The sequence below is a fragment of the Streptomyces panaciradicis genome (genome assembly GCF_023516615.1).
In the GTDB taxonomy this organism is placed as follows: domain Bacteria; phylum Actinomycetota; class Actinomycetes; order Streptomycetales; family Streptomycetaceae; genus Streptomyces; species Streptomyces panaciradicis.
In genome coordinates, this window is sequence record NZ_JAMGBF010000001.1 from 166,945 (window position 1) to 222,094 (window position 55,150).

Below are 55,150 nucleotides of genomic sequence, written 5' to 3' on the forward strand. Positions count from 1 at the left end.
ACCTCGCGGAGATGTCCTCGCTGGCCGCGGCCGAGCGCCGGGCCCGCCTGGAGCGCGTCCTCGGGCACATCATCAGCCGCGAGGGCCCGGTGCTGTCGACGGTCGAACGCTCCCAGCTGATCCGCCGGGTCGTCGACGAGGCACTCGGCCTCGGCATCCTCGAACCCCTCCTCGAGGACGCGTCGATCACCGAGATCATGGTCAACGGCCCCGACGCGATCTTCGTCGAACGCGGCGGCCGCGTCGAGCAGTTGCCGCTCCGCTTCGCCTCCCACGACCAGCTCATGCAGACCATCGAGCGGATCGTCTCCACCGTCAACCGGCGTGTGGACGAGTCGAACCCCATGGTCGACGCCCGCCTCCCCTCCGGCGAGCGCGTCAACGTCATCATCCCGCCGCTGTCGCTGACCGGTGCCACGCTCACCATCCGCCGCTTCCCGCGCTCCTTCACGCTCCAGGAGATGGTGGGCTTCGGCTCGCTCGACGAGCACATATTGTTCCTGCTCGCGGGCCTGGTGCGGGCCAAGTTCAACGTCATCGTCTCCGGCGCCACCGGCACCGGCAAGACGACCCTGCTCAACGCCCTGTCCGGGCTGATCCCGGAGGGCGAGCGCATCATCACCATCGAGGACTCCGCCGAACTCCAGCTCCAGCAGTCGCACGTGATCCGCCTGGAGTCCCGCCCGCCGAACGTCGAGGGCAAGGGCCAGATCAGCATCCGCGACCTGGTCCGCAACTCCCTGCGGATGCGCCCCGACCGCATCGTCGTCGGCGAGGTCCGCGGCGGCGAGTCCCTCGACATGCTCCAGGCCATGTCCACCGGCCACGACGGCTCCCTCGCCACCGTCCACGCCAACAGCGCCGAGGACGCCCTGATGCGCCTGCAGACCCTGGCGTCCATGTCCGACGTCGAGGTCCCCTTCGTCGCCCTGCACGACCAGATCAACAGCGCCGTCGACGTCGTCATCCAGCTCACCCGCTTCGCCGACGGCGCCCGCCGCGTCACCGAGGTCGCCCTGCTCGACAGCCACGGCGGGGAGCCGTACCGGCTGGCCACCGTGGCCCGCTTCAACGCCCGGCCCATGGCCCCGGACGGCCGGATCCACGGCGTCTTCGAGCACTACCCGCTCACCCGCCGCAGCGCGGACCGCCTCTACATGGCGAACCAGGCCGTCCCCCAGGCCTTCGGCGTCGCCCGGTCCGCGGACCAGCTAGCCACCCGAGAAGCCAGGTAGGTGCCGCCCCCATGGATCTGCAAGACCTCGTCGCCCTCACCACCGGCATCACGCTGCTGACCTGCGTCCTGGCCGTCATGGGTCTGCACGCGTACGCCACCGGACGCGCCGAGCGGGCCGCGCTCGTCGAACGGCTGACGCACACCGGGCAGATACCGGTCACCGGCCGCCCCCGCCGCTTCCGCACCCTCGACCGCCGGCTGCGCCGCACCCGGCTGGGCCGGAAACTGGAACTGAAGCTCGCCGCGACCGGACTCGACGTCACCCCAGGCGAGTTCTTCGCCTACATGCTCGCCACGGTCGCCGCCCTGTGGCTCATCGGCCAGGCCTCCCTCGCCCCCTTCTTCGGCCCGATCGCCGGCCTGCTCGGCGTCTGGGCGGCCTGGCAGTTCCTCACCTGGCAGCGCCAGAAACGCATCGAGAAGTTCATCAACCAACTCCCCGAACTGGCCCGCATCCTGGCCAACGCCACACAGGCCGGGCTGGCGCTGCGCACCGCGATCAGCATGGCGGCGGAGGAACTGGAGGCGCCGGCCGGCGAGGAACTGGAGAAGGTCGCCAACCAGCTGGCGATCGGGCAGTCCCTCGACGAGGCGCTCGGCGACCTCGCGGACCGGCTGCCCTCCCGCGAACTGGTCGTCCTCGTCACCACACTGGTGCTGTCCAACCGGGCGGGCGGACAGGTCGTCGGCGCGCTGCGCAACCTCACCGAGACGCTGGAGGAGCGCAAGGAGACCCGGCGCGAGATCCGCACCCAGCTCTCCCAGGTCAACATGACGGCGTACGCCGTCCCCGTGATGGGCGTGGGCTCGCTGTTCCTGATGAACGGGGTCAAGGACGGCGCCCTGGACCGCATGACCGGCTCGCCCGTCGGCCAGGCCTGCGTGATCATCGCCTTCGCCATGTACGCCGTCGGGTTCGTGCTCATCCGGCGCATGTCGCGGATCGACGTCTGAGACAAGGGGGTAGGTGACATGGCACTGCTGCTCGCGCTCGCGATGGGCCTCGCCGTCTGGGGCGTCTTCGCCGGCATCCGCATGTACCGGGCGGAGGCGAAACTCCCCGGCGACCTGCTCCTCGCCCTGGAGGTCGGCGCCACCCGCACCGGCGCGGTCGACTCCCTCATCGACCGCATGGGCATGCGCTACGCCCCCGCGGTCCTGCGGCTGATGGGCCCCGGGCTGGTCGCCAAGTACCGCCGCAAGATCGACCTCGCGGGCAACCCGGGCGGTCTGACCATCGACCGCTACGCGGCCCGGCGCGCGGTCTACGGCTTCCTCGGCGCCGTCGGCTTCCTGGTGTTCCTGCTGCGCGGCCAGTACCTCGTCGCGCTGCTGCTGCTGGCGTTCGGCGCGTTCTGGACCGAGGTCGGCATCTGGGCGGCGATCCGCCAGCGCAAGGACGTCATCGAGCGCACCCTTCCCGACTTCCTGGACGTGCTGGCCGTCGTGGTCAGCGCCGGCCTCGGCTTCCGGCAGGCCCTGGACCGGGTGGCGACCCGCTACGAGGGCCCCTGGGCCGACGAACTGCGCATCACCCTGCGTCAGATGGACCTCGGCATGAGCCGCCGCCAGGCCTTCGCGGAACTGCGGCGCCGCAACGACTCCGAGCAGGTGGCCATGTTCGTCACGGCGCTGCAGCAGGGCGAGGAACTGGGCGCCCCGATCGTGGACACCCTCGTCTCGCTGGCCAAGGACATGCGCCGCACGGACGCCCAGAACGCCCGCCGCAAGGCCGCGCGGGCCGTCCCGCGGGCCACGCTGATGATCACCACCTTCATGGTCCCGGCCACGCTGCTCCTGCTCGGCGCGGGACTGCTGCTCGGCTCCGGCACCGACTTCGGCACGCTCACGGGCAAGTAGGCAGGGAAGGGCGAGGAGATGGCGACGACGAAGGAACGCGGCGGCCCGCCGTGGCGCCGCCCGCGGACGGCGCGGAGCAGGATCACCGCCCCGCCGGCGGGCACGGTCCTCGCGGACCACGCGCGCACCGGCGCCCCCGACGCCCCGGTGCCGCCCGCGCTGCCGCCCGGCTGGGTGCTGACCCGGACCCCGGCACCGCTGCCGGCGGTACCGCGTCAGCCGGCGAGGTTCGCACCGCCGACGCCGGCGCCCGCCGAGGACGACGCCCCGCGACCCCCCGCTCTCTCCCTCCAGGTCAACGCCCTGCAGGCCATGTGCCGTCAGGTCTTCGCCTTCCGCCTGGCCATGATCGCCCTGGCCGCCCCGGCCGCCCTCGTCAACGCCGCCCCCGGCATGCCCGTCCGCCTGGTCGGCGCCGCCGTCGTGGTCACCTTCATGGGCTCCTACGTCCTGTACCGGGACTGGGAGCGCTTCGGGCCCCTGCTCCTGCGCCACCCCACCCTGCTGGCGGTCGACACCCTCCTCGGCTCGCTGCTGCTGATCTCGGCGGGCCCGGACACCACGCTCGCCTACGTCAGCGTCTGCACGCCGCTGCTGGCGGGGATCGTCTACAGCTGGCGGGGAGCGGCGTGCTTCGCGTCCCTGCAGTCCCTCATCCTCCTCCTGGTCTACGCCACCCGGCACGACCTGCACGCCGCCCTCGCCGAGTCCCTGCTCCTGCCCGGCCTGTGCGTCATCGCCGGCGCGGTCGGCTCGTCGCTGCGCGGCCTGATGCTCCGCTTCGGCACGGCGACCCAGGCCCTCACCGAGGTCCAGGCCCGTCTCGCCGCCACCGAGGCGGTCGGCGCCGAACGCGCCCGCCTCGCACGGGAGATGCACGACTCGGTGGCCAAGACCCTGCACGGCGTGGCCCTCGCCGCGGACGGCCTCGCGGCCTCGGCGGGCCGCGACGGCACCGACCCGGCCCGGCTCAGGCAGCAGGCGGAACTCGTCGCCCGCGCCGCCCGCCGCGCCGCCGCCGAGAGCCGCGAACTCCTCACCGACCTGCGGCGCGTGAACGACCCCGGCCACGGCACCGACGTACTGGCCGAACTCGCCTCCCGCACCCGCGACTTCGCCACCCGCACCGGCCTGTCCGCGGCCTGCCGCCCGACCGGCGACGACACCGTGCCCCCGGTCCCGCCCGCCGTCGCCCGCCAGCTCCTCACCATCGCCGACGAGGCCATGGAGAACGCCCACCGCCACGCGGCCCCCACGCGGGTCGACGTCAGCGGCGGCGTGCGCGAGGGCCTGCTGTGCATCAGCGTGTACGACGACGGCGACGGCCTGCCCCCCGGCACCAGCCTCGAACAACTGCGCCGCGCGGGCCACTTCGGCCTGGTCGGCATGGTGGAGCGGGCGGCGTCGGTGGGCGCCCGGATCAGCGTCGGCCGCGGCGACCACGCGCGGGGCACCGAGGTCCGCCTGGAGCTGCCGCTCACGGCCCTGACCGCGCAGAGCGCATGAGCGTCACGCCGACCCCCCACGCCGACGAGAGGAGGCCGCCGATGCCGGACCTTCCCGACCTGCCCGCGGCCCAGCCGCCGCCGCCCCTGAGCGTCGTGGTCGCCGACGACAACCTCGTCGTCCGCGCGGGCCTGACCGCGCTGCTCTCCGGGCGCGAGGACATCACGGTCGCCGCAGAGGCGGCCGACGGCCGCGAGGCCTACGAGGCGGTCCGCCGCCACCGCCCCGACGTCGTCCTCCTCGACGTCCGCATGCCCGGCATGGACGGCCTGTCGGTCCTGCCCTACCTGGTGCCGATCGCGCCGGTGCTGATGCTGACGTACAGCAGCGAGTCGGAGATCGTCCAGGAGGCCCTGCGCCGCGGGGCGGCCGGCTACCTGGTCCACGGCGAGTTCACGGCCGACCGGCTGGTCGCGGCGATTCGGGACGTCAGGGAGGGCCGCGCGCACTTCACGGCGACGGCCGCCGACGTCCTGCGAAGTGCGATTGCACACTCCCCATCGCGCTCAACTGTCAAGTCTCCCCTAGTTTCTTCACAAAGTCTTTCGCAAGTGCAACCGGATGTGGGACAGTCGGAGTCACGGTCTCGACTGAGCACGAGGGAGGCGGAGATCATGGACCTCATCGCGTCCGGCATGAACAACCAGCAGATCGCCGCCACTTGCTTTATCAGCGAGAAGACCGTCAAGAACCACATCAACCGCATCTTCGCCAAACTCCACAGCACCAACCGCTCCGAGGCCACGGCCACGTGGCTCGGCACGCGAGGGACGGGGTGAGGCGCCATGAGGGGACGCAGGCGTGTTTGGGCCCGCGATTGGGTCCTGGGACCCTCGGGGCGGCGAGGGACGGCGTCGTACGGTTCCGGGATCGGAAGCGAACCCGGAGGGGAGCACCATGAGCAGCTGGATCAACACCACCGTCGCGTACCTGCAGGCTCGCACCGCCCGCAACGACAAGGGCCAGACGGCCGTGGAGTACCTGGGCATCATCGCGGTGGTCGTGGCGATCGTGCTGGCGATCACGGGTACGGACATCGGGCAGACGATCTTCGACGCCATCACGGCCAAGATCGCCGAGGTGACAGGTGGCTGATGTGGCCCCGTAAGTACGGCGACGCAGGGCAGGCTTTCCCCATCTACATCACGGTGGTGGCGGGCCTGCTCTTTCTCGCGTTCGCCTATGTCGCGGTCGGCCAGGCCGCGGTGACCCGCAACGGCGCCCAGACGGCTGCCGACGCGGCCGCTCTCGCGGCGGCGCAGGACACCCGGGACAAGCTCGCAGGGCAGTGGAAACTCGTCGTGGACGACCCCACGAAGTGGCAGGACATCCTCGACGGCCACGTGGCGGTCCTCGACGGGTGCGAGCGGGCCGGCCAGTTGGCGGCGCGCAACGAGGCGCACCTGCTCGGCTGCGATCCGCAACTGGCGGACCTGAGTTACACGGTCCAGGCCGAGACGGACGGGACCGTCGGAGAGTCGATCGTCCCCGGGACCGAGTCCCGGCACGCCAAGGCGTCCGCCAAGGCCGTGATCCAGCCGCTCTGCCAGTTCCCGCCCCTCGGCACGGACCCCGGAGGCGACACTCCGCCGCACCTCACCTGCGAGGACGGCCGCCGGTGGGAGGTGAATCCGGACGACCCCACCGATCTGCCGGAACCGAAGGACCTGTTCGACGTCCACCTGGCCGACTGACAAGCGAACAACGAGCGCAGAAGGAAGCAGAGGCATGAGCATGCGGTTCACGACGAAGGCCCGCAGGGCGATGGTCGCGGTGACCGTTGTGGCCGCTCTGGCCGTCGGCGTGGCCGGCTGCGGGGGTGGCGGAGACGGCGGCAAGAAGCCCCGGACGTCGGCGTCCGCTTCCAAGCACGGTGGGTCCGAGCCGACGGCTCAGGAAGGGCAGTCGGACACGCCCCTGGCCGAGCTGAAGGGCTCGGACGGACTGCTTCTGCAGATCACCTCGGCCCAGCGCGACTCGGGTGGATTCGTCACCGTCAACGCCGATCTGAAGAACGACGGCGCCAAGAGCCTGGTGATTCCCTCCGCGTTGAGCGGCAACGAAACGGAGATCACCAGGAACGGCAGGTCATTCGGTGGCGCCACACTCGTCGACTCCAAGGGCAAGAAGCGCTACTACGTGCTGCGGGACACGGACGGCCGCCCGCTGACGACGACGGGCTTCTCGACCATCAAGGCCGGTGAATCCCTCGCCGTCTTCATGCAGTTCCCCGCCCCGCCCGCCGGTACCTCCGAGGTGACCTTCCAGCTGCCGACCTTCTCCAGCGCCCCGATCGAGATCTCCGGGTGAGGCCCCAAGTGACCGCGCCCCGCCTCCCCCTGCTCCTCACGGCCGCCACCCTCATGGTGGCGACCCACCTCGCCGGTGCCGTGCCGGCGCACGCCGACGGCAGTCCCAGCGTGCCCCCGGGCACCGAGCCCTCCGCCTCCGCGCCGGTCGAGGTCGATCCGAACGACCCCGACCTGAAGCTGCCCGAGGGCGCCACCCTCGCCGCCCCCAAGGTCCTGGACATCAAGTCGGTCGTGGAGGACGAGAACGGCGACGAACGCCGTTCGGACACCAACACGTCCGTGACGTTCGCCCTGCAGGCGGAGGTCCTGTTCAGCAAGGACAGCGCCAAGCTCAACGGCGAGGCCAAGTCCCGTATCGCGACGATCGCCGACGAGATCAAGAAGCAGAACGCGACGCACGTCCGCGTCTTCGGCTTCACCGACGACCTCGGCAGCTACGCCCACGGTCTCGTCCTGTCGAGACAGCGCGCGAACGCCGTGCAGGACGTCCTCGCCCAGGAGCTGAACGACCCCGGCATCACCTTCGAGGTCCGCGGCTACTCCGAGGACTACCCGATCGCCTCGAACGCCACGGAGGAGGGACGGCGGAAGAACCGCCGCGTGGAGGTGTCGTTCCCGCGCGGCGGGAACTGACGGGCGCCCGTTGAACCGCTCGGCCGGCCGTCACGTACCAGTCACCGACGGTCCGTGGCAGGCCGGTGCGCCCAGAGAAGGGTCCGAGCGATTTCAGTTGATGCGAGTCCGCCGGTCGGCAGCCCCGTCGTACGGACGGAACGGACGAGCGAGGCACCCGCCCCCCGGCAGGTGCGGGGCCTGGACGGCCTGCGCGGCCTGGCGGCGCTGTACGTCGTCCTGTTCCACTGCTGGCTCTACACCTTCCCGGGCTACCCCGACAGCTCCGCGCCCGCCTGGCTGGACGGGCTGATGTTCGGGCGGGTCGCCGTCGTCTTCTTCCTGGTGCTGTCGGGTTTCTCCCTGGCGATCTCCCCGGCGCGTCACGGCTGGCGCTCGGGCGGTGCCGCCGAGTTCCTGCGCCGGCGCGCCTGGCGCATCCTGCCCCCGTACTGGGCCGCGCTGGCGCTGAGCCTGGCGATCTCCTGGTTCGTCGTTCCGGCCTCGCACTTCGGGCCGCCCACCGCCGCGACGGTCCTGGTCTACGGCCTCGTCGCACAGGACGTGTTCACCGCCCCGACGCCGAACGGCGCCTTCTGGTCGATCGGGGTGGAGGCCGAGCTGTATCTGCTCTTCCTGGTCTTCCTGTACGTCAGGCGGCGTACGAACGCGGCGGTCCTGGTCGCCTGTGCTGCGCTCCCGGTGATCGTCGGCGGTCTGCTGGCGCCCGGCGCGTCCCCCGTCGAGGGCGACAACTGGCTCGCTCCCCACCTCGCCCCCGTGTTCGTCGCCGGCATGGCGGGTGCGGGAGTGGTCGCCGCCTCCGAGCGGGTGCGGCGCCTGCCGTGGGCCTGGCTCGCCGCCCTGGCCGCGCTGCCCGTCCTGGTGCTGGGCGCCGTGAAGGGCCCGGTGTGGACGGTGAACCACTACTTCTGGGTGGATCTGGCCATCGCCCCCGCCATGACGCTGCTGCTCGCCGGGGTCGCCACCGGCAGGCCCGCCGTCCTGGTGCGGCTGCTGACCACGCGGCCCGTCGAGAGCCTGGGCGGCTTCTCCTACAGCCTCTACCTCATCCACCTGCCGATCGTGCTGGCCGTGATCCGCCGGGTGGCCCCGCACTTCGTGGCGCCCGGCCTGCCCACGTTCCTCTTCACGCTCGCGGTGGCGCTGCCCGTCTCGGTGGCCGGGGCGTGGCTGTTCTCGAAGGTCTTCGAGATCCCGTTCAAGCGGTACCGGTCCTGGAAGTCCCTGACCGCGGCGCTCGGCACACACCCCCGCGTCCGGACCCGCGCCTAGGCCCTGTCGGCCTAGCCCCGCACCTCCACCCGCTCACCCACCCGCAGCCCCCACCCCGCCATCGCCCCGGCCTCGGCCTCCAGGACGTGCCGGGAGCGCGGCCGGGGCAGCCCGAGGCGGCCCGGACGCATGGTGCGGACGGCGACGACCTTCAGGCCCCGGTCGAGGTAGGCGACGTCGATGGGGAAGCGCATACGGAAGGTGTGCACGCTGTTCGCGGGGGAGAGCAGGATCGCGCCGTCGACGCCGTCCCGCCCCAGCAGCCCTCTGGTGCGCGCCCGGTAGGAGGCGGCGATCTCCAGCGGCACGGACACGGCGGCCTCCCCGTCCTCCGGACGCACCACGAGTTCACCCCGTCCGTCCCGCCATCGCCGCGCCATACTCAGGACCTCCCGGCGGTGCCGCCCACCGCGCCAACCGAAGGTATCCGCCCCGCGCTCGGGAAAGAAGAGGACCATGGGAAAGATCGTCCTGATGATGTCCGTCTCCCTCGACGGCTACATGGAGGGCCCCGACCACGACATCAGCTGGAGCCGGGCGGACGAGGAACTCGCCCGGCACTTCAACGACACGGTCAGGGCACTGGGCGCCCTGATCGAGGGCCGCCGCGTCTACGAGCTCATGGCCGCCCACTGGCCCACCGCCGACGCCGACCCCGACGCCTCCCCGGCCACCGCCGAGTTCGCCGGGATCTGGCGGGACATCCCCAAGATCGTGTACTCGCGGACCCTGGAGAAGGCCGACTGGAACGCCACCCTGTTCCGGGAGGTCGTGCCCGAGGAGGTCCGGGCGCTCAAGGAGCGCACGGAGGGCGACCTGTGGGTCGGCGGAGCCGAACTCGGCGGCGAGTTCCTGCGCCTGGGGCTCGTCGACGAGTACCGCGTGTACATCCATCCCGCCGTCGTCGGCCGCGGCAGGCGGCTCTTCCCGGAGGCCGACATCGCCGCCTCGCTCCAGCTCGTCGAGAGCCACGTCTTCGGCAGCGGGGTCGTCCTGCTGCACTACAGGCGGGACGACAACACCGGCGGCGCGTAAAGAAGTTGTCCGGTTCGTCCCCGCCGGGTAGGAAGAGGGGCATGACTGGACTCGGCGCCGTGTTCCGGCCCCAACTCCCGCCCGAGCGGCTGCGTGCCGTCGCCGAACTCGCCGACCGCAGCGGGCTCGAGGAGCTCTGGCTGTGGGAGGACTGCTTCCGGGAGGGCGGCATCTCGACGGCCGCGGCCGCCCTCGCCTGGACCGAGCGGCTGAAGGTCGGGGTCGGTCTCCTGCCGGTGCCGCTGCGCAACGTCGCCGTCACCGCCATGGAGACCGCGGCGCTGCACCGTATGTTCCCCGGCCGCCCGATCGTCGCCGTCGGACACGGCGTGCAGGACTGGATGGGGCAGGTCGGGGCGCGGGTCGAGTCACCGGTCACCCTGCTGCGTGAGCACCTGCTCGCCCTGCGCGCCCTGCTCGGCGGAGAGCGGCTGACCACCGCCGGACGCTACGTCCGTCTCGACGACGTGGCCCTCGACTGGCCGCCCGCCACCCCCGCCCCCGTCCTGGCCGGCGCCACCGGCCCGCGGTCGCTGCGGCTGGCCGGGGAGGCCGCCGACGGCACCGTCCTGACCGCGTCGACCGACGCCGACGGGGTACGGGCGGCACGCCGGCTCGTCGACGAGGGCCGGGAGTCGGCCGGACGTACCGCCGATCCCCACGAGATCGTCGTCTACCTCCTCACCGCCACCGGCCCCGACGCCGACACCCGGCTGCGCGCCGAACTCGCCGCCGAGGGCCTGGAGTCCGCCCCCGGTGTCGGCGTCGCCGGAGACGCCGACACCGTCGCGAAGGCCGTCCGACGGCTCGCGGAGGCCGGAGCCGACCGGGTGATCCTCCAGCCGACGGGCGACGAACCCGACCCGGAGGGGTTCGTGCGGTTCGCGGCACAGGAGGTCGGGCCCCTCGTCCGGTGAACGCCGGCCGCACCGGGGCCGTCGACGGCCTCCTCGACGCGGGGAGCGCGCAGCGGGCGTACGACCTGCTGCGACCGCACCTCGGCCCGCCGGACGGCACGGGCTGAGGCGAGGGCGGCCACCGGAAAATCGCGCGCGCCCGTCGCCGCAGCCCTGTCAGGATCACCTCATGGCCCCCCACATCACCCCCCGTTCCTTCGAAGCCCTCGTCGCCGAGGGTGCCGCCGTGCCCACCGACGGCTGGGACTTCTCCTGGTTCCGGGGACGGGCCACGGAGGAACGGCCCTCGTGGGGATACGCCGTGTCGCTGGCCGGCCGGCTCGCCCGCGCCACCGCCGCGCTGGACATCCAGACCGGGGGAGGAGAGGTGCTCGACTTCGCCCTGGGCCGGGCCGCGAGCACGCCCGTGCTCCTCGCCGCGACCGAGGGCTGGCCGCCGAACGTCGCCAAGGCCACCGAACTGCTCCGCCCGCGCGGCACCGTGGTCGTCGCCGCGCACGAGGACGCGCCGCTGCCCTTCGCGGACGGCGCCTTCGACCTGGTCGGCAGCCGGCACCCGGTGACCCCGCACTGGACGGAGATCGCCCGCGTCCTGCGGCCGGGCGGTACGTACTTCGCCCAGCACGTCGGCCCTCACAGCGTCTTCGAACTCGTCGAGTACTTCCTCGGTCCGCTCCCGGCGGAGCAGGGCTCCGGCCGCGACCCCGAGCGCGAACGCGCGGGCGCCGAGGCCGCGGGCCTGGAGGTCGTCGACCTGCGCGCCGAGCGGCTGCGGATCGAGTTCCACGACATCGCGGCCGTCGTCCACTTCCTGCGCAAGGTGGTGTGGATGGTCCCCGGCTTCACGGTCGAGGCGTACGAGGACCGTCTGCGGTCCCTGCACGAGGAGATCGAGAGCGAGGGCCCCTTCGTCGCCCACAGCACCCGCCACCTCTTCGACATCCGCAAGCCGCACCGGTAGCCGCCCCCGGATGCCCGCTTCGGCGGGATTGGCCGGGAAGTGCCGGTACGGGCGGCGAACCCCGGCAGGGTTCGCGGACAGCTCCTGTCCGCCGTCGGCGGCGGTCCGCCGACCCCGGCACGCCCGGCCCACCGGCCCCGGTTTCCACATTGTTATGCCCGCGAGTCGCATCCGGCCCCAGGCGTCACGTAAGTTCAGACCAAGGTAATTCGCGTCAGCAAAGCTGCGCGGGCGGCACCGCGCAGTGGAGGGGGCTGCGCGGTGCCCTTTTCCACCTGGTCACGGCCCGCACCGCCGTCAAGAAGAGGTTCGCGGCCCGCGTCACCCGCCCGGGCGACCCCAGTGAGATTTCGCCGAACGGCCGCACCGGCCCGCCGAACCTCCCGCATCTCGCCGTCCACGCCGTGAAATGCCTGTACACCGGCTGTGTTTCGGCCATGGGGAACCTCCCGGAACGGCCCTTCACGACCACCGCCGCGTCGCCGTTCGATTCCGGAGAGTAGTTGTGGCACGCCGATGCACGCAGCATCACTTACGAAGGGTTATGGTGGAAACCCCCCCTCGGGCCGGTCCGTCTCCCCCCCACGGACCGGCCCGTTTTTTGTGTTCCCCCGCCACCCTTGGGAGAGTGACGGTGCGGCGGGGGTAGGCTTTTCGCCGCCGGGGACCGCCATGTGGACAGGGAGCGCCCGCCGCACGCACGGGCCGCGCGCCGTCCGATCGCATCTGAGGGGCTGACAATCACGTGAACCTGCGCGACAAGCTGCGCGGCCTGCTGGTCAGGCTGTACGCGCGCCGGGTGGAAGGCCACCTGGACCACGCTCAGGTGCCCAAGCACATCGGCGTCATCATGGACGGCAACCGGCGCTGGGCGAAGGCCTCGGGCTCCACCACCGTGCACGGCCACCGCGCCGGCGCGGAGAAGATCGAGGAGTTCCTCGGCTGGTGCAGCGAGACGGACGTCGAGGTCGTCACCCTGTGGCTGCTGTCGACGGACAACTTCGACCGCCCGCAGGAGGAACTCGGCCCGCTGCTCGGCATCATCGAGGACGTCGTGCGCACCCTCGCCGCCGACGGCCGCTGGCGCGTGCACCACGTGGGCACCCCCGACCTGCTGCCGTCGAACATGCAGACGACGCTCAAGGAGGCCGAGGAGACGACGGCCCACGTCGACGGGATACTCGTCAACGTGGCCATCGGCTACGGCGGCCGCCAGGAGATCGCGGACGCCGTGCGCTCGATGCTCCTCGACGCCCACGAGAAGGGCACCGCGCTGGAGGAGCTCGCCGAGGCCGTCGACATCGACATGATCGGCCGCCACCTCTACACCGGCGCCCAGCCCGACCCCGACCTCGTCATCCGCACCAGCGGCGAGCAGCGGCTGTCCGGCTTCATGCTGTGGCAGACCGCGCACTCCGAGTACTACTTCTGCGAGGTCTTCTGGCCGGCCTTCCGCAAGGTCGACTTCCTGCGGGCCCTGCGCGACTACGCGGCGCGACACCGGCGCTACGGAGGCTGACCGCCTACCCACATCGGGGCGGAAGTAACGAGGAGTTCACCGGGGCGCCGTCGTGACGGTCGGCATGGTGGCGCGTGTTCGAGGGCATAAGCCAGTCAGGTCGATGCCCGAACCACGGGTGTCGGATCTCAGCGGACGGCACGGGGCCGTCCGCCCGGGAGGCCCTTTGCACCAGCCCGACCGTGCGGTTCCAGCACGGAAGACAAGGCGGAGGGCCGGTTCTCGGCCCGTGCATCGCGGCCGTCGACCGGTCCAGCTCCACTCCGTCGCTCCCCGACCTCATCCGAGGGGGTACGTCCTTCCGTGGTGACCAGCACAAAGCGCCACAAGCCAGACCGGCGCACCTATGTTCTCGACACCAGCGTCCTGCTGGCCGACCCGAACGCCCTGACCCGCTTCGAGGAGCACGAGGTCGTGCTCCCCATCGTGGTGGTCACGGAGCTGGAGGCGAAGCGGCACCATCCCGAACTCGGCTACTTCGCCCGGCAGGCCCTGCGCCTGCTCGACGACTACCGGGTGAAGTACGGCCGCCTCGACGCCCCCATCCCGATCGGGGAACTCGGCGGGACCGTCCGTGTCGAGCTCAACCACTCGGACCCCAGCGTTCTGCCGACCGGCTACCGCCTGGGGGACAACGACTCCCGCATCCTCGCGGTGGCCCGCAACCTGCAGGCCGAGGGGTTCGACGTCACCGTCGTGTCGAAGGACCTGCCGCTCAGGATCAAGGCGTCCTCCGTCGGTCTCCTCGCCGAGGAGTACCGCGCCGAACTCGCCATCACGGACTCCTCCGGCTGGACCGGAATGTCCGACCTGACCCTGCCGGCCGAGCAGGTGGACACCCTCTTCGAGGAAGGGCACGTCTACGTCCCCGAGGCGTCCGACCTGCCCGTGCACACCGGTCTGACCATCCACTCCGAGCGCGGCAAGGCGCTCGGCAGGGTCACGGCCGAGGGCAACGTCCGCCTGGTGCGCGGCGACCGGGAGGCGTTCGGCATCAAGGGCCGCAGCGCCGAGCAGCGGATCGCGCTCGACCTGCTCCTCGACCCGGACGTCGGGATCGTGTCCATGGGCGGCCGGGCCGGCACCGGCAAGTCGGCGCTCGCGCTGTGCGCGGGCCTCGAAGCGGTCCTGGAGCGCCGCCAGCACCAGAAGGTGATGGTCTTCCGTCCGCTGTACGCGGTGGGCGGGCAGGAACTCGGCTATCTGCCGGGCTCCGAGGCCGAGAAGATGAGCCCCTGGGCGCAGGCGGTCTTCGACACCCTGTCCGCGGTCACCAGCCGCGAGGTCATCGAGGAGGTCACCTCCCGCGGGATGCTGGAGGTCCTGCCGCTCACCCACATCCGCGGACGCTCGCTGCACGACGCGTTCGTGATCGTGGACGAGGCGCAGTCGCTGGAACGGAACGTCCTGCTGACCGTTCTGTCCCGAATCGGCGCCAATTCACGGGTGGTTCTCACCCATGACGTGGCACAGCGGGACAATCTGCGCGTCGGGCGCTACGACGGCGTCGTCGCCGTCGTGGAGAAGCTGAAGGGGCATCCGCTCTTCGCGCACGTGACCCTGACGAGGTCCGAGCGGTCCCAGATCGCGGCACTAGTGACCGAAATGCTGGAGGACGGCCAAATCTGACCGATTCGACACCAGTTGGCGCCGTCCCGCAAAGGCTGAGAGCCTAGCGGGGCGGCGCCTTCGCGTGGTGCTGTTCCGTGAAATCCCCTGGGGTAAACAGCATGTGAGCTTTCACACGCAACTCAGAATTGCCACCCGGCGTCCCCGTACGGCAGAGTCTCACTCCTGTCAGGCCCCGCATACGACACACCTGTACCCCCAGCGGTATGGCACCACATGAGCACCACGCCAACTCCATAGCGTCGTCGTATGCCGCCCGAGCACCAAGCGGCGCTCCCCGAGCGGGAGTTGCCCACCGGGCCCGTGTCTCCCGTGACCCCGTAGGTGGGAGGCCAGCGTCAGGGGCACGATTGCGTCCGCCAGGGTCACCGAAGCGGGCGATGCTGGAAGGAAACCGTGTGAGCCGGATTTCGGTCCGGGGATTCGCAGTGGCCTCGGCCACCGCGGTCACCGCTGTCGGAAGCGTCGTCGGAGTTGCCTCGGGCAGCGTCGCGCAGAACAACGACGCCGAGCCGACGGCCGCCGACACCACGCTGCTCGCGGACATACCCACGGGCCAGCAGGCCCAGGTGCAGACCGCGTCCCTGACGCAGCAGGCCGACGCGCAGGCCATCCAGGCCGACGCGAGCGCCAAGAAGGACGCCGAGGCAGCCGCCCGCAAGGCCGCCGCCGACACCGCCATCGCCAAGAAGGCAGCGGCGGAGAAGGCAGCCAAGGAAGCCAAGCAGCGCGCCGAGGTCAAGCAGACCGCCAGCCGCAGCAGCGCCGACTTCCCGGTCCAGAGCTCGTACACGGTCGCCGAGATCCAGGCGATGGCCCGGCAGATGGTCCCGGGCAACCAGTTCCAGTGCTTCAGCTACATCGTGGACCACGAGTCCAGCTGGAACTACCACGCGGTCAACGCCTCCTCCGGCGCCTACGGCCTCTTCCAGGCGCTGCCCGCCTCGAAGTACTCCACGGCGGGCTCCGACTGGCAGACCAACCCGGCCACCCAGATCAAGTGGGGCCTGAACTACATGAACAGCCGCTACGGCAGCCCGTGCGAGGCGCAGTCCTTCTGGGTCGCCAACCACTGGTACTGAGCCGGCGAGGTTCACCGCCTCACCTCTCAACCCCGCGCAGCCCCTCCCCGTCCTAGGGGGAGGGGCTTTCGCCCTGTACGGTCGAACGCGAACGACTCCAGGGGGGAGTGGTGGCCAGCACCCGGGTACGCGGGGGAAGAGGACGGATCATGTCGCGAGTGCCAGGGTGGCTCGGCCGGATCGGCGCCGGGCTGACGGAGGTCGGCGAGCGGTTGGACGAGCGCCGCGCGGAGGTGGAGCGGGAGGAGTCCGAGATCGGGCCGCCGCACCGCCCGCGGCCGGTGCGCCCGGCGGTGCTCGCGACGGAGCCCGTGGACGACGAGGTGCAGCAGACCGCCGTCGTCGTCCCGGTCCGCCCCGACCCCGCCCAGGCCGTGCCCTGGGGCGTGCGCGTCGCCGCCGAGGCCGGCTGGCGGCTGCTGGTGCTCGCGGGCACCGTCTGGGTGCTGATGCGGGTCATCAGCGCCGTACAGCTCGTCGTCTTCGCGTTCGTCGTGGCCCTGCTCATCACCGCGCTGCTGCAGCCGACCGTGGCCCGCCTGAAGGGCTACGGCGTCCCGCGCGGCCCCGCCACCGCCCTCACCGCGATCCTCGGCTTCATCGTCATAGGGCTCCTGGGCTGGTTCGTGACCTGGCAGGTCATGGAGAACATCGACACGCTCTCCGACCAGATCCAGAACGGCATCGACGACCTGCGCAACTGGCTGCTGAAGAGCCCCTTCCACGTCACCGAGAAGCAGATCAACCAGATCGCCAAGAACCTCAGGGACGCGGTCGGCGCCAACACCGACCAGATCACCTCGGCGGGCCTGGAAGGCGTCCAGGTCGTCGTCGAGGCCCTCACCGGCATCCTGCTGACGTTCTTCTCCACCCTCTTCCTGCTCTACGACGGCCGCCGCATCTGGGAGTGGTTCCTGAAGCTGGTCCCCGCCGCCGCCCGCCCGGGCGTCGCCGGCGCGGGCCCGCGGGCCTGGCGCACCCTGACCGCCTACGTCCGCGGCACGGTCCTCGTGGCCCTCATCGACGCCGTCTTCATCGGCCTCGGCATCTACTTCCTCGACGTGCCCATGGCCGTCCCGCTGGCCGTCTTCATCTTCCTGTTCTCCTTCATCCCCCTGGTCGGCGCGGTGGCCTCCGGCGCGCTGGCGGTGGTCGTCGCCCTGGTCACCCAGGGCGTCTTCACCGCGGTGATGACCCTGGCCGTGGTCCTCGCCGTGCAGCAGATCGAGGGCCACATCCTGCAGCCCTTCATCCTCGGCCGCGCGGTGCGCGTCCACCCTCTCGCGGTGGTCCTCACCGTCGCTGCGGGCGGCATGGTGGCGGGCATCGGCGGCGCCGTGGTGGCCGTACCGCTGGTGGCGGTGACGAACACCGTGGTCGGCTATCTGCGGGCCTACTCGGCGGGGCAGACCGACGACACGGAACCGGAGGACGCCGCCGGGCCCCCGGCCCCTCCGGCGATGGAGGACGAGACCGTCGGGGCCGAAGCGGGGACCGGGGGCGCGGCCCCCACCGGCGCTCACGACAAGACCGGAGCCTGACCGCCGACCCGCTCGAAATTCCCTTCCCGTTCGGTCAAATGAGCGCCGAACAGAGCCAATTGCGCGACCCCTCGGCCCAACTTCCGCCATCGAGCGACAGGTCGGAAATCTCCGTCCGGAATATGCGCTCCGGCTGATAAATCTTCCCCCCTCAGCGCTACGCGTCAGGCGTATGTGCGAGAAGGCTGCGGCGGGCGAGGAGCGTGATGTCGGGCTACGACCTGCTGGCGCGGTCCCTGGCCGCGTGCGGGCGCGAGGGGCTGACCGGAGAGCTGCGGGTGTCCGGGGTGCCCGGCGGGACCTTCCATCTGCGCAACGGACTCGTCATCGCCGTCGAGACCCCCGGCGCCCCGGGGCCCGAGGCACTGCTGCTGCGCTCCGGACGGGTGACCGGCGAGCAGTGGGCGGCGCTGGTCCGCGAGGCCGGCGGCAAGCGCTGGCCGGTCACCGGGCTGATCGCGCACGGCTACACGGGCGCCGCCCAGCTGCGGGTGGTGTGCGCGATGGCGCTGCAGGACGCGGTGTTCGCGGTCATCGCCGGCCGGATCGACGGCTGCGAGAGCGGCCCCGCCGGTCTGGAACCGCCCGCCCCGGTGCCGGTCGGCGAGTCCTCCGTCCGGCTGCTGGAGGAGGCGAGCCGCAAGCTCGCCGCCCTGGCCACCCTGCCGTACCCCGTCCACCCGGACCGTGAACGGCCGCTGCCCGTCCTGGGGTTCGAGGGCCCGCTCACCGAGCTGCGGCGGGACGTCATCGCCCACGCCGACGGCCGCCGTACCGCCCGCGACCTCGCCTTCCGCACCGGACGCGGTGTCTACACCGTCACCGTCGAACTCGCCCGCATGCTCGCCGAGGGACTGCTGACCTGCCCCCCGAGGCCCGCTCCCATTCCGGTGCGCACCCCGCCCGAGGGCGTACGGCACCGCACGCCTCCGCTCCCCGCACCGCCCCCGCCCGAACCGCCCGGCCCGGCGGACCTGCCCCGCCGCAGGCCGGGCGGCTTCTTCCGGCTTCGCAACGGCACCACGAGATGAACAGATACCCAGGAAACACACGGGAGTTGAATACATGGATCACGAAGCCCTGGCGCTCGAGATGCGCGGTCTGCGGGAGCAGGTGACCGGCATCACCGACACCGCGGTCGCGGCGGCCGACGGCCTGCTCATCGCGGCCGACACCGCCGACTCGATCGACCCGGAAGGCCTCGCCGCGCTCGCCGCGGCCGGCCTGGGCCTGGCCCGCCGTACCGCCCAGGCGACCGCCCGCGGCGCCCTGCGCCAGACCGTGACGTACGGAAGCCACGGCTGCGCGGCCTTCTACGCGGTGGGCGACACGGCTCTCATGATCGTCCTCGGTGACGAGGGCATGGACGTCGACCGGCTCCACCTGGCGACCCAGCCCGCCCTGGACCGGATCGGTTCGATCCTCATGAGCAGGACAGCAGAAGGAGTCTGAAAGGATGGCGACGAAGCGTATGAACGCCGGTTTCTCGGACCAGGTGATGAGCCTGGTCAAATCCCTGCGCACCGAGGCCCCCGACTGTGTCGCGTCGGGTGTCGTCGACATGGCCACCGGCATGCTGCTGGCGTACGAGACGGTCGACAATCACCCTCCGGAGGTCCTGGACCTGCTGGCGGGCGCGACGCTCGACCTGTTCCAGGGCCGTACCGTCCTGATGATCGAGGACCTGTGGAAGGAACGCCGGGGGCAGAGCGGCGACGAGAGCCACTTCTTCCAGGAGGTCCTCGTCAACAGTGACAACGTCACCCACCTGTTCGTGAGGATGAGCCAGCAGCAGGACGTCGTGGCGGTCGTCGTGTGCCGCAAGTCCGTCAACGTCGGCATGCTGTTCGCTCAGGTGCGACGGGTGGTGGGGCAGCACAGCCTGTGAACGGGCCGGGCCCCTCCCCGGCGCGGGGGAGGGGCCGACGGTGCGCGCCCCGCTACTCGGTGCGCAGCCCGTCCGGGCGCATCAGCCGCAGCAGCGGCGGCAGGCTGAGCACCGTCACGACGAGGACCACCGCGGCGCCGATGCCCGTCATGGACAGCACGCTCGCCCAGTCCACCCGCACGGTCTCGCCGGTCATCCGCAGCAGCACCGCGCCCAGCGTCAGCCCGACGGCCGACGCCAGCAGCAGCCCCAGCGCGATCGGGATCGCCGTCTGCCACAGCACCGACAGGCTCAGCGTGCGGCGCTGGGTGCCGAAGGCGACCAGCGCCGACAGCAGCTTCTTGCGCTCCCGCAACTGCTCCAGCTGGGAGACCAGCAGGCTCGCCCCGATCAGCACCAGAACGCAGGTGGCCCCGACGAACAGGCCCGTCCGGATGGAGCGGAACTGCAGGTTCACCTTGCCCGAGGTCAGCGCGTACACATCCGCCAGCGGGTCCATGGCCGCGGCGGCGTTGCGCGCGTACTCCCGGGCGTCGGACACCGACGGGTCCAGCGAGACGTACACCTTCCGCGTGAAGCCGGCCGTGGCGGCCGCGGGCAGCGCCTTGGGCGTGACGAGCAGACCGCCGCGCTCGTAGCCGGTCGGGTCCGGTCGCGGCCCCGCCGTCTTCAGGCCGGCCGCCGGCACCTTCCAGGGGACCGGGTGGCTGCCCGACGCGCCGTAGTCCCGGTCGAAGTAAAGGGTCCTGCCCGCCCGGAGCAGCTTCGGCGACGTCTCGTCGTAGTGGGCGCCGACGATCCGGAAGATGTCGCCGTCCCGGCACGAGGACAGCCGCGCCACCTGGCCGAGCTCCTTGCAGGAGCCGACGGCCACCTCCACCGAGTTGTCCGGGTTCTTCGGCTTGTCCTCGGCCGAGCCCAGCGCCAGCGCCGACGCGTGACGCACGCCCTCGGTCCCGGCCAGCCGCCGGCCGGCCTCGGACAGCGGGATGTCACCGCGCAGGGAGACCTCCATCTGGGCCCGGTTCAGATCGGCCCGGGTGGACTTGACGTAGTCGTGCTCGACGCCGGCGAACAGCATCTGCAGCGCGATCGCCCCGGCCACCGCGACGGCGATGCCGTTGACCATGCGGGCCGCCGAGCCGCTGCTCAACTGCAGGCGGCGCACGGCCAGTTGCCAGGAGACGGCGCCGGGGTCCAGCCGGGCCACCACGGCCTCGACGAGCCACGGCAGCAGCGCGGTGACGCCGACCAGCAGCAGCACGGTGCCGCTGATCACCATCCACTCGTTGAAGTTCCCGTCGGCGTTGCCCTTGCCGACCATCGGGTACAGCAGGGCCAGGCCGCCCAGCGGCAGCAGCAGCCGCCACCACAGCCGGCGGCGCGGCGGCTTCGCCGTACGGACCACACCCAGCGGTTCGATGACGACCCCGCGCAGCGCGAACAGCGTCACCAGGACGGCCGCGGCCGGTACGGCGACGGCGACCAGCGCGACGAGCGCGGGCGAGGGGTTGAGGTCGCTGGGGAAGACGCTGATGTCCCGCACCACCAGCAGACCGGCCGACTGCCGCCCGATCAGGAAGAACACACTGCCCAGGACGAGCCCCAGCAGCGCCCCGGCGAGGGCCTCGCCGCCCGCGATCCGGCGGGCCATCCGGCCGTCCGCGCCGACCAGCCGCAGGGCCGCGAGCCGCCGGTCCCGGCGCTCGCCGCCGAAGCGCACGGCCGCCGCGATGAACACGCCCACCGGCAGCAGCAGCACCACGAAGATGATCATGATGAGCAGGATCAGGACCGGGTCCAGGCCGTCCTGCTGGTGATTCGGGGACGGCCCGAAGTAGTCGAGGCGCTCGACGTACCCGCTGGACAGCTGGTGCTCCAGGCCGGTGGCGCCCGCGTAGTAGGCGAGCTCGGCGGGCCCGATCAGCCCGGCGTGCCCGATCGTGCCGCTGATCCGGTACGGCAGGCGCTCGCGCAGCAGCTTGCCCGAGCCGGACTCCAGCAGCTTCTTCAGCGCGGGCGAGACCACCATCTCGCCCTTCGCGGGGAACGTCCCCACGCCGGGCGGCAGCGGCGCCTTGTCGCCCTCGGGCTGCAGCAGCCGGCCGCGGACGTCGTCGCTGCGGAAGGTGGTGTCGGTCTGGGCGACGATCACCGTGTCGTCGGCCTTGGACAGCACCTTCCCGCTGTACGTGAAGTCGTCCCGGTCGCTGCCGCGCCGGTCACGCGCGGACAACGCACTGGGAATGGCGGTCGTCAGCAGCAGCAGGGCGACGCCCAGCCCCACGCCGACGGCCGTCAGCAGGGCCCGTACCCAGCCCTCGCGGCCGCCGGCGAAGGCGAACCGCACCCCCATGGCCAAGTCCTTGGCCCACCCCCGCACGGTCATACGACGCGCTCCATGTCCCGGGACTTGCCGTCGCGTACGACGATCTCGCGGTCCGAGTACGCGGCCACCCGCGCCTCGTGCGTGACCAGCACCACGGCCGCGTTGGTGGTCCGCGCCGCGTCCGTGAGCAGCTCCATCACACGCTCGCCGTTGAGCGAGTCGAGCGCGCCCGTGGGCTCGTCGGCGAACAGCACCCGGGGATCGGTCACCAGCGCCCGGGCCACCGCGACCCGCTGCCCCTGACCGCCCGAGACCTCGCCGGGCCGCTTCTTGCCGAGGTCGTCGACCTCCAGCCGCTCCATCCAGGTGAGCGCGGCACGCTCGGCCTCCTTGCGGGAGGTGCCGTTGAGCCTCAGCGGCAGCGCGACGTTCTCGACACAGGTCAGCTCGGGCACGAGCTGGCCGAACTGGAAGACGAACCCGAACTCGGAGCGCCGCAGCGCGCTGCGCTCGGCGTCGTTCATGGTCGCCATCTCGCGCCCGTTGTAGAGGATCGACCCCGAGTCGGGCGTCACGATCCCGGCGAGGCAGTGCAGCAGCGTCGACTTGCCGGACCCGGAGGGGCCCATGACGGCGACGACCTCGCCCGGGTGGATGGAGAACCCGGCGCCGTCGAGGGCGACGGTCGGGCCGTACGCCTTGTGCAGGTCGTCGGCCACCAGCAGGGAACCGTCGGGAGTCACTTGGTCACCGCCTCGGCGAGCTTGTCGAGGCGCGCGGCGGTGAGTTCCAGCCACCGCAGGTCGGCCTCGAGGTGGAACAGGGCGTGGTCGCAGATGAGCTGGTCGGCGAGATCGCCCCTGCGCTTGCGGTCCGTGAGGATCCGCATCAGGCGCAGGTGCTCGGCGCGCTGGGTGTCGAGGATGTCGGCCGCGTCGCGGTGCGTGAGCAGCGCGAGGACGACCTTGGTGTAGAGCGTCGACTGCAGATACGGCTCCGGCGCCTCCGGCGTCGCGAGCCACCGCTCGACGTCGGTGATCCCGGCGTCGGTGATGGCGTACCGCTTGCGCTCGGGGCCGCCGCCCGGCTCGATGCCGTCGACCTCGACCAGGCCGTTCTTCAGCAGCCGGGACATCGTCGAGTAGACCTGGCCGTAGTGCAGCGGCCGGTCGTGACCGAACTTCTCGTCGAAGGCCCGCTTGAGGTCGTAACCGTGGCGGGGCCCGGACTCCAGGAGTCCCAAAAGCGTGTGACCGATGGACATGCCAAGGACTGTACACGGGGTGTATACGCCTCGTGTATACGCACGGTGTGTAGATCATGGCGCGCTGTGCGAGAGCCCAGGTGGCGGCCGATTGTCATGGTTCTGCAACAAGGGCCCCAGGTGTCGAGGTGGTATCGCTTCCCCAGGTCGGGCAACCCTCGGCCGTTCGAATCCGTCGGTTCCGGTGGGGCGGGTGCTGATTGTCACGTCCGCAAAAGGCGGGAACGACGGACCTTCGGCACATGTCCCGGTGTTAGCTTTCTGAGCTGACCTGTGCGGCGAACCTGTGTGACACATGAGCACACTTGAACGAAGCGGAGCGGAACGGACTCATGGGACGAGCGGAAGAGAGAAGAGCGCGACAGCGCGGTGGCCACCGCGCGGCGCCCCCTACGCGCTCGTCCGGTACGGCGGCGCCCACCCGCCCGGCCGGCACGGCGCCGGCCGGCTCGGCGTCGGCGGGCACGGCCGAGGGCGGCCCGATCCAGGGCGGCCGCGCCGCGGCTCGGCGCGCCGCCCAGGGCAAGGCGGCCCGAAGCGGTGCGGGCAAGGGCAAGGACGGCAAGAGCTTCATACGCCGGCTCTTCACCTGGAAGAAGATCGTCGGCGGCTTCCTCGGCGTCTGCCTGCTCGGCATGGGCGCCTTCATCGTGCTGTACATGATGATCGGCATCCCCGAGGGCAATGCCGACGCGACGCTGCAGAGCAACGTCTACAAGTACAGCGACGGTTCGCTCCTCACCCGTGACGGCAAGCGCAACCGCGAGATCGTGCCGCTGTCCAAGGTGCCCAAGGGCGTCCAGAAGACCTTCGTCGCCGCCGAGAACAAGACGTTCTACAAGGACAACGGCATCGACCTCAAGGGCACCGCCCGCGGTCTGCTCAACACCCTGTCCGGCAAGGGCGCGCAGGGCGGTTCGACGATCACCCAGCAGTACGTCAAGAACTACTACCTCACGCAGAACCAGACCGTCACGCGCAAGCTGAAGGAACTGGTCATCTCGCTGAAGCTGGACCGGGAGAAGTCCAAGGACTACATCCTCGCCGGCTACATCAACACCAGCTACTACGGCCGCGGCGCCTACGGCATCCAGGCCGCCGCGCAGGCCTACTACCGCGTCGACGCCGAGAAGCTCTCGGTCAGCCAGGGCGCCTACCTCGCCGCCCTGCTCCAGGCGCCGAACCAGTACGACTGGGCGATCGCCTCCGACACCGGCCGGCGCCTGGTGAAGGCCCGCTGGAACTACGTCCTCGACAACATGGTCGGACAGGGCTGGCTGGACAAGGCCGAGCGGGACAAGATGACGTTCCCGACCCCCAAGGCGCCCAAGGCCGCGCCCGGCATGGACGGCCAGACCGGCTACCTGGTGAACGCGGCCAACAACCAGCTCGCCAAGCAGCTGGTCGCGCAGGGCAGCGCCGACAACGTCAACGACGCCCTGAATCTCGTGGACGCGGGCGGCTGGACCATCACGCTCAACATCGACAAGAAGAAGCAGGTCGCGCTGGAGAAGGCCGCCAAGTCCCAGCTGACCAGCAAGCTCGACCCGAAGAAGCGCTCGGTGGACGCCGACGTCCAGGCCGGCGCGGTGTCGGTGAACCCCAAGACGGGCGCCGTCGTCGCCATGTACGGCGGCAAGAGCTACTACCAGCACTACCGCAACAACGCGACCCGCGTGGACTACCAGCCGGCCTCGACCTTCAAGCCGGTCATCCTCGCGGCCGCCTTCGACGAGGCCGCCCAGACCCAGACCGGCAAGCCGATCACCGCCAACACCATGTACGACGGCACCAGCAAGCGCCCGGTCGTGGACAAGGGCGTCAAGGTCGGCTTCGCCCCGCAGAACGAGGACGACCACGACTACGGACCCATCACCGTCCAGACGGCGATGAACTACTCCGTCAACTCCGTCTTCGCGCAGATGGGCGTCGACGTGGGCATGGACAAGGTGCTCAAGGTGGCGAGCCAGCTCGGCATGGACACCGCCGACCTCAAGGCCGTACCCGCGCAGACCCTCGGCACGATGGGCGCCAGCCCGCTGCAGATGGCCGGCGTCTACGCGACCCTCGACAACCACGGCAAGAAGGTCACCCCGTCCATCATCAAGTCCGTCGAGAACAGCAAGCGCACGGTCGAGCTGCCGAACCCGATCGGCGGGCAGGTCATCGACCGCGAGGCCGCCGACTCGGTGACCTCCGTGCTGACCGGCGTGGTCGACGACGGTACGGCCAAGACCTCGGTCCGGGACAACGCCCAGCGCGACGGCCGCAAGGTCGCCGGCAAGACCGGTACCTCCGACGAGAACCGCTCGGCCTGGTTCACCGGATACACGCCCGACCTGGTCACCTCGGTGGGCCTGTTCGGCGAGTCCAAGAAGAACGGGGCCCAGGTCTCGATGTACAAGGCGGGCGGCTACCCGCGCGTCAACGGCGGCGGCTTCCCGGCGCAGATCTGGGCGGCCTACATGTTCGGCGTCTCCCGGACGGGCCTGAAGTTCGACCTGGAGACCCAGCAGGGCGCGGCGGTCCAGCCGACGTACACGCCGACGGTCTCGCAGTCGCCGACCCAGACGCCGTCGCAGACCCCGTCGAGTCAGGCGCCGACGTCCCAGTCGCCGTCGCAGACCCCCTCGCGGACCCCGACCCAGACGCCGACGCAGACGCCCACCCAGACCCCGACGCAGACCCCCACGGGGACGCCGACCAACGGCAACGGGAACATCGACAATCCGCTGAATCCCAACGCCCAGCCGTAGCGACGGGAGCGAAAGGGCGCCCGGCCTTCGCCGGGCGCCCTTCGCGTTCGGTTTTCCGGCCGCCTACTACTGCTGCGGGGTCTTGCTCAGCTCGAACCACACGACCTTGCCGGTGCTCAGCCGGGTCGCGCCCCACCGCCGGGCCAGCCGGTTGACGAGGTACAGACCGCGTCCGCCCTCGTCCGTCGCCCGGGCCTGCCGGAGCCGGGGCAGCTGAGGCACGTCGTCGCCCACCTCGCACCGCAGCACGTCGGTGCGCAGCAGCCGCAGCGTCACCGGCCGCGAGGCGTACCGCACCGCGTTGGTGACGACCTCGCTGACCAGCAGCTCGACGGAGTCGCTGAGCTCCTCGAGGCCCCACCGGGACAGGGCCCGGCGTGCGAGCCGCCGCGCCCGCCCGGGCGCCGCGTCCTCCGGTTCCAGGAACCAGTACGCGACGTCACTGGGCGCGATCCCGTCGAAGCGGGCCGCGAGCAGCGCGATGTCGTCGTCCCGGTCGCCCGGCCCGAGCATGTCCAGGACCTCGTCGCACAGCGCCTCCAGCGGCGGCGGATGGTCCGGTCCCGTCAGCTGCGCGGTCGCGGCCAGCTTCTCCCGCAGCTGCTCTATCCCGGTCCACACGTCCCGCAGCCGGGACTCCACCAGACCGTCGGTGTACAGCAGCAGGGTCGCGCCGGCGGGCGCGTCCAGCTCCACGGCCTCGAAGTCGACCCCGCCGACGCCGATCGGCGCGCCCGGCGGCACCCGCAGCACCTCGGCCCGCCCGCCCAGGTGCAGCAGCACCGGCGGCGGATGGCCCGCGTTGGCGATGGTGATGCGGTGCGAGACCGGGTCGTAGACGGCGTAGAGGCAGGTCGCCATGCGGTCGGTGCCCAGCCGCTGCGCCTGCTCGTCGAGGTGGTGCAGCACCTCCTGCGGCGGCAGGTCCAGGCCGGCGAGCGTCTGTGCCGTCGTGCGCAGCTGGCCCATGATGGCCGCCGAGGTCATGGAGTGCCCCATGACGTCGCCCACCACCAGCGCCACCCGGCTGCCCGGCAGCGGGATCGCGTCGTACCAGTCGCCGCCGACCCGCGCCGTCTCCGCGGCCGGGAGGTAGCGGGAGGCCAGCCGCACGCCCGTGGGCCGCGGCAGGTGCTCGGGGAGCATGGTGCGCTGCAGTTCGTCGGCGATGTACGCCTCCCGGCCGTACAGCACCGCCTTGTCGATGCCCAGCGCGCTGTGCGTGGCCAGCTGGGCGGCGACCAGCAGGTCGTCGGCCTCGAAGGCCAGGCGCTCCGGCCGCCGCAGGAACAGCGCGGCGCCGATCACCCGGCGCCGGCCGCGCAGCGGGGCGAGGATCGCGCGCTGGCCGCCGGGCACCAGCGTCTCCCCGCCCTCCCCGAGCAGTTCGGGCAGGGCGGCGTGGGCCGCGGGCGCGTCCGTGAAGACCGGGCGGACCCCGCGCAGCACCTCGGCGAGCGCGCTGCCCGGCCGCACCTCGCACAGCTCGGCGCCGAGCGAGTCGAGTTCGGTGAGCTCGGCGGGCTCCGGCTGGAGCGCGGGCGAGAAGCCGGCGCCCTCGGTGTCCCGCTCGGCCGGGATGCGGTCGGTGCGGCGCAGCCGCAGCACCAGCGGACCGGTGGGCCGCTCGTCCCCGACGGGCAGCGGGTCGCGCAGATAGACCAGGATCGCGTCCGAGAACGTCGGTACGGTCGCCCGGCACAGCCCCATGACGATCTCGTCGAGGTCGATGCCGCGGGCGATCCGGCGCGTCGCGGCCCCGACGAAGCGCAGCCGGTCTCCGTCCCGGCGCATGGGTGTGGGCCGGCCCGGCGCCAGTCCCTGGCCCTTGCGGCGCTCAGGGCCGCCGCTCTGCGGCCGGTCCTGACGGCTGTCCGGGACGGACTCGGGCACGGGGCGCGGACGGTGCGTGTCGGGCTCCGCGGCGGAAGGCTGGGAGTGCTCGGGGCCCGGGCCCGTGGTGTCGGCAGACGAGGCCGGCTCCTTTCCCTTGCCGCACGGTGTGGCCGTACTCGGTGTCGAGGGTGTCTCTCCGGCGCGCGCCTGCGCGGGTAAGGCGGCCGCGGGCGCGTCCGGCACCTGCGTCGGGGTGTGCAGAACCGCCCCGCGGGGGTCCGCGGGGTCGGCGCCGGGGCGCTCGAAGGAGATGGGGTACTCCGTCACGCGTGTCGAATCCGTCCGTCCGGGGCTGCGCGTCGTGCGCGCAGTTGGTCCCGCAGGAATCCCGATACCCGGAATACGTGTCCCCGGAACGGAATTCCCGCGTGGTCAGAGGCTGTTCCTGTGTCACCGGCGAACCGATGACGGTCCGTGCCGGCGTTGCCCTCGTACCCCTCGCTCACGTCCTGCCGCCCCTCGGTGACGTTCGGTCAAGCCCGGCGCATGCTCCGGGAGTTGCTGGTGCACACCCACCCGTCACCCGGCCACCACCCCTCAACGACGGTGCTGTGCACCGGTCCTTGATATCAAGTTGCGGAGGACGATCCTACGGTTGTGGACCGGGGGCGCATCAAGGGTCTCATGTGGACACGTGCGCGGGGGTACGGTCCCAGTCCTCCGGCAAAGAAGGTACAGCCCAGGACGGATCCGGGCGCCAGTGCTGCCAGCCCTCGCTGAACGGCGGCCCCCAGGCGCGGATCACCTCCACCGCGGCCTCGCCCGCCTCCCGCACCCGCTCGGCCGCCGGCTCGTCCATCAGGCCGTCCCGCCGGGCCTGCGCGAACTCGTCCTCGTCGCGCCAGTGCCAACTGCGGTCCGGGTGGACCGAGATGTCGAGGAAGTGGTCCTCGGAGTCCACGCCGCCGTGCCACCGGGCACGCGGCGTCTCCAGGTTCACGTACCAGTTCTTGAACCGCCAGCCCGGCTCCCAGAACAGCCACACCGACCAGGGCTCGCCCGGCCGGGCCAGCTTCAGCACGCCGGTGCCGAACCAGCGGTCGTGACTCACGGTCCGCGGCTTGGTGTAGCGCGTCCGCAGCGGCTCGACGTGCACGGGCGTGCCGTCGGCCAGGACCGGCTTGACGCACTCGGTGCCGGGCGCCAGCCACACGGCGAGCAGGTCGGCGTCGTCGCGGACGACGGTGACGGGGCGCGCGATGTGGAAACGCTCGCCGGCGTTCTCCCGGTACCGCCACAGGATCTGGCTCCCGGGCGCCCAGAAACCCGCCGACGTGCCCGCTGCCGCTTCCGCTCTCACCGCTCCGCCCTCTGCCATGCACAGATATTAGGTGCCCGGGGCATACGACGCTGCGGTCCCCGTCACGGTTCTCGCCGGGTGCGGCGATCGGTTACGGGCGCGTCATCCGCAGGACATCCAGCGCCTGGTCCAGCTGCTCGGTCGTCAGGTCGCCGCGCTCCACGTAACCGCTCTCCAGGACGACCTGGCGGATCGTCTTCTGCTCGGCCAGCGCCTTCTTGGCGACCTTGGCGGCCTCCTCGTACCCGATGTACTTGTTGAGCGGGGTGACGACCGACGGCGAGGACTCGGCGTACTCGCGGGCCCGCTCCCGGTTCGCGGTGACGCCGTCCACGGTGCGGTCGGCGAGCAGCCGGGAGACGTTGGCGAGCAGCCGGATCGACTCCAGGACGTTCTTGGCGATCACCGGCAGCATGACGTTGAGCTCGAAGTTGCCGGCCGCCCCGGCGGTCGCGACGGTGGCGTCGTTGCCGATGACCTGGGCGGCGACCATGAGGACCGCCTCCGGGATGACCGGGTTGACCTTGCCCGGCATGATCGACGAGCCGGGCTGGAGGTCGGGCAGGGCGATCTCGGCGAGACCGGTGCGCGGACCTGAGGACATCCAGCGCAGATCGTTGGCGATCTTCGTCAGCCCGACCGCGATCGTCCGCAACTGCCCGCTGGTCTCCACGATCCCGTCCCGCGCGCCCTGCGCCTCGAAGTGGTCGCGGGCCTCGGTCAGCGGCAGCCCGGTGACACGGGCGACCTCCTCGATGACGGCCGCCGAGAACCCGGGTGGGGTGTTGATGCCGGTGCCGACGGCCGTGCCGCCCAGGGGCAGCTCGGCGAGGCGGGGGAGGGAGGCGTACAGCCGCTCCACGCCGTAGCGGATCTGGGCCGCGTAGCCGCCGAACTCCTGGCCGAGGGTGACGGGGGTTGCGTCCATCAGGTGCGTGCGCCCCGACTTCACGACGTCCGCGAACTCCTCGGCCTTGCGCTCCAGCGAGCCCGCCAGGTGCTCCAGGGCCGGGATCAGGTCGCGGGTGACGGCGGCGGTGGCGGCGATGTGGATGGAGGAGGGGAAGACGTCGTTGGACGACTGCGAGGCGTTGACGTGGTCGTTGGGGTGGACGTCCCGGCCCAGCCGCTCGGTCGCGAGCGTGGCGATGACCTCGTTGGTGTTCATGTTCGAGGAGGTACCGGAACCGGTCTGGAAGACGTCGATCGGGAAGTGCTCGTCCCACTCGCCCCGGGCGACCTCCTCGGCCGCCTCCTGGATCGCCTCCGCGACGTCCTTGTCGAGCACCCCGAGCCGTCCGTTCACCTTCGCCGCCGCGCCCTTGACGCGGGCGAGCGCCTCGATGTGGGCGCGCTCGATGCGCTGGCCGGAGATGGGGAAGTTCTCCACCGCCCGCTGGGTCTGCGCCCGCCACTTGGCGTCCGCCGGGACGCGCACCTCACCCATGGAGTCGTGCTCGATCCGGAATCCGGTCCCGCTCTGTTCCTGCTCGTCGGTCATCGACGATCACCTCCAAGTCTCACAGCGCCCCCGACGGGACCACTGTTCCCCGCGGAGGCGAACCGTCACGGTCTTCCGCCGTACCTGGCCCTTCAGCCTGTCCGGCGTTCGAGGAGCCCCTGGAGGAAGGGACGGGTAGGGGCGGCGGGGCGAAAACCATCCCCGGCCGCCCCGCAGCACTACGCGAGCCCAGGTCCCCGAACCGGGATCGAGGTGAACGTCGGCGCCGGGGCCGGGTCCTGGAAGAAGTCGTTGCCCTTGTCGTCCACGACGACGAACGCCGGGAAGTCCTCGACCTCGATCTTCCAGACCGCCTCCATGCCGAGCTCCTCGTACTCGACGACCTCGACCTTCTTGATGCAGTCCTGCGCCAGACGGGCGGCCGGGCCGCCGATGGAGCCGAGGTAGAAGCCGCCGTGCGCGTTGCACGCCTCGGTGACCTGCTTGCTGCGGTTGCCCTTGGCGAGCATGACCTTGGAGCCGCCCGCGGCCTGGAACTGCTCGACGTAGGAGTCCATGCGGCCGGCCGTGGTCGGGCCGAAGGAGCCGGAGGCGTACCCCTCGGGGGTCTTCGCCGGGCCCGCGTAGTACACCGGGTGGTCCTTGAGGTACTGCGGCATCTCCTCGCCCGCGTCCAGCCGCTCCTTGATCTTGGCGTGCGCGATGTCGCGGGCCACCACCAGCGGGCCGGTGAGGGAGAGGCGGGTCTTCACCGGGTACTTGGTGAGCTCGGCGAGGATGTCGTCCATCGGCTGGTTCAGGTCGATCCGCACGACGTCGGACTCGTCCAGGTGCTCGTCGGTGGTGTCCGGCAGGAAGCGCGCCGGGTCCGTCTCCAGCTGCTCCAGGAAGACGCCCTCGGGGGTGATCTTCGCGAGCGCCTGGCGGTCGGCCGAGCAGGAGACGGCGATCGCGACGGGGCAGGAGGCGCCGTGCCGCGGCAGGCGCACCACGCGGACGTCGTGGCAGAAGTACTTGCCGCCGAACTGCGCGCCGATCCCGATGCGCTGGGTCAGCTCGAAGACCTTCTGCTCCAGCTCCTTGTCCCGGAAGCCGTGCCCGAGCTCGGAGCCCTCGGCCGGGATCTCGTCCAGGTAGTGCGCGGAGGCGTACTTGGCGGTCTTCAGCGCGTACTCGGCGCTCGTGCCGCCGACGACGATCGCCAGGTGGTACGGCGGGCAGGCGGCCGTGCCCAGCGAACGGATCTTCTCCTCCAGGAACTTCATCATGGAGGACTCGTTCAGGACGGCCTTCGTCTCCTGGTACAGGAACGACTTGTTGGCCGAGCCGCCGCCCTTGGCCATGAACAGGAACTTGTAGGCGCCGCCGTCGGTGGCGTACAGCTCGATCTGGGCGGGGAGGTTGGAACCGGTGTTCTTCTCCTCCCACATGGTCAGCGGGGCCATCTGCGAGTAGCGCAGGTTCAGGTTCTTGTAGGCGTCGTAGATGCCGCGCGAGAGGGCCGCCTCGTCGCCGCCCTGGGTGAGCACGTTCTGCCCGCGCTTGCCCATGACGATCGCCGTGCCGGTGTCCTGGCACATCGGCAGGACGCCCGCGGCCGCGATGTTGGCGTTCTTCAGCAGGTCCAGGGCGACGAACTTGTCGTTGCCGGACGCCTCGGGGTCGTCGATGATGCGCCGCAGCTGGGCGAGGTGGGCGGGGCGCAGATAGTGCTGGATGTCGTGGACGGCCTCCTCGGCCAGCTTGCGCAGCGCCTCCGGCTCCACCTTGAGGAACGTCCGCCCGTCGGCCTCGAAGGTGGAGACACCCTCGGAGGTCACCAGCCGGTAGGGGGTGGTGTCCTCTCCCATGGGGAGCAGATCGGTGTACGCGAACTCAGGCATCGCAGCCCATTCCTCACTCGACAGACGGCCGCCCGCCGACACTGGCGGGCGCCCACCAGCGTAGAACCTGCCCCCGACACCGGGCTTGTGAGGTTGTCCTCAGTTGGGGGGTAGTCGCGATCTATCGCGTTTCGCTACGCTGCTGCCGTGGACCTTCAGAAGCACACCGAACCGACGTCCGCGACGGCCGGCCTGCGCGCCTCCGACGCCGAGCGCGACCGTGTCGCCGACATCCTGCGCGAGGCCCTCGCCGAAGGCCGCCTGAGCGCCGACGAGCACGCCGAGCGGGTGGAGGGCGTGCTCGCCGCCAAGACGGTGGGGGAGCTGGAGGGCTTCGTCCGGGACCTGCCGGCCGCCCACGGCCGGCGTACGGTTCCCCCGTTCGCCGCCGCCCCCGACCGGCCCCCGGTGGGCAGCGTCCCGGTCGACGCGGACGACCATGTGGTGGCGGTGCTCAGCAGCGCCGTGCGCCGGGGGCGCCGGCGCGCCGGACGCCGTATCCACGCGTACGCGGTGTTCGGCAGCGTGGAGATCGACCTCAGCGAGGCGCTGTTCGAGTACCAGCAGGTCGTGGTCAAGGCGATCGCCGTCTTCGGCAGCGTCGAGGTCCAGGTCCCGGAGAACGTCTCGCTGCGCGGCACCGGCGGCGGGGTGCTCGGCAGCTTCGAGGTGGCCAGCTTGGACGCGGACGACGACAACGCCCCCGTGGTCTACGTCGACGGCTGGGCCGTACTGGGCAGCGTCGAGGCCCGACCGAAGCGCGGCAGGTACGTCGCGGACATTCTCGATCGCGTTCAGCGCAAGGTCGACAAGAGTTTGCGCAGATACCTCGACCGTTGACGGTTGTGAATCCGACCGCTCCGCGAGGGAAGCGGCCCACCGGCGGCCGCGGTCGCGCACCCCGCGCGAGCACGCCGGATCCGGCGGTCCGGAACTCAGTGCATAGGCGCGCGCACAGCGGGTAGGGCTTGCTGCATCGTCGCTCGCTCGCGAAGCCGTCGTCAGGAGTAGACCGTGCTGCAACCGCCGCATTCGTCCCTGCAGGTAGCTGCCGTTCCGGCCCAGCGGGTGCCAGTGCCAGTCCGGGACCAGGACGCCCCTTGGCACACCGAGGCGGTGTGCCGGCGGGACGAGGCCGGCCTGTTCTTCGCCCCCTCCAAGGAGCCCACGGCGGCACGCCTGTCGCGGGAGGAGGCGGCCAAGCGCGTCTGCGCCCGCTGTCCGGTGATGGTCGAGTGCCGCGAGCACGCCCTGCTGCAACCCGAGCCCTACGGCGTCTGGGGCGGCCTCACGGCCGCCGAACGCCGGGTGGTCCTCGCCAGGCGGCGGCGCCGCGAGATGGAGCTGAAGAAGACGGCGCGAGCGCAGGGCCGCATAGCCGCGGCCGGATAGAAGCCGTACGGGACGAGACGTGGGCGCCCCCTGCCGCACCAGGGGGCGCCCACGTCTCGGCTCGGCGGCCGGTACCCGGCCGGACCGGGCTACTTGGCGCGGTCGAAGTCGATCGCGCTGTAGGCCCGCAGCTTGCTCAGCCGGTGGTCGGAGGCGATCCGCCGGACCGTCCCCGACTTCGAGCGCATCACGATCGAGTCGGTCGTCGCCGTCTCCGAGCGGTAGCGCACACCCCGCAGCAGCTCGCCGTCGGTGATCCCGGTGGCGACGAAGAACACGTTCTCCCCGGCCACCAGGTCGTCGGTCATCAGCACGCGGTCCAGGTCGTGCCCGGCGTCGATCGCCCGCGCCCGCTCCTCGTCGTCCTTGGGCCACAGCTTGCCCTGGATCGTGCCGCCGAGGCACTTCACGGCGCAGGCCGAGATGATCCCCTCGGGCGTGCCGCCGATGCCCAGCAGCATGTCGACGCCGGTGCCCTCGCGCAGCGCGTAGATCGACCCCGCGACGTCGCCGTCGGAGATCAGCTTGATCCGCGCGCCGGCCTCCCGGATCTCCTTGATGATCCCCTCGTGCCGCGGCCGGTCGAGGATGACCACGGTCACGTCCTCCGGGGTGGACCGCTTGGCCTTGGCCACCCGGCGGATGTTCACCGACACGGGCGCGTCGATGTCGACGAAGTCCGCCGCCTCGGGCCCGGTGACCAGCTTGTCCATGTAGAAGACGGCGGACGGGTCGAACATCGACCCGCGGTCCGCGGCCGCCAGCACGGCGATCGCGTTCGGCATGCCCTTGGCCGTCAGCGTGGTCCCGTCGATCGGGTCGACGGCGATGTCGCACTCGGGGCCGGTCCCGTCACCGACGCGCTCGCCGTTGAAGAGCATCGGCGCCTCGTCCTTCTCGCCCTCGCCGATGACGACCACGCCGTTCATCGACACGGTGGAGACGAGGGTCCGCATGGCGCGCACGGCGGCGCCGTCGGCGCCGTTCTTGTCGCCCCGTCCGACCCAGCGGCCCGCGGCCATCGCGGCGGCTTCGGTCACCCGGACGAGCTCCAGGGCGAGGTTGCGGTCGGGGGCTTCGCTGGGAACTTCGAGCTCGGACGGCAAGTGATGATGCTCGGTCATCGGAGCGCACCTTTCTGATACGACGACGGCCGGATGAGGGTTCGACCCTCGACTCTATCGTCAGTCCGACAAAATGAGCAGGGGACCCCACGGATGAGCGGACCGGGCACCTGCGACGATAGAGGGCGTGGCAGGTTCGAACGGCAGGCAGAAGACGGTCCGGGACATGATTCTCTCCCTGGGCCTCATCGGGATCGCGGCGGCGCTCATCTACGTCTTCATCCCCCACGACGACTCGGCTCCCGACATCAAGCGGGTCGACTACCGCGTCGAGCTGCTCACGGCCCGCCGTGCCGCGGCCTACCCGGTGGCCGCGCCCGAGGGCCTGCCCAAGAGCTGGAAGGCGACGTCCGTCCGCTTCGACGGCGCGAACAACGACGCCTGGCACCTCGGCTTCCACGCCCCCGACGGCCAGTACGTGCAGATCGAGCAGTCGACTCAGAAGCCGTCGGACTTCATCGACCAGGCCACCCAGGGCGGCAGGGCGACCAAGTCCACCCAGGACATCGACGGCAGGACCTGGACGCGCTGGACCGGCGGCCGCTACGACGCCCTCGTGCTGCCCGGCAAGGGCTCGACCACGGTGGTCGCGGGCACCGGCTCCCTGGGGCAGCTCACCGAGATGGTGCGGGCGCTGAAGATGTCCTGAGCGGGACTGAGCGGGACGCGCGCATACGAAGGAGGCCCCCGGCGTCACCGCCGGGGGCCTCCTTCGTGCGCGGTGCTCAGACCGTGGTGACGACCTGCTCGTAGTCCAGGCGCGGGGAGCGCGGGAACCAGGCGTCCTCACCCGGCTTGCCGATGTTGACCACCATCAGCGGGGTGTGGTCGTCGTCCAGGAACTCCTTGCGGACGCCCTCGAAGTCGAGACCGGTCATCGGGCCGGCGGCCAGACCGGCGGCACGGACGCCGATGATGAAGTAGGCGGCCTGCAGGGCGGCGTTCAGCGCGGCGTTCTTCTCGCGGGCCTCGCGGCTGCCGGCGAAGAGGTCCTTGGCCTGCGGGAAGTGCGGGAAGAGGTGCGGCAGCTCCTCGTGGAACTCGTTGTCCGCGGAGAGGATCGCGACCAGCGGGGCGGCCGCGGTCTTCTTCCGGTTGCCCTCGGCCAGGTGCTGCACCAGGCGCTCGCGGGCCTCGGCGGAGCGGACCAGGGTGACCCGCAGCGGCGACTGGTTCATGGAGGTCGGCCCGTACTTCACCAGGTCGTAGATCGCCTGCACCTGCTCGTCGGTCACCGGCTCGTCGGTGAAGGTGTTCGCGGTGCGGGCCTCACGGAACAGCAGGTCCTGGGCGGCGGGGTCGAGAACGAGAGACATGCGGGATCTTCCTCGGGGGCGACGTGCGATCCGTACCGGACCGCGGTCCGGATCGGCTGACGACACCGAAAGTACGCCAGGGAGGTTCAAGTTTCAACTAATGTGAAGGTGTGGTGATCCGCTTCACAGCGTGATCCGCTCCGTAAGGGCTCGCGTCCCCGCTCCGTAAGGGCTCGCGTCCCCGCTCCGTAAGGGCTCGCGCCCCTACTCGCCGTCCTCCCCGGCCTGGTCCGCGTCCGCGTCTTCCTCCTCGGCCAGAGCGGCGTCCAGGCGGGCGCGCGCCCCGTCCAGCCAGCGCCGGCACACCTTGGCCAGCTCCTCGCCGCGCTCCCAGAGGGCCAGCGACTCCTCCAGCGTCGTGCCGCCCGCCTCCAGCCGCCGTACGACCTCGATCAGCTCGTCCCGCGCCTGCTCGTACCCGAGCGCCTCTTCCGCCACCTTGCTGGTCATCCACCCACCCTATGTGTCGACTCGGACGACGAACTCGCCCTCACTGACCCGTGCCCGCAGCGTCTCGTCCGCCGCGACCTCGCCCGGGTCCCGCACCACGTGCCCGTCGGCCTTCTGCAGCACCGCGTACCCGCGCTTGAGCGTGGCGGCGGGGGAGAGGGCCACCACGCGTGCGTGCGTGTGCGTGAGCTCGGAGTCGGCGCGGTCCAGGAGATGGCCCAGGGTCCGCCGCGAGCGCTCCACCAGCGAGGCCACCTGGTCGGCCCGCTCGTCGACCATGCGATGCGGGTCCTGTATCGCGGGCCGGGCGAGGGCGTGCGCGAGCCCGCGCTCCTCCCGCTCCACCAGGGCCTGCGCACACCGCCGGGCCCGGTCCCGCAGCAACCGCACCCGCTCGTACTCCTCGCCCACGTCCGGGACCACCTTCTTGGCGGCGTCGGTCGGGGTGGAGGCACGCAGGTCGGCGACGAAGTCGAGGAGCGGGTTGTCGGGCTCGTGCCCGATGGCCGACACCAAGGGCGTACGGCACTGCGCGACGGCCCGCACCAACTGCTCGTCGGAGAACGGCAGCAGGTCCTCCACACTGCCGCCCCCTCGGGCGACGATGATCACGTCCACGCCGGACAGCTCGTCGAGCTCCTTGACGGCCTGCACGACCTGCGGCACGGCGTGCACGCCCTGCACGGCGACGTTGCGCACCTCGAAACGGACCGCGGGCCAGCGGTGCCGGGCGTTCTCCAGCACGTCCCGTTCCGCCGCGGAGGCCCGCCCGCACACCAGCCCGATCAGCTGCGGCAGAAAGGGCAGCCGCTTCTTGCGCTCCGCCGCGAACAGCCCCTCGGCGGCCAGCGCCTTCTTCAGCCGCTCCAGCCGCGCGAGCAGTTCACCGACGCCGACGGGCCGTATCTCGGTGGCGCGCAGGGAGAGCTGGCCGCGCGGGGCGTACCACTCCGGCTTGGCCTGCACGACGACCCGCGCGCCCTCGCTGACCACGTCGGCGACGCCGTCGAACACCTGCCGGTAACAGGTCACGCTGATCGAGATGTCGTACGACGGATCACGCAGCGTCAGGAACACCACCCCGGCGCCGGGCCGCCGCGACAGCTGCGTGATCTGCCCCTCGACCCAGACCGGCCCCAGCCGGTCGATCCACCCGCCGATGAGCCGCGAGACCTCACCGACGGGCACGGGCGTTTCGGCGGACGTGTGCAGAGCCATGCCGCGAGGGTAACGGCCCGCACCGACAACGCAGGTCAGGGCCGGCCGGCCGGCGCCGCCCCGGTCCGGCGTCCGCGCTGCGCCACCAGCACCACGAGCCCGACCGCCAGCCACACCGCCCCCACCAGCTGCGCCGCCCCCGACGCCTCCACGATCACCGCGACCGTGATCGCCGCCCCCAGCACCGGGAGCAGCACATGCCGCCACCAGATCACCGGCCCGCCGGCCCGGCGCACCGCGAACCAGCCCACCACGCTCGCGTGCAGCAGCGTGAACGCCGTGAGCGCGCCGATGTCGACCACCGACACCAGGCGGTCCATCCCGTCGCCGCGCCGGGCCGCCCACACCGCCGCCACCAGCGTGATCACGGCCGCGCACAGCAGCGCCACCCGCGGCAGCCCGGCATCCGTGCGGGCCAGCGCCCGCGGCAGCCGCCGGTCCCGGCCCATCGCGAACAGCAGCCGCCCGGCCGCGGCCTGCCCGGCCAGCGCGGCGAACGCCGCGCCGATCGCCTTGCTGACGGCGACCAGGTCGTGCAGCCACGAGCCGACCGACGCGTCCACGGCGTCGTAGAACGCCGACCCCTGCGCCTGGGGGTCGGCGGCCAAGTGCGCGGACGTCGTCGGCTCCAGCAGCGCCACCAGGTACGTCTGCGCGAGGAACAGCACACCGGCGAGCGCGAGGCAGAACAGCAGGGCGCGGGCCACCTTGGCCGAGCCGCCGGTGACCTCCTCGGCGAAGGTGGCGATCGCGTCGAAGCCCAGGTAGGACAGGACCGCCACCGACACCGCGCCGATCACCGCCGACCATGCGAACGCCCCCTGCGTGCCGTCCCCGGTGAGCGGCGACCACCAGCCCCGCTCCGCGCCGTCCCGGCCGAGCACCACCAGGGCCGACACGACGAACACCAGCAGCACGACCACCTCCATGGCCAGCACCAGGAAGCCGGCGCGGGCCGCGGCCCGTACGCCCCACAGGTTCAGCGCCGTCGTGACGACGACGGCGAGCGCCGTCCACACCCAGCGCGAGACCTCCGGCACCAGGGCGTTCATCGCGATCCCGGAGAAGAGATAGGCGACCGCCGGGATCAGCAGGTAGTCCAGCATCGCCATCCAGCCCGCGACGAAACCCGCCCCTTCGCCCAGCGCGGCACGCGCGTAGGCGAACACCGAACCCGCCTGGGGGACCACCCGCACCATCTGCGCGTAGCTGAACGCGGTGAACGCCATCGCCACCGTGGCGACGACGTAGACCAGCGCGACGGCCCCGTGCGACTTCGCGTCCAGCGTGCCGAACACGCCGACCGGCGCCATCGGGGCGATGAAGAGCAGGCCGTAGACCACCAGATCCCGCGCACCCAGGCTGCGCCGCAGGCCGGGCCCCTCGCCGGTGGTCCGCTCCGCCGTGCCGGTCCCGGTCATGCTGCCTCCGTCGGTGCCTCGTGCGTCGTGTCCCGTCCCACCCCTCCCGCCCCACGGCCAGTCTCCCCGAGGACACGATCTTCGACCCCCCGGACGTGGCCCTACGATGGACGCATGACTGCTTCGCCTGGCCGCCGTGTCCTGCTCGCCGCCCCCCGTGGCTACTGCGCGGGTGTGGACCGCGCCGTGATCGCCGTCGAGAAAGCCCTCGAGCAGTACGGGGCTCCGATCTACGTCCGCCACGAGATCGTCCACAACAAGTACGTCGTGCAGACCCTGGAGAAGAAGGGCGCGATCTTCGTCGAGCGGACCGAGGAGGTCCCGGAGGGGAACATCGTGATGTTCTCCGCGCACGGCGTCGCCCCCGTCGTCCACGAGGAGGCCGAGCGCGGCCGGCTCGCCACCATCGACGCGACCTGCCCGCTGGTCACCAAGGTCCACAAGGAAGCCGTGCGTTTCGCCAACGAGGATTACGACATCCTCCTGATCGGGCACGAGGGCCACGAGGAGGTCATCGGCACCTCCGGCGAGGCCCCCGACCACATCACCCTGGTCGACGGCCCCGGCGACGTCGCCAAGGTCGAGGTCCGCGACCCCTCCAAGGTCGTGTGGCTGTCCCAGACCACGCTGTCGGTCGACGAGACCATGGAGACCGTCGACGCGCTGAAGGAGAAGTTCCCGCAGCTGATCTCCCCGCCCAGCGACGACATCTGCTACGCCACCCAGAACCGCCAGCTCGCGGTGAAGCAGATGGGCGCCGAGGCGGACCTGGTGATCGTCGTCGGCTCCCGCAATTCTTCCAACTCCAAGCGCCTGGTCGAGGTCGCCAAGCTCGCCGGCGCGCGCGAGGCGTACCTGGTGGACTTCGCCGACGAGATCGACGAGGCCTGGCTGGAGGGCGTGACCACGGTCGGCGTCACCTCCGGCGCGTCCGTCCCCGAGGTCCTCGTCGAGCAGGTCCTGGAGTGGCTGTCGCAGCGCGGCTTCGAGGACGTGGAGATCGTCAAGGCGGCCGAGGAGTCCATCGTCTTCTCGCTGCCCAAGGAGCTGCGCCGCGATCTGCGCGAGGAGGCCGCGGCCCTGATCGCCGAGCGTACGGGCACCTCGGCCGAGTGACTGTCAGTCGTTCGTCGTAACGTAGAGCCATGCAGATCTTCGGTGTGGACATCGGCGGGTCCGGGATCAAGGGCGCCCCTGTGGATCTCGACAGGGGCGACCTGGCCGAGATGCGTCACAAGGTGCTCACCCCCAACCCGGCGACGCCCGACGGCGTGGCCGACGGGGTCAAGCAGGTCGTGGAGCACTTCGGCTGGACCGGTCCGGTCGGTCTGACCTTCCCGGGCGTGGTCACGGACGGCTCCACGATCCGCACGGCGGCCAACGTCGACAAGAGCTGGATCGACACGGACGCGCGCGCGTTGTTCAGCGAACGCCTGGGCGGCCTGCCGGTGACGGTGGTCAACGACGCGGACGCGGCGGGCGTCGCCGAGATGCACTTCGGCGCCGGCAAGGGCCACAGGGGCACCGTCATCCTGCTCACCTTCGGCACGGGCATCGGCAGCGCGCTGTTCGTCGACGGCGTCCTCGTCCCCAACACCGAACTGGGCCACCTGGAGCTGCACGGCCACGACGCGGAGAAGCGCGCCTCCAGCAAGGCCAAGGACGACGAGGACCTGACCTGGGAGCACTGGGCGCACCGGGTCCAGAAGTACCTCGCCCACGTCGAGATGCTCTTCTCGCCGGACCTGTTCATCATCGGCGGCGGCGTCAGCCGCAAGTCCGCGAAGTTCCTGCACTTCATCGAGGACATCAAGGCGGAGGTCGTCCCGGCGCAGCTGCAGAACAACGCGGGCATCGTGGGCGCGGCGATGCGGGCGGTCACGGAGCACCACTAGTCCCGGGCAGGGCCGGCGCCGGCCGGCGGGCGCCGGTCAGCGGGGCGGGTCGCTCCGGCGCCGGACGGTCTGACGGCGCATCAGGGCGGCCTTCCGCACGGTCGCGATCAGTCCGGCGATCAGCGTCCCGCCGTACAGCCATCCCGCCTGGGTGGCGAGCGCCGTCACCAGGCCCATCAGCCGGCCCAGCACCCCGCCGCTGCTGTCGGCGACGGGCAGCAGACCGACCGCGAAGGCGATCGGCACCACGACCGGGGCGGTCACCAGGTCGCCCTTGCGCACCCAGACCGCCGTCAGCACGCACACCGGCAGGAACAGCACGCCGTACACCGTCGGCGAGCCGCCCAGGAGCAGGTCGTCGAGGCAGCCGAGGACGAACATCACGGCCCCGCAGAACAGGCCGCCGCCCAGCCCGGTCAGCCGTGGGTTGGGCATACTCCGCGCCCTCTCGGCCAGCGAGGCGGCGGGCTGCCGTCCGCCCGCGGGGCGGGGGGCCGGGCGTTTCTGCGCGGGATGCGGCGCAGGCCGCGCACCACCGCCCGCGGCGCCGCCGCGGGCCGCCTGCGGGGGCAGCGGGGGCGTGCCTCGTCGCGTTCCGTCGTGCGGGGGTCGCGTCCTGTGTTGCTCCACCCGACCAACTTAGGTCTGTTTATGTGTCGAATCGCCCCTGGGACACGCCGTAGGAAAGACCTTGGCCATGCGTTCGATCCGTCGCCGGGGCGCTGTGCGGCACGCCGTAGACTGGTGGATCGGCCCAGCCCCTCCAGTCCTCTCCTCTCACGTACGGGAAGTCGCAACGTGTCGCTCACGATCGGAATCGTCGGTCTGCCGAATGTCGGCAAGTCGACCCTGTTCAACGCCCTGACCAAGAACGACGTGCTCGCGGCCAACTACCCGTTCGCCACGATCGAACCGAACGTGGGCGTGGTCGGCGTCCCCGACGCCCGGCTGACGAAGCTGGCCGAAATCTTCTCCTCGCAGCGCATCCTTCCGGCGACCGTCGACTTCGTCGACATCGCGGGCATCGTGCGCGGCGCGAGCGAGGGCGAGGGCCTGGGCAACAAGTTCCTCGCGAACATCCGCGAGTCCGACGCGATCTGCCAGGTCATCCGCGCCTTCAAGGACGAGAACGTCGTGCACGTCGACGGCAAGGTCTCGCCGAAGGACGACATCGAGACGATCAACACCGAGCTGATCCTCGCCGACCTGCAGACCATCGAGAAGGTCCTGCCGCGCCTGCAGAAGGAGTCGCGGATCAAGAAGGACGTCGCGCCGAAGGTGAAGGCCGTCGAGGAGGCCAAGGAGATCCTGGAGACGGGCGACACGCTCTTCGCGCACGGCATCGTCCAGGGCAGCGAGCGCGCGGAGCCGCTGCACGACCTCCACCTGCTGACGACGAAGCCCTTCCTGTACGTCTTCAACGTCGACGAGGACGAGCTGGTCGACGACGACTTCAAGAACGAGCAGCGCGCGCTGGTCGCCCCCGCCGAGGCGATCTTCCTCAACGCCAAGCTGGAGGCGGACCTCGCCGAGCTCGACGAGGCCGACGCCCTGGAGCTGCTGGAGTCCGTCGGCGCCGAGGAGCCCGGCCTCGCCACCCTCGCCCGCGTCGGCTTCAACACCCTCGGCCTGCAGACCTACCTCACGGCCGGCCCCAAGGAATCCCGCGCCTGGACGATCAAGAAGGGCGCCACCGCCCCCGAGGCCGCCGGAGTCATCCACACGGACTTCCAGAAGGGCTTCATCAAGGCGGAGGTCATCTCCTTCGCCGACCTGGTGGAGACCGGCTCGGTCGCCGAGGCCCGCGCCAAGGGCAAGGCCCGCATGGAGGGCAAGGACTACGTCATGCAGGACGGCGACGTGGTGGAGTTCCGCTTCAACGTGTGACCGCGCTGGGGGCCGGGCTCTTGCGGGCCCGGCCCCTTTGCGTTCGCCGGCTCAGGTGCGGGGCGGGGTGAGCTTGTCCAGGTCCAGGGTGATCTCGAAGGGCACGGGACGCTCCAGGGTGCCCCGGAAGATGCCCGCGGGCGCGTAGGCGCCGGTCGGTTCGTCGAGTTCGTAGACGTGGACGACCGGGGCTCCGTCCTCGTCCTCGATGCACCAGTAGTGAGGAATGCCGGCCTGCGCGTACTTGTGCAGCTTCACCGTGCGGTCGCGGTGGGCGGACTCGGGTGAGACGACCTCGACGACAAGTCGTACCTCGTCCGGCGTGAACCAGGTACGGTCTGCGTCGTAGTCGGCCGTCGTCAGAAGCAGGTCCGGCTCTGGGCGGTTCCGCTCGTCGAGCTTTATCGACATTTCTCGGCCGACCCTGATATCGCCGGGCGCCTGCTCCATGAGCGCGACGGTGAGCATCGTGACGAGGTGGCCGTGCCACCACCTCTGCGGCGACATCATGAAGACAAGTGCTCCGTCGATCAGCTCGGTGTGGCGAGGTGCCTCGGGGAGGCGGTCCAGGTCCTCCGCGAACCAGCCTTCCTCGCGCGGCGGGCGCATCCAGTCGGGCAGTGCGGTCATGGCTCAACGGTAGCGACTCGGCGAGGGACGAGCCACGAGATCGTCTGCGAGGTTATCGAGCCGGTTTCCCCAGGGCGGCCTCGGCTGCCGCCAGTACCGTGCGGGTCTGGTGGGTGACCTGGTGGTGGACGGGGACCCAGCGCAGGCGCAGGGACTTCTCGAAGTCCGCGCACCAGGCGGTGAAGAGTTCGTCCAGGTCGCGGTGGAGGCCGGGGGCGGCCGGGTCGTCCGCCGTGCTCAGCAGGCGCAGCAGCAGGCCCGCCGCCCGCAGGGGCTGCCGCCGGGCCACGATGTCGAGGGCCGAGACCTGGGCCCTGGTCAGCGCGGGCCGCGGGGCCTCGGCCGCTTGCCGGGCGAGGGGCTGCCAGGACTCGGCGACCAGGTCGTAGAGGCCGTCGGCCATCCACTCCAGCACCCGGCGGGGCCCGCTCTCCGCGGGCGGGGGCAGGAAGGCCCGCGCCTTGTCGAGGACGGCGGTCACCTGCCGGCCGCCGTCCCGGACCAGGCCGGCCAGGTCGCGCAGCGCGGCGGCGGCCTCCGGGTGGGGTGAGGAGTCGTCGGCGAGGTCGCTCGCCCACATGGGTACCTCGACGATCGCGGTGAGACCCCCGTGGCGCTGGGGCGCGCACCAGGTGGACAGCCCGATGTTCTCGGAGCCGGCCGCCAGCCGGGCGGTGCTGTCCGGCGGAGGCAGGACGTGGATGCCGGGGCTCGGGTTCTCCCAGTACAGGGCGTCGAACGTGCCGAGCTGGACGGGGATGCCGAGGTGCGCGGCCGACGCCTGGAAGGGCGTGGCGAGTTCGGGCAGGTCCCGGGTCAACTGCACCCAGCTGCCGCCCGCTTCGACGCTGTGCAGGGAGCACTGGAGAACGGGACGCAGTTCGTCGATCACCGCGAACAGCGCGGCGCTCTCGGGGAGTCGGCACGCCTCGATCGGCGCCCACTCCGGCTGCTCCGCCGCGACCGGACGGTAGGCGGCGCGGTAGTAGCCGGCCAGGGAGTGATCCGGGCCGGTCGTCGCCTCCTGGACCTCCCGGCTCAGCGCGGCGCCGTCCGGGTCCAGGCACAGGACGATGTCCCAGGTGACGAGGGAGAGGTCGGTCGCCGCGCACGGCCGGTCGCCGCGTGCCAGACACTCCGCCAGCGCGAGGGCGGTCGCGGGTCCCACCGGCTCGTCGGGGTGCGGCCCGGCCACGACCAGCACATGGCGCGGCCCGCGTCCCAGGGACAGCATCGTCATCGGGCGGCCCGCCCGGGACGTGCCGATCCGGCGCAGCCGGCCGGCGGCACCGGGGAACCGGGACACCAACCGCCGCGCCGCATCGGTGACTTCCTCGACCGTCGGGTAACGGTCCACGACCGTCTCGGAACGGTCCATCGTCCGCGTCCGGTCAGGCGCCGCCGTTGCCACCGGACTCGCCGGTGGTCTCCTTCTTGTCCAGCGGGCGGATCTCGATCTTGTTCGGCATGCCGTGTCCTCCTGACGATGGCTGTGGCCTGCGGTGGTCCGACGTGCTCTTGCCAGAGTTGGTCAGTCGCACGATTGTTGTCAATGTCCGTTGCCGGCAGTCGAGTTGGGGCTGACGAGATTGGCGTGAAGATGACCGTGCACGCGATGCGGCGGCCCCGGATCAAGCCGGAGCACCGCGCCTACCGGACCGTCGACGGCAACGTCCGGATCGGGAGCGTCGTCCACGGCGTCGGCGCCGAGGTCAAGGACCCCGACGGCTGGGTGTGGACGCTGGTCGAGGCCATGGACGGCACGCGCAGCGCCGCGGACGTCGTCGCCGAGGTCGCCCGCAGCCATCCGCAACTGCGGCTGCCGGAGCCGGACATCGCGCAGGCGATGACGGACCTGACCGCGACCGGTTACGTGGAGGACGCCGGTGCCGCGCCCCCGCCGGAGCTGTCGGAGCGGGAACGGGAGCGCTACGGCCGGGGCATGACCCTGCTGCGCTGGATGGACCTGTCGCCCAGGGCGAGCGCCTGGGAGCCGCAGCTGATGCTGCGCCGCGCCCGGGTCCTGCTGGTCGGCCTCGGCGGCACCGGTTCGGCCGCCGCCCGGGACCTGGTGGCCTCCGGGGTGGGGCTGCTGCACTGCGTCGAACCGGACGTCGTCGAACTGTCCAACCTCAACCGCCAGACCCTCTTCCGCGAAGCCGACCTGGGCACGCCCAAGCTCGACGCGGCACTGACGGTACTGCGCGCCCTGAACTCGGACACGACGGTCACGGGGGAGCGTGGAGAGGTGCGCGGCCCGTCGGACCTCGAGGACATGCTGACCGGCGGCGGTCCGCGCTACGACCTGCTCCTGCTGGCCGCCGACCGTCCGCCCGTGATCCGGCGCTGGGCCAATCGGGTCTGCCTCGCCTCCGGCACCCCGTGGGCCGAGGCCGGCTATCGCGGGCCGCTGGTGAGCGTCGGGGTGTTCGCGCCCGGCCGGGGCGCCTGCTGGGAGTGTCTGCGCAGCGCCGAGATCGAGCGCCGCGACCTGCGTCTCGCGCCCGGCCAGGACGAGGAGGCCGCCTCGCCCCGGATGCCGTGGAACCCGGTCAACGCCGTGACCGCGAGCCTGTCCGGCGGTCTGCTGGCCCATGCGGCGATCATGCTGCTGTGCGGGATACCGCCGGTCGAGCCCGGCTGCCGGTTCGGCCTCAATCTCATGGTGCCCGGCGAGGCGATCATGCAGCGCGCGGAGCGCCGCGCCGACTGCCCGGCCTGCGGAACCTGAGCGCCGCAACACCGGTGCGGCTGCGGCCACGGTGCGCGTGACACGCCTCCGGGTGCCCCGTCGCACGACCCATCGCACCGCCCGCGTGACACGCCTCCGGATGGCCCATCGCACCGGCCCGCGAGCCATCCGGTCATAACGTATGGAATATGACTAAATGTCGCATCGCGTATCTTGCGTGCACCGCAGCGATCCTCGGGGCGGGCCTCGGCGCCGCCCCACCGGACTCCGTACCCAGTACCCACCTGGTCTTCCCCGGCCAGTCCATCCAGAAGGCGGTGGACGCCGCCGCCCCCGGGGACACCGTGCTGGTGACCCCCGGCACCTACCACGAGAGCGTCAAGGTGACGACGCCTCACCTGACCCTGCGGGGCACGGGCCGTGAGACGGTCGTCGAACCGGGCACCGACAAGACGGGCGCCTGCGCTTCCCGGGGCAACGGCATCTGCGTGATCGGCGCCAGGGGCCACGACCTCCAGGGCGTCACCGTGGCCGACCTGACGGTCACCGGCTTCGGCCACACCGGCGTCTTCGCCATGGCCACCGACCGCCTGACCGTGCGGAACGTGACCGCGGTGAAGAACGCCGTGTGGGGCATCGCCCAGGAGGGCTCGGTGCGCAGCGTGATCCGCTCCAACACCGCCCGGGACAACGGCGACGCGGGCCTCTTCCTCGCCAACACCATCACCCGGGAGGCGGGCGCCGCGGACACCCACGGCACCCGTGTGGAGCACAACCGCCTTCAGGGCAACCGGATCGGCATCACCGTCCGCCGCCTGCGCGACCTCTCCGTCGCCGGCAACCACCTCACCGGCAACTGCGCGGGCGTGATGATCGTCGGCGACGAGAACACGCCCAAGGCCGGTGACCTGACCGTCCGCGACAACCGCGTCGTGCGCAACAACAAGTCGTGCCCCAAGACGGCGCGGCTGCCCGCACTCCAGGGCTCCGGCATCGTCCTGACCGGCGCCGAGAGCACCCTCGTCACCCACAACACGATCCGCGACAACGCCGGCGACTCGCCGCTGTCGGGCGGCATCGTGCTGTTCAAGAGCCTCGTGGGCGCCACCAGCGACAACAACCGCATCAAGGACAACGTGCTCCAGGGCAACGCCCCGGCCGACCTCGTCAACGGCGACCCCGGCAAGGGCAACACCTTCACCGGCAACAACTGCCGGGCGTCCCTGCCCGCGGGCCTGTGCTGACCGCCGTACCGTCCGACTCCAGGAAGGAGGGCGGCACATGACGACCGCCCAGACCGCCCCACCGCCCTCGATGCGGCTGCGGGAACTCGCCTTCGGGGCGGCCTGCGCCGCCGCCCTGCGCGCCGCGGCACGGCTCGGCGTCGCCGACGCCCTCGGCGAGGGCCCGATGGCCGCCGAGGACCTCGCCGCCGCGGTGAAGACCGAAGCGGCGCCGCTGCGGCGGCTGTTGCGGGCCCTGTCCTGCTACGGCGTCTTCGCCGAGCGGCCCGACGGGACGTTCGCGCACACCGACGTCTCCCGGCTGCTGCGCGAGGACGACCCGCACAGCCTGCGCGCCATCGTCCTGTGGTGCACCGAGCCGTGGACCTGGGACGCCTGGCCGAAGCTCGACGAGGCCGTGCGCAGCGGACGCAACGTCGTCCAGGACCTGTACGGCAAGGAGTTCTTCCAGTACCTCAACGAGGACGCGCCCGAGTCCGCGGACGTCTTCAACCGCGCCATGACCACCTCCAGCAAGCAGTCCGCGAAGGAGGTCGCCGAGCTCCTCGATCTGTCCGGGAGTTCGTCGGTGGCCGACCTCGGGGGCGGCCAGGGGCACGTCGTGGCGAGCCTGCTGGAGAAGTACCCGTCGATGCGGGGCACCCTGCTCGACCTGCCGCAGGTGGTGGAGAACGCCGACCCCCGGCTGCGCGAGGGCGGCGCGCTCGCGGAGCGGGTGCAGATCCTGGGCGGCGACTGCCGGGTGTCGGTGCCGGTCAAGGCCGACACGTACATCATCAAGAACATCCTGGAGTGGGACGACGAGAGCACGACCCGTCTCCTGCGCAACGTCCGCGAGGCCGGCGGGCCCGGGGCCAGGGTCGTGGTCATCGAGAACCTCGTCGACGACACGCCCTCCATGCGGTTCAGCACCGCCATGGACCTGTTGCTGCTGCTCAACGTCGGCGGGGCGAAGCACACCACCGAGAGCATGGTGAACCGGATCACCGCGGCCGGGCTGGTCATCGACGACATCAGCCCCGTCAACCCCTACCTGCACGCCTTCGACTGCCACGTCCCGGGCTGACCGGGCCCACACACACCGGTCGCCGGACCCGCGGCGCTGCGGGTCCGGCGACCGGTGTGTGTGCGTGGTCAGCCGGCCGGGTCGCGCTCCCAGAGGTAGAAGCGCTGGGCCATGGCGTCCTTGGGGGAGCGCCAGGTCTCGGGGTCGTACGCGCTGACGTACGAGGCGAGACGTTCGCTGACGTCCCGGAACTCCGGGTGGTCGACGACCTTGGCGATGGCGGGTCCGGGATCGCGCTCGGACTCCACGAGATGCATGTACACGTCGCCGAACTGGAACAGGCTGCGCCGGACGACTCCTACGAGGTGCGGCAGCTCGCCCCGGTCGGACTCCGCGAAGATCTTGGCGATGTCCGGAGCCGAGCCCGGGGCCATCCGGGCGACGATCAGCGCCTGGTGCATGGGAGGTTCTCCGTCCGGCTCAGTCGGTCAGGCCGGGCGTGAGGCCCTGCTCGGCCGCCGTCTTCTCGATGCGGTCGCGGATCAGCGCCAGCTGCACCTTGGAGTTGCGGTTGATGTTGTCGGTCATCCAGTCGTCGTCGACCGGAGCCTCGGGCTTCATCGCGAAGTCCTGCGTCCAGACCATCCGCACGCCCTGCGGGACCTCCTCGTACCGCCACACGATGTTCATGTGGTCGAAGGGGCCCGTCTCGACCCGGCGGGCCCGGACGGTGAGGGTGTCGCGGTCCGCCTCGCGCTCCGAGACCCAGCTCCACACCTTGCCGTTGTCGTCGGGGTGCATGGTCAGCCGGAAGGTGACCTTGTTCCCCTCCCGGGAGAGGATCTCGGCGGAGGCGTACTCGCTGAACAGCCGCGGCCAGCCGGCCACGTCGTTCGTCATGTCCCACACCAGGTCCAGCGGTGCGGCGATGGTGATCTCGTTCTCGGTGTGTCCGGTCATGTCACGCCCCCGCCAGCAGGGCGCCGTTGACCTGGTCGAGGAACTGCCGGGGCGACTTGCTGCGCTCGGCGTCCGGCGGCATCGGCGTGCCGTAGCGGTTCTCCAGCTCGCCGACGATGCCCAGCAGCCCGAGCGAGTCGATGCCGAAGGTGTCGAAGCCGGAGTCGTAGCCCCGCTGCAGCTCCTCGGGTGCGACGGTGACGCCGGCCGCCTTCTTCATCAGCTCGGACAGTTCTTCCACGGTGATGCGGTCACTCATGCGGTGGTTCTCCTTCGCTGGTGTGACGGTTTCTCAGGCGGCGCCGTGCCGCAGCACGAGCGCCGAGTTCGACCCCATGAGCCCTCGGCTGAGGACCAGCGCCGTGCGCGGCTCGGCGGCGCGGGCCGCGCCGGTCACGAGGTCGAGGTCGTGGCAGACGTCGAAGACGTTCGGGGTGGGCGGGATGACGCCGTGGCGCATCGCCAGCACCGCCGCCGCGACGTCCAGCACGGGCGCGGCCCCGTAACCCCGGCCGATCCCGGTCTTCGGCGCGGTGACCGGCACCCGCCGGCCGTGCGCGCCGAACACGTCGGCGATCGCCAGGGCCTCGGCCCGGTCGGCCTCCGGCACGCCCAGGGCGTCGGCGAAGACCACGTCGATCTCCTCCGGCGCGCAGCGGGCCTCGGCCAGGGCGCCGCGGATGGCGTGCGCGAGCCCCTCCCGCGACCGCTCCCAGCGGCCGGCCCCGGTGAACGTCGCCGCGTGCCCGGCGATCCGGGCCCGCACCTCGGCACCGCGCTCGCGGGCCGACCCCTCGTCCTCCACCACCAGCATCGCGCCGCCCTCGGCGGGCACGAACCCGCAGGCCGCGGAGGTGAAGGGGCGGTAGGCGCGGGTCGGGTCCTCCTCGGTGCTCAGCTCCGGATAACCGAGCTGGCACACCACCGAGTAGGGGGCGAGCGGCGCCTCCGTGGAGCCCGCCACCAGCACGTCGGTGCCACGGCGCACCGCGCGTGCCGCGTGCGCCAGGGCGTCCAGGCCGCCCGCCTCGTCGGAGGCGACCACACCGCAGGGGCCCTTGAAGCCACGGCGGATGGAGATCTGGCCGGTGCTGGCGGCGTAGAACCAGGCGATCGACTGGTACGGGCCGACGAACCGGCTGCCCTTGCCCCACAGCTGCTGCAGTTCCCGCTGGCCGAACTCGCCGCCGCCGGAGCCGGCCGCGGTGACCACGCCGACCGAGAACGGAGCCTCGTCGGTGTCGGCCCGGCCGAGCCCGGCGTCGTCCAGCGCGCGGTCGGCGGCGGCCAGCGCGAAGTGCGTGAAGCGGTCGGTCTGCACGAGATACCGCTCCTCGACCGCCGTGGCGGCCTCGAAGTCCCGGATCTCACCGGCCACCCGCAGCGGCAGGTGCTCACAGCCCTCGCGGGTGACCCGGCCGAGGACGCTGAGGCCCGCCTCGGTGGACTTCCAGAAGGCGTCCGTGCCGTTGCCGTTGGGCGCGACCACGCCGATTCCGGTGACGGCGACACGCCGTGGATACGGTTCGCTCATCGTCTTGGCTCCCTCGACCGGGACAGGACCACCGCCGACTGGAAGCCCCCGAACCCGCTGCCCACGGACAGCACGCTGTCCAGCCGGCGTTCGCGGGCCGTGCGCGGGACGTAGTCCAGGTCGCACTCGGGGTCCGGGGTCTCGTAGTTCGCGGTGGGCGGTACGACCTGGTGGGCCAGGGCCAGCACGCAGGCGACGACCTCTATCGCGCCGATCGCGCCCAGGGAGTGGCCCACCATGGACTTGATGGAGCTCATCGGGGTGTCGTAGGCGTGCGGGCCCAGCGCCCGCTTGACCGCCGCCGTCTCGTGCCGGTCGTTCTGCTGGGTGCCCGACCCGTGCGCGTTGACGTAGTCGATCGCCGTCGGGTCGAGCCGGGCGTGGTCGAGGGCGTCCTCGATGGCGCGGGCCATCTCCAGTCCCTCGGTGGTCAGACCGGTCATGTGGTAGGCGTTGCCGAAGGTGGCGTAGCCGCTGAGCTCGCAGTACACGTGCGCGCCTCGGGCTCGCGCGTGCTCCAGCTCCTCCAGGACGAGTACGGCGCCGCCCTCGCCCATGACGAAGCCGTTGCGCTCGGCGTCGAAGGGGCGGGAGGCGTGGGCCGGGTCGTCGTTGTTGGGGGAGGTGGCCTTGATCGCGTCGAAGCACGCCATGGTGATCGGGGAGATCGGCGAGTCCGAGGCGCCGGCTATGCAGACGTCGGCCCGGCCCTCCTCGATGGTGTGGAAGGCGTAGCCCACCGCGTCCAGGCCGGAGGTGCAGCCCGTGGAGACCGTCTGCACCGGCCCGCCCGCGCCGAACCGTTCCGCCACCGTCGCGGCGAGGGTGCTCGGCGCGAACGCGCGCTGCAGGTGCGGGCCGGCCTCCCGGTGGTCGACGTCCCAGCGCTGCCCGCCGTGGCTGACCAGGACGTAGTCGTGCTCCAGCCGGGTGGTCCCGCCGACCGCGGTGCCGAGCGACACCCCGACCCGCCAGGGATCCTCCCGGCCGAGGTCGAGACCCGCGTCCCGCACCGCCTCCTCGCCCGCCACCAGGGCGAACTGGATGTAGCGGTCGCAGCGCGCGACCTGCTCGGGGTCCAGCCCGTACGCGCCGGGCTCGAAGTCGCACTCGGCGGCGATCCGCGACCGCAGCCCGGACGGGTCGAAGAACGTGATGCCCCGGGTCGCGGTGCGCCCCTCGGCCAGCAGGTTCCAGAACGCCGGTACGCCGATGCCGCCGGGTGCGACGATGCCTATGCCGGTGACCGCGACGCGCCGGCTCATGACGCGACCCGATCTCGTCCGGCCACCGGGGCGGCGTCCGTCTCCTCGGTGTCCACGTGCCCGAGCGGCGGGGTCGGCGCCAGCGGGCCGAGGTGGAAGACGAGACGGGCCTCGACGTTGCCCACGTTGCGGAAGCGGTGGCGCATGTGGGCGGGGATCATCAGCCCCTGCTCGGGCTGCAGCGGGTGGGCCTCGCCGTCGAGGTCCACCTCCAGCTGCCCGCACAGGACGTACACGAACTCCTCGGAGTACGGGTGGTAGTGCTCACCGATGCGGTCGCCGGGCTGCACGATGGCCACACCCATGAAACCGCTGGTCGAGCCGACCGTGGCGGGGGTGAGCAGGGCGCGCAGATCGCCGCCACGGCGGGTGTTGGGCTCGATCTCGCTCAGAGCCACGATTCTGGGAAGGGAAGTGGTCACGACAGTGCTCCGATTCATGCGCTGCGCGGGCGGGTGGGTCAGTGGCCGTCGCGGTCGACCGGTCAGGCGTCGGGCGAACGGCGGTCGGTGACGAGGTCCATGCGCGCGGCCTCGAGCACGCGCGCCGGGTCGCCGTCCGGGAACGTGGTCAGCTCGGCCACCTGCCCGGGGTCGGACAGGCCGAGGAACGGCGCGGGGACGGCGGTGTCGAGCGCGCCGCGCACGTCGATCAACCGGACAACGATGTCGTCGCGCTGGAAGATCGTGCTGCGCACGACCGGGCCGTGCGGGTCGTCCGCCGCCGCCGTGTCCTGCCGGGCGAGCACCTCGGCCAGTCGCATCCCCTGTCCCGGACGGGCCGGGTAGTACAGGGCGTGCCGCTCGACGGGCGTGTTGTGCGCCTCCGCCGTCACGTGGTGCACGGCGGGCAGGGCCGCACGGGTGAAGAACATCCGGGCCGACTCGGGGTCGTCGAGATCCCGGTCCTGCTCCAGATAGGGGTTGATGGCCTCCTCCACGGCGCGGACCTCGGGCTGGCGGGCGACGTGGCGCAGCGCGGCGAGCAGGTCGCCCTTGACCTCCACGGCCCGCACCACCCGGTTGCCGTGCATGAACAGGGACGTACGGCACAGCCGGGTGCTGTCGTCGACCCGGGGCTCGGGGGAGGCGTAGTCGGAGAGGATCTTCTTGACCTGCTCCTCGCTGCCCGGCTTGACGGTGAAGGTGAGCGCGTGCCGGATCACACCGTCGCCGATGCGGGGCATGCTCTGCAGCCGGCGCTCGTCGTCCGCGGCGGGTCCGCCGGTCTCGCGGACGACGTGGAAGCGTAGCGACCGCGTGTCCCGCACGCAGCTGTGCAGCGGCTCCACCATCCGCACGTGCTCTTCGCTGTTGACCCAGGCGAGGAACGGCGGGGCGCTCTCCCACTCGCTGGTGATCAGCCACTGGGAGGGGTTCTCGATGGACTGGCACAGCTGGTCGCTGACGTGTCCGGGGACGGAGGCGACCTGGTGGCACAGCTGCTCGTAGGCCTCCAGGAACTGCTGCTGGGCGCCGTCGTAGACGTCCACGAGCAGCACGACCCGCAGGCGGGAGCCGTCGAACACGGACTGGGACACGCGGGGCGATGCCTGGGGGGCACGTTCGGACGTGGTGGTCATCCTGCGCACATCTCCTTCTCGGGGGATTGCTTCTCGGCGTTCTCGATCCTGTGCCCGTCCTGTGCGGCGCGCGACTCGCGTGAATCACGCGGGTGACCGTGGCTCACACCAGGTGCGCGAAGACGACCAGGTTGTCGGTGTAGTCCCGCACCGTTCGGTCGTAGTCGCCCGCACAGGTGATGAGGCGTGCCTCGGCCCGCGGGGTGTCGCCGTAGACGCGGTCGCTGGGGAAGTCCGCCTTGGAGAAGGTCTCCGCGCTGTCGACCCGGAAGGTGGCGGTACGGCCGTCGGCGCGCTCCACGGAGAAGACGTCGTCCTTGCGCAGTTCGCTCAGGCCGGCGAAGACGGCGGCCGACGTCTTGGTGTCGACGTGCCCCGCGATCACCGCCGTGCCCGTCTCCCCGGGCGCGGCACCGTCGGCGTACCAGCCGACGAGGTTGGTGTCGGCGGCCGGCGGCGGCTGGAGCTGCCCGGTGGCGCCGAGGGACAGGTCGGTGAAGGGCGCGTCCACGCCGATCTTCGGGATCAGCAGACGCACCGGCCTCGACCAGGGCAGATGCGGTCCCGCCGAGCTTCCCGAGGGAGCCGCCCGGGCGGGCGGGGCCGATACGGCGGCGTGGTCCGCGCGCGGTGCGCGGGAGGTGCCGGGCGCGGGGTCGTGGCCCGTGAACAGGGCGATGGCCAGGAGCAGCCCGGCCGCGGCCCAGATCATCACGGGGCTCGTGCGCGAGCTCGCGCCGGGGGCCGGGTCGTCGCCGGAGGGAGGAGAGGAAGGGGCTGCCATCGGGAAGAACACCTCACTCGGACACGGCAGTCGAGCGGACGGGACGGGGGTGGGAGCGGCCGGGCCGCCACGGGGGCGCGTGTGGCGGCCCGGGCCGCTATCGCGTCCGGCATGGCTCAGGCCAGGGTCGCGACGGTCTTCCTCCGCCGCGCCGCGAAGAGGCCGGCCCCGGCGAGGCCCAGGACGGCCAGGCCGCCCGCGGTCACCGTCGGCGTGGCGAGCGCGCCGCCACCGGTGTGCATGCCCCCGTGCGGCTTCTCGTGCTCACCGCTCCAGCCGCCCGAGTCGCTGGACGAGTCCTCGCCGTGCTTGCGGTAGGTGTCCGGGTCGAACCGGGGGTCGGAGGAGCCGCCGCCCCAGTTGTCGCCCTTGACGGCGGTCAGCGCCCCGCCACCCGTGTGCATGCCACCACGCGGTCCGTCGTGGCTGCCGTCCTTGTCGTGTTCCTTGCTCCAGGAGGAGGAG

General features: G+C 71.6%; 56 protein-coding genes (2 of these 56 running past the window's edge). 30 read left to right on the forward strand and 26 right to left on the reverse strand.

Going from position 1 to position 55,150, the window contains the following annotated elements:
- The 10 genes from M8J74_RS00825 to M8J74_RS00870 form a co-directional block, all read left to right on the forward strand.
- Window positions 1-1,235 carry the 3' portion of a TadA family conjugal transfer-associated ATPase gene (locus M8J74_RS00825; RefSeq protein ID WP_249834531.1) on the forward strand. It extends 103 nt beyond the left edge of the window, so 1,235 of the gene's 1,338 nt are visible here — the last part of the coding sequence; its start codon lies off the left edge, out of view; the stop codon is at window positions 1,233-1,235.
- A gap of 11 nt (window positions 1,236-1,246) precedes the next feature.
- Window positions 1,247-2,191: a type II secretion system F family protein gene (locus M8J74_RS00830; protein ID WP_249834532.1), complete on the forward strand. Its 945-nt coding sequence runs from the start codon at window positions 1,247-1,249 to the stop codon at window positions 2,189-2,191.
- 18 nt (window positions 2,192-2,209) lie between these two features.
- Window positions 2,210-3,097 carry a DUF5936 domain-containing protein gene (locus M8J74_RS00835; protein ID WP_249834533.1) on the forward strand — a complete coding sequence of 296 codons (888 nt, stop codon included), beginning with the start codon at window positions 2,210-2,212 and terminating at the stop codon, window positions 3,095-3,097.
- 18 nt (window positions 3,098-3,115) lie between these two features.
- Complete coding sequence (locus tag M8J74_RS00840; RefSeq protein ID WP_249834534.1) at window positions 3,116-4,603, forward strand: sensor histidine kinase; 1,488 nt, start codon at window positions 3,116-3,118, stop codon at window positions 4,601-4,603.
- Window positions 4,604-4,644: 41 nt separating this feature from the next.
- Window positions 4,645-5,382 (forward strand): response regulator transcription factor, encoded by a 738-nt coding sequence (locus tag M8J74_RS00845; RefSeq protein WP_249834535.1) that lies wholly within the window; start codon window positions 4,645-4,647, stop codon window positions 5,380-5,382.
- 118 nt (window positions 5,383-5,500) lie between these two features.
- On the forward strand, window positions 5,501-5,698 hold the full coding sequence (locus tag M8J74_RS00850; protein ID WP_249834536.1) for a hypothetical protein: 198 nt from the start codon (window positions 5,501-5,503) through the stop codon (window positions 5,696-5,698).
- Entirely contained in the window at window positions 5,698-6,297 is a 600-nt protein-coding gene (locus tag M8J74_RS00855) for a pilus assembly protein TadG-related protein (protein ID WP_249834537.1), read from the forward strand. Before M8J74_RS00850 ends, M8J74_RS00855 begins: the two co-directional genes overlap by 1 nt.
- 34 nt (window positions 6,298-6,331) lie before the next feature.
- Window positions 6,332-6,913 carry a hypothetical protein gene (locus tag M8J74_RS00860; protein WP_249834538.1) on the forward strand — a complete coding sequence of 194 codons (582 nt, stop codon included), beginning with the start codon at window positions 6,332-6,334 and terminating at the stop codon, window positions 6,911-6,913.
- 53 nt (window positions 6,914-6,966) lie between these two features.
- A complete protein-coding gene (locus M8J74_RS00865; protein WP_249834619.1) occupies window positions 6,967-7,548 on the forward strand; it encodes an OmpA family protein in 582 nt (193 codons plus the stop codon).
- Between the two features lie 171 nt (window positions 7,549-7,719).
- Window positions 7,720-8,823 (forward strand): acyltransferase family protein, encoded by a 1,104-nt coding sequence (locus M8J74_RS00870; protein ID WP_249834539.1) that lies wholly within the window; start codon window positions 7,720-7,722, stop codon window positions 8,821-8,823.
- Between the two features lie 11 nt (window positions 8,824-8,834).
- Here M8J74_RS00870 and M8J74_RS00875 read toward each other — a convergent pair whose 3' ends face one another.
- Window positions 8,835-9,203: a DUF192 domain-containing protein gene (locus tag M8J74_RS00875; RefSeq protein ID WP_249834540.1), complete on the reverse strand. Its 369-nt coding sequence runs from the start codon at window positions 9,201-9,203 to the stop codon at window positions 8,835-8,837.
- 76 nt (window positions 9,204-9,279) lie between these two features.
- On the opposite strand from M8J74_RS00875, the gene M8J74_RS00880 reads away from it, so the two are divergent.
- From M8J74_RS00880 to M8J74_RS00925, 10 genes are all read left to right on the forward strand, one after another.
- Window positions 9,280-9,858 (forward strand): dihydrofolate reductase family protein, encoded by a 579-nt coding sequence (locus tag M8J74_RS00880; RefSeq protein WP_249834541.1) that lies wholly within the window; start codon window positions 9,280-9,282, stop codon window positions 9,856-9,858.
- Between the two features lie 41 nt (window positions 9,859-9,899).
- A complete protein-coding gene (locus M8J74_RS00885) occupies window positions 9,900-10,775 on the forward strand; it encodes an LLM class flavin-dependent oxidoreductase (protein WP_249834542.1) in 876 nt (291 codons plus the stop codon).
- A gap of 169 nt (window positions 10,776-10,944) precedes the next feature.
- Window positions 10,945-11,736: a methyltransferase domain-containing protein gene (locus M8J74_RS00890; protein ID WP_249834543.1), complete on the forward strand. Its 792-nt coding sequence runs from the start codon at window positions 10,945-10,947 to the stop codon at window positions 11,734-11,736.
- 745 nt (window positions 11,737-12,481) lie between these two features.
- Window positions 12,482-13,255 (forward strand): isoprenyl transferase, encoded by a 774-nt coding sequence (locus M8J74_RS00895; RefSeq protein ID WP_058923492.1) that lies wholly within the window; start codon window positions 12,482-12,484, stop codon window positions 13,253-13,255.
- Window positions 13,256-13,558: 303 nt separating this feature from the next.
- Window positions 13,559-14,884 (forward strand): RNA 5'-3' helicase PhoH2, encoded by a 1,326-nt coding sequence (gene phoH2, locus M8J74_RS00900; RefSeq protein WP_058923491.1) that lies wholly within the window; start codon window positions 13,559-13,561, stop codon window positions 14,882-14,884.
- 398 nt (window positions 14,885-15,282) lie between these two features.
- On the forward strand, window positions 15,283-15,966 hold the full coding sequence (locus M8J74_RS00905) for an aggregation-promoting factor C-terminal-like domain-containing protein (RefSeq protein ID WP_249834544.1): 684 nt from the start codon (window positions 15,283-15,285) through the stop codon (window positions 15,964-15,966).
- 149 nt (window positions 15,967-16,115) lie between these two features.
- Window positions 16,116-17,507, forward strand: coding sequence for an AI-2E family transporter (locus tag M8J74_RS00910; RefSeq protein WP_249834545.1), 1,392 nt, complete (start codon window positions 16,116-16,118; stop codon window positions 17,505-17,507).
- Window positions 17,508-17,713: 206 nt separating this feature from the next.
- A complete protein-coding gene (locus M8J74_RS00915) occupies window positions 17,714-18,538 on the forward strand; it encodes a MarR family transcriptional regulator (RefSeq protein ID WP_249834546.1) in 825 nt (274 codons plus the stop codon).
- Window positions 18,539-18,572: 34 nt separating this feature from the next.
- Entirely contained in the window at window positions 18,573-18,959 is a 387-nt protein-coding gene (locus tag M8J74_RS00920) for a roadblock/LC7 domain-containing protein (RefSeq protein ID WP_058923487.1), read from the forward strand.
- Between the two features lie 4 nt (window positions 18,960-18,963).
- Window positions 18,964-19,395: a hypothetical protein gene (locus tag M8J74_RS00925; protein WP_058923486.1), complete on the forward strand. Its 432-nt coding sequence runs from the start codon at window positions 18,964-18,966 to the stop codon at window positions 19,393-19,395.
- Window positions 19,396-19,447: 52 nt separating this feature from the next.
- Here M8J74_RS00925 and M8J74_RS00930 read toward each other — a convergent pair whose 3' ends face one another.
- Genes M8J74_RS00930 through M8J74_RS00940 form a run of 3 tightly spaced genes read right to left on the reverse strand, consistent with a single transcriptional unit; the run spans window position 19,448 to window position 22,988 of the window.
- The gene (locus tag M8J74_RS00930; protein WP_249834547.1) at window positions 19,448-21,784 is read right to left on the reverse strand and encodes an ABC transporter permease; all 2,337 of its coding nucleotides are present in this window, start codon (window positions 21,782-21,784) and stop codon (window positions 19,448-19,450) included.
- Window positions 21,781-22,467 carry an ABC transporter ATP-binding protein gene (locus M8J74_RS00935; RefSeq protein WP_058923484.1) on the reverse strand — a complete coding sequence of 229 codons (687 nt, stop codon included), beginning with the start codon at window positions 22,465-22,467 and terminating at the stop codon, window positions 21,781-21,783. Before M8J74_RS00935 ends, M8J74_RS00930 begins: the two co-directional genes overlap by 4 nt.
- Window positions 22,464-22,988 (reverse strand): PadR family transcriptional regulator, encoded by a 525-nt coding sequence (locus M8J74_RS00940; RefSeq protein WP_058923483.1) that lies wholly within the window; start codon window positions 22,986-22,988, stop codon window positions 22,464-22,466. Before M8J74_RS00940 ends, M8J74_RS00935 begins: the two co-directional genes overlap by 4 nt.
- Before the next feature lie 332 nt (window positions 22,989-23,320).
- Here M8J74_RS00940 and M8J74_RS00945 point away from each other — a divergent pair, with 332 nt between their 5' ends.
- Entirely contained in the window at window positions 23,321-25,744 is a 2,424-nt protein-coding gene (locus M8J74_RS00945; protein ID WP_249834548.1) for a transglycosylase domain-containing protein, read from the forward strand.
- Between the two features lie 66 nt (window positions 25,745-25,810).
- On the opposite strand, the gene M8J74_RS00950 is transcribed toward M8J74_RS00945, so the two are convergent.
- The 4 genes from M8J74_RS00950 to M8J74_RS00965 form a co-directional block, all read right to left on the reverse strand.
- Window positions 25,811-27,907, reverse strand: a complete 2,097-nt coding sequence (locus M8J74_RS00950) for a SpoIIE family protein phosphatase (RefSeq protein ID WP_249834549.1) — start codon at window positions 27,905-27,907, stop codon at window positions 25,811-25,813.
- A gap of 355 nt (window positions 27,908-28,262) precedes the next feature.
- Window positions 28,263-28,958, reverse strand: coding sequence for a cytidylyl-2-hydroxypropylphosphonate hydrolase (gene fomD / locus M8J74_RS00955; RefSeq protein ID WP_249834550.1), 696 nt, complete (start codon window positions 28,956-28,958; stop codon window positions 28,263-28,265).
- A 73-nt stretch (window positions 28,959-29,031) separates the two neighbouring features.
- The gene (locus M8J74_RS00960; protein ID WP_249834551.1) at window positions 29,032-30,441 is read right to left on the reverse strand and encodes a class II fumarate hydratase; all 1,410 of its coding nucleotides are present in this window, start codon (window positions 30,439-30,441) and stop codon (window positions 29,032-29,034) included.
- Between the two features lie 179 nt (window positions 30,442-30,620).
- Window positions 30,621-32,285: a fumarate hydratase gene (locus tag M8J74_RS00965; RefSeq protein ID WP_249834552.1), complete on the reverse strand. Its 1,665-nt coding sequence runs from the start codon at window positions 32,283-32,285 to the stop codon at window positions 30,621-30,623.
- Between the two features lie 147 nt (window positions 32,286-32,432).
- Between M8J74_RS00965 and M8J74_RS00970 the strand changes: the two genes are divergently transcribed.
- Window positions 32,433-33,125, forward strand: a complete 693-nt coding sequence (locus M8J74_RS00970; protein WP_249834553.1) for a DUF1707 SHOCT-like domain-containing protein — start codon at window positions 32,433-32,435, stop codon at window positions 33,123-33,125.
- A 174-nt stretch (window positions 33,126-33,299) separates the two neighbouring features.
- On the forward strand, window positions 33,300-33,677 hold the full coding sequence (locus tag M8J74_RS00975) for a WhiB family transcriptional regulator (protein ID WP_079077994.1): 378 nt from the start codon (window positions 33,300-33,302) through the stop codon (window positions 33,675-33,677).
- 89 nt (window positions 33,678-33,766) lie between these two features.
- Here the strand turns inward: M8J74_RS00975 and glpX are convergent, their stop codons facing one another.
- Window positions 33,767-34,801, reverse strand: a complete 1,035-nt coding sequence (gene glpX / locus M8J74_RS00980) for a class II fructose-bisphosphatase (RefSeq protein WP_058923475.1) — start codon at window positions 34,799-34,801, stop codon at window positions 33,767-33,769.
- Window positions 34,802-34,928: 127 nt separating this feature from the next.
- Here glpX and M8J74_RS00985 point away from each other — a divergent pair, with 127 nt between their 5' ends.
- Window positions 34,929-35,450, forward strand: a complete 522-nt coding sequence (locus M8J74_RS00985; protein ID WP_058923474.1) for a DUF4245 domain-containing protein — start codon at window positions 34,929-34,931, stop codon at window positions 35,448-35,450.
- A gap of 76 nt (window positions 35,451-35,526) precedes the next feature.
- Here the strand turns inward: M8J74_RS00985 and M8J74_RS00990 are convergent, their stop codons facing one another.
- The 4 genes from M8J74_RS00990 to M8J74_RS01005 all read right to left on the reverse strand — a co-directional run bounded on the left by M8J74_RS00990 (window position 35,527) and on the right by M8J74_RS01005 (window position 39,206).
- Window positions 35,527-36,117 (reverse strand): malonic semialdehyde reductase, encoded by a 591-nt coding sequence (locus M8J74_RS00990; RefSeq protein ID WP_200702684.1) that lies wholly within the window; start codon window positions 36,115-36,117, stop codon window positions 35,527-35,529.
- 204 nt (window positions 36,118-36,321) lie between these two features.
- Window positions 36,322-36,567, reverse strand: a complete 246-nt coding sequence (locus M8J74_RS00995) for an exodeoxyribonuclease VII small subunit (protein WP_249834554.1) — start codon at window positions 36,565-36,567, stop codon at window positions 36,322-36,324.
- Between the two features lie 9 nt (window positions 36,568-36,576).
- Complete coding sequence (xseA, locus tag M8J74_RS01000) at window positions 36,577-37,785, reverse strand: exodeoxyribonuclease VII large subunit (RefSeq protein WP_249834555.1); 1,209 nt, start codon at window positions 37,783-37,785, stop codon at window positions 36,577-36,579.
- A 35-nt stretch (window positions 37,786-37,820) separates the two neighbouring features.
- Window positions 37,821-39,206, reverse strand: a complete 1,386-nt coding sequence (locus M8J74_RS01005; protein WP_249834556.1) for an APC family permease — start codon at window positions 39,204-39,206, stop codon at window positions 37,821-37,823.
- A 114-nt stretch (window positions 39,207-39,320) separates the two neighbouring features.
- Here M8J74_RS01005 and M8J74_RS01010 point away from each other — a divergent pair, with 114 nt between their 5' ends.
- Both M8J74_RS01010 and ppgK read left to right on the forward strand, forming a co-directional pair.
- On the forward strand, window positions 39,321-40,322 hold the full coding sequence (locus tag M8J74_RS01010) for a 4-hydroxy-3-methylbut-2-enyl diphosphate reductase (protein ID WP_249834557.1): 1,002 nt from the start codon (window positions 39,321-39,323) through the stop codon (window positions 40,320-40,322).
- Window positions 40,323-40,351: 29 nt separating this feature from the next.
- Window positions 40,352-41,101 (forward strand): polyphosphate--glucose phosphotransferase, encoded by a 750-nt coding sequence (gene ppgK / locus M8J74_RS01015; RefSeq protein ID WP_249834558.1) that lies wholly within the window; start codon window positions 40,352-40,354, stop codon window positions 41,099-41,101.
- Window positions 41,102-41,137: 36 nt separating this feature from the next.
- On the opposite strand, the gene M8J74_RS01020 is transcribed toward ppgK, so the two are convergent.
- Entirely contained in the window at window positions 41,138-41,536 is a 399-nt protein-coding gene (locus M8J74_RS01020; protein ID WP_372500085.1) for a DUF6542 domain-containing protein, read from the reverse strand.
- A 363-nt stretch (window positions 41,537-41,899) separates the two neighbouring features.
- On the opposite strand from M8J74_RS01020, the gene ychF reads away from it, so the two are divergent.
- Window positions 41,900-42,988: a redox-regulated ATPase YchF gene (ychF, locus tag M8J74_RS01025; protein ID WP_249834560.1), complete on the forward strand. Its 1,089-nt coding sequence runs from the start codon at window positions 41,900-41,902 to the stop codon at window positions 42,986-42,988.
- Window positions 42,989-43,039: 51 nt separating this feature from the next.
- Here ychF and M8J74_RS01030 read toward each other — a convergent pair whose 3' ends face one another.
- The 3 genes from M8J74_RS01030 to M8J74_RS01040 are packed head-to-tail and all read right to left on the reverse strand — an operon-like array spanning window position 43,040 to window position 45,159.
- Entirely contained in the window at window positions 43,040-43,618 is a 579-nt protein-coding gene (locus M8J74_RS01030; RefSeq protein WP_249834561.1) for a Uma2 family endonuclease, read from the reverse strand.
- Between the two features lie 52 nt (window positions 43,619-43,670).
- Window positions 43,671-44,996: a M14 family zinc carboxypeptidase gene (locus tag M8J74_RS01035; protein WP_249834562.1), complete on the reverse strand. Its 1,326-nt coding sequence runs from the start codon at window positions 44,994-44,996 to the stop codon at window positions 43,671-43,673.
- 13 nt (window positions 44,997-45,009) lie between these two features.
- On the reverse strand, window positions 45,010-45,159 hold the full coding sequence (locus M8J74_RS01040; RefSeq protein WP_159104181.1) for a hypothetical protein: 150 nt from the start codon (window positions 45,157-45,159) through the stop codon (window positions 45,010-45,012).
- A 59-nt stretch (window positions 45,160-45,218) separates the two neighbouring features.
- On the opposite strand from M8J74_RS01040, the gene M8J74_RS01045 reads away from it, so the two are divergent.
- The 3 genes from M8J74_RS01045 (at window position 45,219) to M8J74_RS01055 (ending at window position 48,620) form a co-directional block, all read left to right on the forward strand.
- Window positions 45,219-46,349 carry a HesA/MoeB/ThiF family protein gene (locus tag M8J74_RS01045; protein ID WP_249834620.1) on the forward strand — a complete coding sequence of 377 codons (1,131 nt, stop codon included), beginning with the start codon at window positions 45,219-45,221 and terminating at the stop codon, window positions 46,347-46,349.
- 149 nt (window positions 46,350-46,498) lie between these two features.
- The gene (locus M8J74_RS01050) at window positions 46,499-47,554 is read left to right on the forward strand and encodes a right-handed parallel beta-helix repeat-containing protein (RefSeq protein WP_249834563.1); all 1,056 of its coding nucleotides are present in this window, start codon (window positions 46,499-46,501) and stop codon (window positions 47,552-47,554) included.
- Between the two features lie 37 nt (window positions 47,555-47,591).
- Complete coding sequence (locus M8J74_RS01055) at window positions 47,592-48,620, forward strand: methyltransferase (RefSeq protein WP_249834564.1); 1,029 nt, start codon at window positions 47,592-47,594, stop codon at window positions 48,618-48,620.
- 68 nt (window positions 48,621-48,688) lie between these two features.
- Here M8J74_RS01055 and M8J74_RS01060 read toward each other — a convergent pair whose 3' ends face one another.
- The 9 genes from M8J74_RS01060 to M8J74_RS01100 all read right to left on the reverse strand — a co-directional run.
- Entirely contained in the window at window positions 48,689-49,021 is a 333-nt protein-coding gene (locus M8J74_RS01060) for a TcmI family type II polyketide cyclase (protein WP_249834565.1), read from the reverse strand.
- Window positions 49,022-49,040: 19 nt separating this feature from the next.
- On the reverse strand, window positions 49,041-49,520 hold the full coding sequence (locus M8J74_RS01065) for an SRPBCC family protein (RefSeq protein WP_058923459.1): 480 nt from the start codon (window positions 49,518-49,520) through the stop codon (window positions 49,041-49,043).
- Window position 49,521: 1 nt separating this feature from the next.
- Window positions 49,522-49,779 (reverse strand): acyl carrier protein, encoded by a 258-nt coding sequence (locus M8J74_RS01070; RefSeq protein WP_249834566.1) that lies wholly within the window; start codon window positions 49,777-49,779, stop codon window positions 49,522-49,524.
- Between the two features lie 33 nt (window positions 49,780-49,812).
- Window positions 49,813-51,054, reverse strand: a complete 1,242-nt coding sequence (locus M8J74_RS01075; protein WP_249834567.1) for a ketosynthase chain-length factor — start codon at window positions 51,052-51,054, stop codon at window positions 49,813-49,815.
- Window positions 51,051-52,319 (reverse strand): beta-ketoacyl-[acyl-carrier-protein] synthase family protein, encoded by a 1,269-nt coding sequence (locus M8J74_RS01080; RefSeq protein ID WP_249834568.1) that lies wholly within the window; start codon window positions 52,317-52,319, stop codon window positions 51,051-51,053. Before M8J74_RS01080 ends, M8J74_RS01075 begins: the two co-directional genes overlap by 4 nt.
- Entirely contained in the window at window positions 52,316-52,741 is a 426-nt protein-coding gene (locus tag M8J74_RS01085; RefSeq protein ID WP_249834569.1) for a cupin domain-containing protein, read from the reverse strand. Before M8J74_RS01085 ends, M8J74_RS01080 begins: the two co-directional genes overlap by 4 nt.
- A gap of 62 nt (window positions 52,742-52,803) precedes the next feature.
- A complete protein-coding gene (locus tag M8J74_RS01090) occupies window positions 52,804-53,901 on the reverse strand; it encodes a SchA/CurD-like domain-containing protein (RefSeq protein ID WP_249834570.1) in 1,098 nt (365 codons plus the stop codon).
- A gap of 103 nt (window positions 53,902-54,004) precedes the next feature.
- Entirely contained in the window at window positions 54,005-54,685 is a 681-nt protein-coding gene (locus M8J74_RS01095) for a class F sortase (protein ID WP_249834571.1), read from the reverse strand.
- 116 nt (window positions 54,686-54,801) lie between these two features.
- Window positions 54,802-55,150, reverse strand: partial view of a hypothetical protein gene (locus tag M8J74_RS01100; protein ID WP_249834572.1) — the 3' portion only. 167 nt of this gene lie beyond the right edge of the window; only the last 349 of its 516 coding nucleotides appear in the window; its start codon lies off the right edge, out of view; it ends in the stop codon at window positions 54,802-54,804.

Coding starts and splice junctions, on each gene's coding strand:
- M8J74_RS00830 (WP_249834532.1), top strand. CDS start 1,247: ATGGATCTGCAAGACCTCGTCGCCCTCACCACCGGCATCACGCTGCTG.
- M8J74_RS00835 (WP_249834533.1), top strand. CDS start 2,210: ATGGCACTGCTGCTCGCGCTCGCGATGGGCCTCGCCGTCTGGGGCGTC.
- M8J74_RS00840 (WP_249834534.1), top strand. CDS start 3,116: ATGGCGACGACGAAGGAACGCGGCGGCCCGCCGTGGCGCCGCCCGCGG.
- M8J74_RS00845 (WP_249834535.1), top strand. CDS start 4,645: ATGCCGGACCTTCCCGACCTGCCCGCGGCCCAGCCGCCGCCGCCCCTG.
- M8J74_RS00850 (WP_249834536.1), top strand. CDS start 5,501: ATGAGCAGCTGGATCAACACCACCGTCGCGTACCTGCAGGCTCGCACC.
- M8J74_RS00855 (WP_249834537.1), top strand. CDS start 5,698: ATGTGGCCCCGTAAGTACGGCGACGCAGGGCAGGCTTTCCCCATCTAC.
- M8J74_RS00860 (WP_249834538.1), top strand. CDS start 6,332: ATGAGCATGCGGTTCACGACGAAGGCCCGCAGGGCGATGGTCGCGGTG.
- M8J74_RS00865 (WP_249834619.1), top strand. CDS start 6,967: ATGGTGGCGACCCACCTCGCCGGTGCCGTGCCGGCGCACGCCGACGGC.
- M8J74_RS00875 (WP_249834540.1), bottom strand. CDS start 9,203: ATGGCGCGGCGATGGCGGGACGGACGGGGTGAACTCGTGGTGCGTCCG.
- M8J74_RS00880 (WP_249834541.1), top strand. CDS start 9,280: ATGGGAAAGATCGTCCTGATGATGTCCGTCTCCCTCGACGGCTACATG.
- M8J74_RS00885 (WP_249834542.1), top strand. CDS start 9,900: ATGACTGGACTCGGCGCCGTGTTCCGGCCCCAACTCCCGCCCGAGCGG.
- M8J74_RS00890 (WP_249834543.1), top strand. CDS start 10,945: ATGGCCCCCCACATCACCCCCCGTTCCTTCGAAGCCCTCGTCGCCGAG.
- M8J74_RS00910 (WP_249834545.1), top strand. CDS start 16,116: ATGTCGCGAGTGCCAGGGTGGCTCGGCCGGATCGGCGCCGGGCTGACG.
- M8J74_RS00915 (WP_249834546.1), top strand. CDS start 17,714: ATGTCGGGCTACGACCTGCTGGCGCGGTCCCTGGCCGCGTGCGGGCGC.
- M8J74_RS00920 (WP_058923487.1), top strand. CDS start 18,573: ATGGATCACGAAGCCCTGGCGCTCGAGATGCGCGGTCTGCGGGAGCAG.
- M8J74_RS00925 (WP_058923486.1), top strand. CDS start 18,964: ATGGCGACGAAGCGTATGAACGCCGGTTTCTCGGACCAGGTGATGAGC.
- M8J74_RS00930 (WP_249834547.1), bottom strand. CDS start 21,784: ATGACCGTGCGGGGGTGGGCCAAGGACTTGGCCATGGGGGTGCGGTTC.
- M8J74_RS00940 (WP_058923483.1), bottom strand. CDS start 22,988: ATGTCCATCGGTCACACGCTTTTGGGACTCCTGGAGTCCGGGCCCCGC.
- M8J74_RS00945 (WP_249834548.1), top strand. CDS start 23,321: ATGGGACGAGCGGAAGAGAGAAGAGCGCGACAGCGCGGTGGCCACCGC.
- fomD (WP_249834550.1), bottom strand. CDS start 28,958: ATGGCAGAGGGCGGAGCGGTGAGAGCGGAAGCGGCAGCGGGCACGTCG.
- M8J74_RS00960 (WP_249834551.1), bottom strand. CDS start 30,441: ATGACCGACGAGCAGGAACAGAGCGGGACCGGATTCCGGATCGAGCAC.
- M8J74_RS00965 (WP_249834552.1), bottom strand. CDS start 32,285: ATGCCTGAGTTCGCGTACACCGATCTGCTCCCCATGGGAGAGGACACC.
- glpX (WP_058923475.1), bottom strand. CDS start 34,801: ATGACCGAGCATCATCACTTGCCGTCCGAGCTCGAAGTTCCCAGCGAA.
- M8J74_RS00990 (WP_200702684.1), bottom strand. CDS start 36,117: ATGTCTCTCGTTCTCGACCCCGCCGCCCAGGACCTGCTGTTCCGTGAG.
- M8J74_RS00995 (WP_249834554.1), bottom strand. CDS start 36,567: ATGACCAGCAAGGTGGCGGAAGAGGCGCTCGGGTACGAGCAGGCGCGG.
- xseA (WP_249834555.1), bottom strand. CDS start 37,785: ATGGCTCTGCACACGTCCGCCGAAACGCCCGTGCCCGTCGGTGAGGTC.
- M8J74_RS01005 (WP_249834556.1), bottom strand. CDS start 39,206: ATGACCGGGACCGGCACGGCGGAGCGGACCACCGGCGAGGGGCCCGGC.
- M8J74_RS01010 (WP_249834557.1), top strand. CDS start 39,321: ATGACTGCTTCGCCTGGCCGCCGTGTCCTGCTCGCCGCCCCCCGTGGC.
- ppgK (WP_249834558.1), top strand. CDS start 40,352: ATGCAGATCTTCGGTGTGGACATCGGCGGGTCCGGGATCAAGGGCGCC.
- M8J74_RS01020 (WP_372500085.1), bottom strand. CDS start 41,536: ATGCCCAACCCACGGCTGACCGGGCTGGGCGGCGGCCTGTTCTGCGGG.
- M8J74_RS01030 (WP_249834561.1), bottom strand. CDS start 43,618: ATGACCGCACTGCCCGACTGGATGCGCCCGCCGCGCGAGGAAGGCTGG.
- M8J74_RS01035 (WP_249834562.1), bottom strand. CDS start 44,996: ATGGACCGTTCCGAGACGGTCGTGGACCGTTACCCGACGGTCGAGGAA.
- M8J74_RS01045 (WP_249834620.1), top strand. CDS start 45,219: ATGACCGTGCACGCGATGCGGCGGCCCCGGATCAAGCCGGAGCACCGC.
- M8J74_RS01050 (WP_249834563.1), top strand. CDS start 46,499: ATGACTAAATGTCGCATCGCGTATCTTGCGTGCACCGCAGCGATCCTC.
- M8J74_RS01055 (WP_249834564.1), top strand. CDS start 47,592: ATGACGACCGCCCAGACCGCCCCACCGCCCTCGATGCGGCTGCGGGAA.
- M8J74_RS01060 (WP_249834565.1), bottom strand. CDS start 49,021: ATGCACCAGGCGCTGATCGTCGCCCGGATGGCCCCGGGCTCGGCTCCG.
- M8J74_RS01065 (WP_058923459.1), bottom strand. CDS start 49,520: ATGACCGGACACACCGAGAACGAGATCACCATCGCCGCACCGCTGGAC.
- M8J74_RS01070 (WP_249834566.1), bottom strand. CDS start 49,779: ATGAGTGACCGCATCACCGTGGAAGAACTGTCCGAGCTGATGAAGAAG.
- M8J74_RS01075 (WP_249834567.1), bottom strand. CDS start 51,054: ATGAGCGAACCGTATCCACGGCGTGTCGCCGTCACCGGAATCGGCGTG.
- M8J74_RS01080 (WP_249834568.1), bottom strand. CDS start 52,319: ATGAGCCGGCGCGTCGCGGTCACCGGCATAGGCATCGTCGCACCCGGC.
- M8J74_RS01090 (WP_249834570.1), bottom strand. CDS start 53,901: ATGACCACCACGTCCGAACGTGCCCCCCAGGCATCGCCCCGCGTGTCC.
- M8J74_RS01095 (WP_249834571.1), bottom strand. CDS start 54,685: ATGGCAGCCCCTTCCTCTCCTCCCTCCGGCGACGACCCGGCCCCCGGC.